Origin of the sequence: Halorientalis pallida (genome assembly GCF_004118325.1) — an archaeon.
GTDB lineage: Archaea > Halobacteriota > Halobacteria > Halobacteriales > Haloarculaceae > Halorientalis > Halorientalis pallida.
Map to the genome: position 1 here is coordinate 1 of NZ_RDFA01000005.1, position 57671 is coordinate 57671.

General features: G+C 59.1%; 47 protein-coding genes and 3 pseudogenes (1 of these 50 running past the window's edge). 21 read left to right on the forward strand and 29 right to left on the reverse strand.

Annotation, left to right across the window (positions count from 1 at the left end; translation table 11 throughout):
• A partial coding sequence (gene sufB, locus EAF64_RS13650; protein WP_129069558.1) for a Fe-S cluster assembly protein SufB occupies window positions 1–817 on the reverse strand: 817 nt, incomplete at its 3' end.
• A gap of 244 nt (window positions 818–1061) precedes the next feature.
• On the opposite strand from sufB, the gene EAF64_RS13655 reads away from it, so the two are divergent.
• Window positions 1062–2315: an RNA-guided endonuclease InsQ/TnpB family protein gene (locus EAF64_RS13655; RefSeq protein WP_129069559.1), complete on the forward strand. Its 1254-nt coding sequence runs from the start codon at window positions 1062–1064 to the stop codon at window positions 2313–2315.
• 188 nt (window positions 2316–2503) lie between these two features.
• Here EAF64_RS13655 and EAF64_RS13660 read toward each other — a convergent pair whose 3' ends face one another.
• The 5 genes and pseudogenes from EAF64_RS13660 to EAF64_RS13680 all read right to left on the reverse strand — a co-directional run bounded on the left by EAF64_RS13660 (window position 2504) and on the right by EAF64_RS13680 (window position 10234).
• Window positions 2504–3925, reverse strand: a complete 1422-nt coding sequence (locus EAF64_RS13660; RefSeq protein WP_129069560.1) for a PAS domain S-box protein — start codon at window positions 3923–3925, stop codon at window positions 2504–2506.
• A 3-nt stretch (window positions 3926–3928) separates the two neighbouring features.
• Window positions 3929–6151, reverse strand: coding sequence for a PAS domain S-box protein (locus EAF64_RS13665; RefSeq protein ID WP_129069561.1), 2223 nt, complete (start codon window positions 6149–6151; stop codon window positions 3929–3931).
• Window positions 6148–7665, reverse strand: coding sequence for an ATPase domain-containing protein (locus tag EAF64_RS13670; protein ID WP_227738971.1), 1518 nt, complete (start codon window positions 7663–7665; stop codon window positions 6148–6150). The genes EAF64_RS13665 and EAF64_RS13670 overlap by 4 nt, the downstream gene beginning before the upstream one ends.
• A gap of 90 nt (window positions 7666–7755) precedes the next feature.
• A pseudogene (locus EAF64_RS21750) lies at window positions 7756–7897 on the reverse strand (sensor histidine kinase); the annotation flags it as partial.
• A 114-nt stretch (window positions 7898–8011) separates the two neighbouring features.
• Window positions 8012–10234 carry a HAMP domain-containing methyl-accepting chemotaxis protein gene (locus tag EAF64_RS13680; RefSeq protein WP_129069562.1) on the reverse strand — a complete coding sequence of 741 codons (2223 nt, stop codon included), beginning with the start codon at window positions 10232–10234 and terminating at the stop codon, window positions 8012–8014.
• A 212-nt stretch (window positions 10235–10446) separates the two neighbouring features.
• On the opposite strand from EAF64_RS13680, the gene EAF64_RS13685 reads away from it, so the two are divergent.
• The 3 genes from EAF64_RS13685 to EAF64_RS13695 all read left to right on the forward strand — a co-directional run bounded on the left by EAF64_RS13685 (window position 10447) and on the right by EAF64_RS13695 (window position 15653).
• The gene (locus EAF64_RS13685; protein ID WP_129069563.1) at window positions 10447–12207 is read left to right on the forward strand and encodes a globin-coupled sensor protein; all 1761 of its coding nucleotides are present in this window, start codon (window positions 10447–10449) and stop codon (window positions 12205–12207) included.
• A gap of 79 nt (window positions 12208–12286) precedes the next feature.
• Window positions 12287–13036, forward strand: coding sequence for a DICT sensory domain-containing protein (locus EAF64_RS13690; RefSeq protein WP_227738972.1), 750 nt, complete (start codon window positions 12287–12289; stop codon window positions 13034–13036).
• Window positions 13037–13208: 172 nt separating this feature from the next.
• Window positions 13209–15653 (forward strand): bacterio-opsin activator domain-containing protein, encoded by a 2445-nt coding sequence (locus tag EAF64_RS13695; RefSeq protein ID WP_129069564.1) that lies wholly within the window; start codon window positions 13209–13211, stop codon window positions 15651–15653.
• Window positions 15654–15888: 235 nt separating this feature from the next.
• Here the strand turns inward: EAF64_RS13695 and EAF64_RS13700 are convergent, their stop codons facing one another.
• Together EAF64_RS13700 and EAF64_RS13705 are read right to left on the reverse strand one after the other, a co-directional pair.
• A complete protein-coding gene (locus tag EAF64_RS13700) occupies window positions 15889–16725 on the reverse strand; it encodes a DUF6610 family protein (RefSeq protein WP_227739011.1) in 837 nt (278 codons plus the stop codon).
• Window positions 16726–16829: 104 nt separating this feature from the next.
• Entirely contained in the window at window positions 16830–17060 is a 231-nt protein-coding gene (locus EAF64_RS13705; RefSeq protein WP_129069565.1) for a transcriptional regulator, read from the reverse strand.
• Window positions 17061–17144: 84 nt separating this feature from the next.
• On the opposite strand from EAF64_RS13705, the gene EAF64_RS13710 reads away from it, so the two are divergent.
• Window positions 17145–18563, forward strand: a complete 1419-nt coding sequence (locus EAF64_RS13710) for a transposase (RefSeq protein WP_129069566.1) — start codon at window positions 17145–17147, stop codon at window positions 18561–18563.
• A 284-nt stretch (window positions 18564–18847) separates the two neighbouring features.
• Here EAF64_RS13710 and EAF64_RS13715 read toward each other — a convergent pair whose 3' ends face one another.
• From EAF64_RS13715 to EAF64_RS13745, 7 genes and pseudogenes are all read right to left on the reverse strand, one after another.
• Entirely contained in the window at window positions 18848–19072 is a 225-nt protein-coding gene (locus EAF64_RS13715) for a hypothetical protein (protein WP_227738973.1), read from the reverse strand.
• Between the two features lie 98 nt (window positions 19073–19170).
• Window positions 19171–19566: a PIN domain-containing protein gene (locus EAF64_RS13720; RefSeq protein WP_129069567.1), complete on the reverse strand. Its 396-nt coding sequence runs from the start codon at window positions 19564–19566 to the stop codon at window positions 19171–19173.
• Complete coding sequence (locus EAF64_RS13725) at window positions 19563–19808, reverse strand: antitoxin VapB family protein (protein ID WP_129069568.1); 246 nt, start codon at window positions 19806–19808, stop codon at window positions 19563–19565. The genes EAF64_RS13720 and EAF64_RS13725 overlap by 4 nt, the downstream gene beginning before the upstream one ends.
• A 122-nt stretch (window positions 19809–19930) precedes the next feature.
• Entirely contained in the window at window positions 19931–20893 is a 963-nt protein-coding gene (locus EAF64_RS13730; RefSeq protein WP_129069569.1) for an ImmA/IrrE family metallo-endopeptidase, read from the reverse strand.
• A gap of 92 nt (window positions 20894–20985) precedes the next feature.
• Complete coding sequence (locus EAF64_RS13735) at window positions 20986–21636, reverse strand: PD-(D/E)XK nuclease family protein (RefSeq protein ID WP_227738974.1); 651 nt, start codon at window positions 21634–21636, stop codon at window positions 20986–20988.
• Window positions 21637–21961: 325 nt separating this feature from the next.
• On the reverse strand, window positions 21962–22309 hold the full coding sequence (locus tag EAF64_RS13740) for a hypothetical protein (RefSeq protein WP_129069571.1): 348 nt from the start codon (window positions 22307–22309) through the stop codon (window positions 21962–21964).
• 36 nt (window positions 22310–22345) lie between these two features.
• Window positions 22346–23177, reverse strand: a pseudogene (locus EAF64_RS13745) (IS5 family transposase).
• 183 nt (window positions 23178–23360) lie between these two features.
• Here EAF64_RS13745 and EAF64_RS13750 point away from each other — a divergent pair.
• The 6 genes from EAF64_RS13750 (at window position 23361) to EAF64_RS13775 (ending at window position 32296) form a co-directional block, all read left to right on the forward strand.
• Entirely contained in the window at window positions 23361–24932 is a 1572-nt protein-coding gene (locus EAF64_RS13750) for an AMP-binding protein (RefSeq protein WP_129069572.1), read from the forward strand.
• A gap of 9 nt (window positions 24933–24941) precedes the next feature.
• On the forward strand, window positions 24942–25631 hold the full coding sequence (locus tag EAF64_RS13755; protein ID WP_129069573.1) for a helix-turn-helix domain-containing protein: 690 nt from the start codon (window positions 24942–24944) through the stop codon (window positions 25629–25631).
• Window positions 25632–25759: 128 nt separating this feature from the next.
• The gene (locus EAF64_RS13760) at window positions 25760–27916 is read left to right on the forward strand and encodes a hydantoinase/oxoprolinase family protein (RefSeq protein WP_129069574.1); all 2157 of its coding nucleotides are present in this window, start codon (window positions 25760–25762) and stop codon (window positions 27914–27916) included.
• Complete coding sequence (locus EAF64_RS13765; RefSeq protein ID WP_129069575.1) at window positions 27913–30162, forward strand: hydantoinase B/oxoprolinase family protein; 2250 nt, start codon at window positions 27913–27915, stop codon at window positions 30160–30162. Before EAF64_RS13760 ends, EAF64_RS13765 begins: the two co-directional genes overlap by 4 nt.
• A 6-nt stretch (window positions 30163–30168) precedes the next feature.
• Entirely contained in the window at window positions 30169–30669 is a 501-nt protein-coding gene (locus EAF64_RS13770; RefSeq protein WP_129069576.1) for an acetone carboxylase subunit gamma, read from the forward strand.
• A 40-nt stretch (window positions 30670–30709) separates the two neighbouring features.
• Window positions 30710–32296 carry a class I adenylate-forming enzyme family protein gene (locus EAF64_RS13775; RefSeq protein WP_129069577.1) on the forward strand — a complete coding sequence of 529 codons (1587 nt, stop codon included), beginning with the start codon at window positions 30710–30712 and terminating at the stop codon, window positions 32294–32296.
• A gap of 257 nt (window positions 32297–32553) precedes the next feature.
• Here EAF64_RS13775 and EAF64_RS13780 read toward each other — a convergent pair whose 3' ends face one another.
• From EAF64_RS13780 to EAF64_RS21050, 8 genes and pseudogenes are all read right to left on the reverse strand, one after another.
• Complete coding sequence (locus EAF64_RS13780; RefSeq protein ID WP_129069904.1) at window positions 32554–33423, reverse strand: IS1595 family transposase; 870 nt, start codon at window positions 33421–33423, stop codon at window positions 32554–32556.
• A gap of 135 nt (window positions 33424–33558) precedes the next feature.
• A pseudogene (locus tag EAF64_RS13785) lies at window positions 33559–34104 on the reverse strand (IS5/IS1182 family transposase); the annotation flags it as partial.
• Window positions 34105–34368: 264 nt separating this feature from the next.
• Complete coding sequence (locus EAF64_RS13790; protein WP_227739012.1) at window positions 34369–35589, reverse strand: transposase; 1221 nt, start codon at window positions 35587–35589, stop codon at window positions 34369–34371.
• Entirely contained in the window at window positions 35498–36655 is a 1158-nt protein-coding gene (locus EAF64_RS21425; RefSeq protein ID WP_129069579.1) for a hypothetical protein, read from the reverse strand. Before EAF64_RS21425 ends, EAF64_RS13790 begins: the two co-directional genes overlap by 92 nt.
• Before the next feature lie 51 nt (window positions 36656–36706).
• Window positions 36707–37756, reverse strand: a complete 1050-nt coding sequence (locus EAF64_RS13800; RefSeq protein WP_129069580.1) for a hypothetical protein — start codon at window positions 37754–37756, stop codon at window positions 36707–36709.
• Between the two features lie 63 nt (window positions 37757–37819).
• Complete coding sequence (locus EAF64_RS13805) at window positions 37820–38212, reverse strand: hypothetical protein (protein ID WP_129069581.1); 393 nt, start codon at window positions 38210–38212, stop codon at window positions 37820–37822.
• A gap of 88 nt (window positions 38213–38300) precedes the next feature.
• On the reverse strand, window positions 38301–38615 hold the full coding sequence (locus EAF64_RS13810; RefSeq protein WP_129069582.1) for a hypothetical protein: 315 nt from the start codon (window positions 38613–38615) through the stop codon (window positions 38301–38303).
• Window positions 38612–38761, reverse strand: a complete 150-nt coding sequence (locus EAF64_RS21050) for a hypothetical protein (RefSeq protein ID WP_193767685.1) — start codon at window positions 38759–38761, stop codon at window positions 38612–38614. Before EAF64_RS21050 ends, EAF64_RS13810 begins: the two co-directional genes overlap by 4 nt.
• 212 nt (window positions 38762–38973) lie before the next feature.
• Between EAF64_RS21050 and EAF64_RS13815 the strand changes: the two genes are divergently transcribed.
• The 10 genes from EAF64_RS13815 (at window position 38974) to EAF64_RS13860 (ending at window position 52516) form a co-directional block, all read left to right on the forward strand.
• On the forward strand, window positions 38974–39885 hold the full coding sequence (locus EAF64_RS13815; protein WP_129069583.1) for an MBL fold metallo-hydrolase: 912 nt from the start codon (window positions 38974–38976) through the stop codon (window positions 39883–39885).
• A 134-nt stretch (window positions 39886–40019) separates the two neighbouring features.
• Window positions 40020–40514: a ubiD operon protein gene (locus EAF64_RS13820; protein WP_129069584.1), complete on the forward strand. Its 495-nt coding sequence runs from the start codon at window positions 40020–40022 to the stop codon at window positions 40512–40514.
• Between the two features lie 3 nt (window positions 40515–40517).
• Window positions 40518–42023 (forward strand): UbiD family decarboxylase, encoded by a 1506-nt coding sequence (locus tag EAF64_RS13825; RefSeq protein WP_129069585.1) that lies wholly within the window; start codon window positions 40518–40520, stop codon window positions 42021–42023.
• Window positions 42020–43390: a UbiD family decarboxylase domain-containing protein gene (locus tag EAF64_RS13830; protein ID WP_129069586.1), complete on the forward strand. Its 1371-nt coding sequence runs from the start codon at window positions 42020–42022 to the stop codon at window positions 43388–43390. Before EAF64_RS13825 ends, EAF64_RS13830 begins: the two co-directional genes overlap by 4 nt.
• A gap of 212 nt (window positions 43391–43602) precedes the next feature.
• The gene (locus EAF64_RS13835) at window positions 43603–45285 is read left to right on the forward strand and encodes an acyl-CoA synthetase (protein WP_129069587.1); all 1683 of its coding nucleotides are present in this window, start codon (window positions 43603–43605) and stop codon (window positions 45283–45285) included.
• A 34-nt stretch (window positions 45286–45319) separates the two neighbouring features.
• Window positions 45320–46486, forward strand: coding sequence for an acyl-CoA dehydrogenase family protein (locus tag EAF64_RS13840; protein WP_129069588.1), 1167 nt, complete (start codon window positions 45320–45322; stop codon window positions 46484–46486).
• Complete coding sequence (locus tag EAF64_RS13845; protein WP_129069589.1) at window positions 46486–48270, forward strand: acetyl/propionyl/methylcrotonyl-CoA carboxylase subunit alpha; 1785 nt, start codon at window positions 46486–46488, stop codon at window positions 48268–48270. Before EAF64_RS13840 ends, EAF64_RS13845 begins: the two co-directional genes overlap by 1 nt.
• A gap of 2 nt (window positions 48271–48272) precedes the next feature.
• On the forward strand, window positions 48273–49991 hold the full coding sequence (locus tag EAF64_RS13850; RefSeq protein ID WP_129069590.1) for an acyl-CoA carboxylase subunit beta: 1719 nt from the start codon (window positions 48273–48275) through the stop codon (window positions 49989–49991).
• A 15-nt stretch (window positions 49992–50006) separates the two neighbouring features.
• Window positions 50007–50471 (forward strand): MaoC family dehydratase, encoded by a 465-nt coding sequence (locus tag EAF64_RS13855; RefSeq protein ID WP_092661271.1) that lies wholly within the window; start codon window positions 50007–50009, stop codon window positions 50469–50471.
• A gap of 29 nt (window positions 50472–50500) precedes the next feature.
• Window positions 50501–52516 carry an AMP-binding protein gene (locus EAF64_RS13860; RefSeq protein WP_129069591.1) on the forward strand — a complete coding sequence of 672 codons (2016 nt, stop codon included), beginning with the start codon at window positions 50501–50503 and terminating at the stop codon, window positions 52514–52516.
• A gap of 8 nt (window positions 52517–52524) precedes the next feature.
• Here the strand turns inward: EAF64_RS13860 and EAF64_RS13865 are convergent, their stop codons facing one another.
• From EAF64_RS13865 to EAF64_RS13890, 6 genes are all read right to left on the reverse strand, one after another.
• Window positions 52525–53358, reverse strand: a complete 834-nt coding sequence (locus EAF64_RS13865; RefSeq protein WP_092661273.1) for an HpcH/HpaI aldolase/citrate lyase family protein — start codon at window positions 53356–53358, stop codon at window positions 52525–52527.
• Between the two features lie 103 nt (window positions 53359–53461).
• Window positions 53462–55291 carry an archaea-specific SMC-related protein gene (locus tag EAF64_RS13870; RefSeq protein ID WP_193767686.1) on the reverse strand — a complete coding sequence of 610 codons (1830 nt, stop codon included), beginning with the start codon at window positions 55289–55291 and terminating at the stop codon, window positions 53462–53464.
• 67 nt (window positions 55292–55358) lie between these two features.
• Window positions 55359–56033 (reverse strand): rod-determining factor RdfA, encoded by a 675-nt coding sequence (gene rdfA / locus EAF64_RS13875; protein WP_193767687.1) that lies wholly within the window; start codon window positions 56031–56033, stop codon window positions 55359–55361.
• 56 nt (window positions 56034–56089) lie between these two features.
• On the reverse strand, window positions 56090–56743 hold the full coding sequence (locus EAF64_RS13880; RefSeq protein WP_129069594.1) for a DUF7504 family protein: 654 nt from the start codon (window positions 56741–56743) through the stop codon (window positions 56090–56092).
• 331 nt (window positions 56744–57074) lie between these two features.
• Window positions 57075–57326: a hypothetical protein gene (locus EAF64_RS13885; RefSeq protein ID WP_129069595.1), complete on the reverse strand. Its 252-nt coding sequence runs from the start codon at window positions 57324–57326 to the stop codon at window positions 57075–57077.
• 33 nt (window positions 57327–57359) lie between these two features.
• Window positions 57360–57671 carry the 3' portion of a hypothetical protein gene (locus tag EAF64_RS13890; RefSeq protein WP_129069596.1) on the reverse strand. The gene runs 36 nt beyond the window's last position, so 312 of the gene's 348 nt are visible here — the last part of the coding sequence; its start codon lies off the right edge, out of view; its stop codon occupies window positions 57360–57362.

Genomic DNA, 57671 nt, shown 5'->3' on the forward strand with positions numbered 1-57671 from the left:
GCACCGTCGAGTACTGGACGTGAGCGTTCTCCTTGACGAACACCTCGACGCCGCCGCTGTGGAGGTTGAACGCGGAGTACTTCGGCGCGGAACAGCCCTCGATGTAGTGCACTTCGGAGTTCTCCTCGGCGATGATGAGCGTGTGCTCGAACTGGCCCATCCCGTCGGAGTTCATCCGGAAGTACGCCTGAACGGGCATGTCGACCGTGGTGTCCTCGGGGACGTAGACGAACGACCCGCCCGACCAGATAGCGCCGTGCAGCGCCGCGAACTTGTTGTCGCTGGGCGGCACGGCCTTGGTCATGAAGTACTCTTTGAGGATCTCTTCGTGCTCCTGGACCGCCTTGTCCATGTCACAGAAGATGACGCCTTTCTCCTCCCAGCGCTCCTGCATGTTCTGATAGACGATTTCGGACTCGTACTGGGCGCCCACGCCCGAAAGGGCGTTTTTCTCGGCTTCCGGAATGCCCAGTTTGTCGAATGTGTCCTGAATCTCGTCGGGGAGGTCCTCCCAGTTTTCGGCGCCGCCACGTGTCTCGATGTCCGGGCGGATGTACGGGACGATCTCGTCGACGTCGACCTCGGACAGGTCGGGTGCGCCTGGCCAGTCGTCGGGCATCGGCATCTGCTTGAACTGCTCGAGTGCGCGGAGCCGCCGGTCGAGCATCCACTGCGGTTCGTCCTTGTCCTCGGAAATGACCCGGATGGTCTCCTCCGTGAGGCCCTTCTCGGCTTTGAAGGCGGATTTCTCCTCCTTCTTGAATTCGAACCGGGCTTCCGTATCGGTTTCCTTGAGATGGTCTTGCTCTGAACTCATATACTTGAGTTGGGACTGCTGGGTAAAAAGTCTAGGTAACCCAAAACAAATTTAGTAACCACAATTAGTTAATTCCGTTAATCCAAACTATATCCATCAAACTACGAGCGATTGTTATAAAAAGTGCGAGGCGAAAACCCACGGCTGTAGCCGTGGGATGAAGCCGACAACCGGGAATCGAACCACGCTCCAGTAGCCGTCCGACTCACCAGTGTGTAAGAAACACCAGTGCTACGTATAAGATATGGAGGTGCGGCGTACTGTCCCCGTTGCACTCGACGTGGACAGCGACGACGCCGCACTCCTCGAAGACACTGTAGACACGTTCCTCTGGTCAGCACAGTACGTCGTAGACCACGCTTTCCAAGGCGAGTACGTCACCACCAGCAAAACCACACTTGACGACGAGACCTACGACGACGTGCGCGAGAAAACGGACGGCTTCAACGGTGGACTGGTGCAAGCCGCTCGGAACAAGGCCGCTGAAGCCTGCAAAAGCGTGGTTGAACGGTGGAAAAACGGAAAGACAGCGTCGAAGCCGACGTTCACCAGTCCACACGTCGTCTACGACCACCGAACCGCCACATTCCACGACGACTACGTATCTCTCGCCACCACAGACGGCAGGATTGAAGCCGACTACGTACTGCCCGACGAGGACAGTGAGACACCGCACTCCAAGTACCTGTTTTCAACCGAGTACGAAACCACGGGTTCGGAACTACACTACCAAGACGGCAACTGGGTACTTCACGTCCACTGCAAGACGGACGTGGAGTCCGACACGTCGGAGAAGGCAGCCACCGAGAACGGAACGGTTCTCGGGGTTGACCTCGGCGTGAACAACCTCGCCGTCGCTTCGACGGGCACGTTCTGGACGGGCGACGAGTTCGACCACTGGCGACGAGAGTACGAAAAGCGGCGTGGCTCACTCCAACAGCGCGGGACGCGCTGGGCGCACGAGAACATCCAATCCGTTGAACGGAAAGAGGAAGGCCGATTCCAGCTGGTGCTTCACCGCATCAGTAACGAACTCGTCGCAGAAGCCCGGGAGAACGGGTGTTCTGTGATTGCGTTCGAGGATTTGACCGACATCCGCGAGCGGACTGGCGCGTCGTGGGGCCACAAGTGGGCGTTCAACCGCCTCTACGAGTACGTCCAGTACAAGGCTGAAGAATACGGCATCACCGTAGAGCAGGTTGACCCTGAGAACACGTCACGGCGTTGCTCACACTGTGGATTCACGCACCCAGACAACCGCGAGGACGAAGACTTCGAGTGCCTAAGATGCGGGTACGAGAGCCACGCCGACTACAACGCTTCGAAGAACATCGGGTTACGGTATCTCCGTCGGAACCAAACTGGCTCCGGTGGAGGCGCACCCTTGGGCGTGCGCTTGAACAGCGGGACGCTGAACGTGAACGGGGGCTATTCTCCTGCCTCGCCAGAGGCCAGAACGGGAGTCCACGCTGAATCCCACCGCTTTGGCGGTGGGTAGCTCAACCGTATCGCGAACTGGGCTCCAGCATGGAGTCGTGTAATTTCGAAAAACCAGCAAGGAGATGTAACCGGTATGGGGTTCGGGTCGTTCGTGCCATGGTCACAGCAGGCGACACGGTGACGCTGCTTAACAAGAAAACAGAAACCCGCTATAGTAGTCACCAGAAGTCGTTGCTCGCTGTCTGTTCAGGGTGCAATCTCAAACTCGAACCGCGCCCCGCCATCGGGCCCGTCTGTCACAGACACCGTCCACCCGTGAGCCTCCACTATCCGTTTTACGATGGTTAGTCCGAATCCGGTGCCCCCACTCTTCGAAGAATGGCCTGGCTCGAAAATCTCTTCGCGCCTCTCTGCGAGAACCCCAGACCCATCGTCTTCGACGTAGATGGTGTCCTCATCGACGCGTCCGACACGAACAGTCACGTCCGTGCCACCGTGTTCGATAGCGTTTCGGAACAGATTCTCGAATACGTGTCGTAACCGATCGCGATCGCCCTGGAACGTCATCTCGTCAGCTATCTCGAGGGTCGCCGCGTCGGTATCCACCGTTCCCCAGCACTTCCCGACGAGGTCGGTCAGACTGACCATCTCCGTTTCGTCTATCGTCTCACCCTGTCGAGCGAGTGTCAACGTGTCAATGACGATTGCTTCCATCCGGTCGAGTGCCTGTACGAGTGGCCCCAGATGTTCGCTCTCCCGTTGTTCGTCGAGGAGTGTTGCGCGGGCCTGTGCGACGTTGAGCGGATTGCGGAGGTCGTGAGAGATGACACTCGCAAACTCGTCGAGCCGCTCCTTTTGACTACGAAGCTGTCGTTCCCGTTCGACACGGTCGGTGACGTTTCGGGTGATTCCCACGAGACGGGTTACGTCGCCGTCAGTGAGTACCGGTGCGAGGTTCGTCTGCCAGATGCGTGCCTCCTCGTTGACTCGCAGTTCTTCCTGATACGAGATCGGCTCACGAGCTTTGACACACCGGTGGTAGTTTGCCTCGAGTTCTGCTCCCGCTTGTTCACCAAACACGTTTCGAGGCGTTTCTCCGCGGACCTCTTCGGTCGTGATTCCGGTTTGACGCTCGTATGCCGGACTGAGCCGGTCGAACTCGAACGTGATATCGTTCTCTGAAGTGTCGACATCGATGAAAAATATCGCGTCCTCTGCATTGTCCAAGAGGGTCTCGTACTCGCCAGCGAGTTCGCGGAGTTCGCGTTCACGGTTTTTCCGTTCGGTAATCTCACGACTGTTGAGGAGAATACCGTCGATGACATCGTCGTCGAGTCGGTTCCGCATCGTGGCCTCGATCCAGCACCACGACCCGTCGGCGTGTTTGAATCGGACTTCGACGGTCCGGGGTTCATCCGGGGTCTCCAGAACGGCTGCGACCGCGTCGGCGTTTCGTTCCCGGTCGTCCGGATGCACGAACTCGTAGCCAGTGTTCCCGACCAGTTCCTCTGGCTCGTAGCCGAGCACTCGTGTGACGGCGGGGCTCACGTACGTTATCGTTCCCTCTCCGTCGATGATCGTGGCGACGTCGTTCGACTTTTCGACCAGCGTCCGATGCAGGTCTGTCTGCTTCTCGTTCCGAGTTTCCGAAGGCCCAGTGTCTTTCATTGGTCAGCGGTGTTCGACGGGTGTTCCCCGAACGGATGCGTCGGCGGACATCCGAGGGAGACTCACTACGATACCTGTTCCACGTGATGTGTCATCCACGAAGGTGACTTCGCCCCCGTACAGCGAGACAGTCCAGTGAACGATCCAGAGCCCGAGTCCAGTACCGTGCTGGAGCGGTGTTTCCTCGCCCCGTTTGATGGTTTTCAGTTCGTGAGCTGGAATCCCCGGTCCGTTATCGATAATCTCGATGTCGATCCACTCTTCGGACCGCCTTTCACTGGATGGCCTGGCGGTAACCATCACCTCGGGAACCGGTTTATCGTTGTGGATGACAGCGTTGTCCAGTAGTTCCTCCAGTACCAGTCGCAACCGGCGATCCGCTCGAGCGTAGAGTGGATCGGGATCGTTGAAATTGAATGAAGCGGTCGGATGCTCCTCGGAAAAGGTGGTGACGACGTCACCAACTAACTCCGTCACGTTAGTGACGGTCTCGGCTGATACGTCCCTCTCGAACAGTGAGCGTACAGTACCAGCTTTGTCACTCAGCGTCGCCAGGGCGTTCACTTGTTCTTCGATCGCGTTCACGTGCGCCCGGGCTTCGTCGTCGCTCAGTGATTCACGGAGTAGGTCGGCCCGACCCCGAATGACGGTCATTCCGTTCTTGAGGTTGTGGCGCAGGACGCGATTGAGCACGTTGAGTTGCTGTTTTCGCAGCCGACGATTCGTCACGTCGGCTTCGATCGTGACGAAGTGTGTGATTTCTCCGTCGTCGTTCCCGATGGGCGAGATCGTCTGGTCGACGTGGTACAACTCCCCGTTTTTGCGCTGATTGATGAGGTTCGCATTCCACTGCTCGCCCGAGAGAATCGTCTGCCACATCCGATCGTAGAACTCCTCGTCCTGTTTCCCCGACTTGATAATGCGAGGCGTCTGACCGACGGCCTCCGCACGAGTATAGCCGGATCGGGCTTCGAATTTCGGATTCACGTACTCGATAGTCCCGTCCCTGTCAGTGATGAAGACTGCATGCCCTGCATTTTCGACAGCTTTTTTGAACAGTTGGAGGTCCATCTCGCGCTCTTTGCGCTCGGAAACGTCCTCCTGAAATCCGACGTAGTTCACGACGGTGCCAGTGTCGTCTCTCACCGGCGCGATACTGACGCGATTCCAGAACTGGCTGCCGTCCTTCCGGTAATTCCGGAGTTCCACAGACACCGGTTCGTCGTTTTCAACCGCCGTCCGCATTTCAGCGACTGGTTCACCACGCGTCGCCCCTCCCTGAAGGAACCGACAGTTCCGCCCGAGCGCCTCTTCCTCAGAATACCCCGTCAGCGCCTCGAATCCCTCGTTGACGTAGATCATCGGGCTGTCCTCCCGGTCGGGGTCGGTGATTGTGATCCCGACGGGTGCTTTGTCCATCGCCTGAGACTTCAGCTCGAGTTCTCGTTCGTACGCTTTCCGTTCAGTCACGTCGCGTGCAGAGAGGATTACCGGTGACTGTTTGGAATCCTCGAGCGTCGCAGCCGACATCTCCAACTGTCGCTTTTCTCCCCTTTTTGTTTGACACGTGAGGTCGTCGGTCGATCCCTGTCCGGTCTCCTGCACGTCTTCCAGAAAGGACCGAAATCGCTCGCGATCATCGGCGTGAATCGTCTCCGTCGGCGAGACAGAGAGCAATTCGTCACGCGAGTATCCCACGAGGTCACACGCCGCCGGATTACACTCGGTGATCTCGTCGACAGAAGGCGCAACCACGAAGATCGCGTCGTTCGCCGAATCGAACAGCCGCTGAAAGCGAATCTGGACGTCCTCGTAGCGCTTGGACAACTCCACCGACTGCTCGCGTCTGGCCAGCAAATTTCCGACCCGACGAAACAGGGTCGTCCGGTCGACGGGTGCAGCCACCACTTCGTCGATGAGTGGGGCCCCGTCGCCGTTCTGCTCGGACGGCAGCGGGACAGTTCCCCTCGACCCCTCCTGTTGGATCAGCAGTACGGGAGTGAACGTCGGATGGACCTCGTTTTTATGCTCCCGTAACGCGTCTCGATACGTCGGTACCATCCGTTCACCAACGAGGTAACAATCGACGGGCTGGAGGGTGTCGTCGGCGATGACGTCGTACCGCTCGTCGAGAAATTCTTCGAGGGCTTGCCGGTCGTTGTCCCCGTGTATGAGGAGCTGGATGGTGTGTTTCTCACTCATTTCGCGACTCGACTGACCGGTCATGATTGGTCGGTCGTCCGGTGGGACTCGTCCGGAACGGGATACGTCGAACGACGCTGCATGATTCCCCGAACGGCGTCGAACGGTCCTTCGATAACCAGTCCCTCGCCGGACTCGATAGCGAACCGGTGGAACCGGCTGTCGAAGTCCCCGAGCCGCTTTTTTATAACCCCGATCGCTCGGTCCAGTTCGCCGTCAACCTCCACGTAGGAGAGGAACACGATATTGTCCGCGATGTAGCTGGTGTTCGTACTCGTAGCTTCCGGGATGCCGGTGAGGCGGTCCGCCTCGTCCGTGATGATGACTGCGATCCCCCGATTCTTGAGGATCCGGGTGAGACCGTGCAGCCGCCGAACGAGTCGCTGCTCGTTGCCCTGGAGCGAGATCTTGTAGCCCGAGAGCCCGTCGATGAACACCGCGTCCGGCGCGTGCTCGTCGACCTGGTCGAGGACGTGGTGATCGAACTCCTCGGCGGAACGCACGAGCGGTTCTGTCTCTGTCAGCCATAGTGCCCCCTCCGCTTGCATCTCCGAAATCGGCAGTCCGAGGGTTTCCGAGCGATGGGCGAACTGGTCGATAGATTCCTCGAAGAGGTAGCCGAGTGCTGTCCCACCGTCCTGGACGATGCCCGACAGTATCTGTGCCCCGGTGGTGGATTTTCCGATGCCGGTCGGACCGCTGATAAACGAGACGGTCCCGCGTTCGATTCCGCCACCGAGGAGCCCGTCGAGGGCTTCGTGTCCGGTGGATACGAGTTCCGGATCGAACGTTCGGTTGTCGTGTTTCGGGATGCTCTGTGGGTAGACTTCGATCCCGTGCTCGCGGATTTCGAGTCCGTGGGTGCCGTCGATCTGTCCGAGGCCACGGTGCTTCGGGACCGCGATCCGGCGCTCGTGCTCGTCGAGGTACAGGTTGATGACGCCGTCGCTGAGCGATTCGAAGTCGTCGTGGGTGGTCTCGCGAGTCCGTTCCCGGTCGAGTGTTCGCGTTGCGACTGTCGTCACCTGCCGGTCCCGGAGAAACCGGATGAGCGATTGCAACCGCTTCCGGTACTGATATTGGTCCCGCTCCACGTACTGGAGTTGTGTTATCGGGTCGATGAGAATTCGGGCCGGGTCGACATCCTCGATTACGTGTTTGATGTCCTGTGTGAATTGCTCGGATTCGACTTCGGTCGCCTCGACCAGGTTGTACGACTTGTCCTCGGCGAAAAAGTCCGTCCCGGGCCCGATGTCCAAAAACTCGGCGTCCCGAATGTCGATATCGAGTCGTGCTGCGTTGACGAGAATGTCGTGTCTGGACTCTTCACCGTGGATGTAGACCACTGTCTCGTCGGCATCGAGCCCTGCTCGCAGGAAGTGCTGGCCGAGCAGCGACTTCCCGGTTCCCGAGGCGCCCTGGACGAGGTACGTACGGCCCCGGATGTACCCTCCCCTGAGCAGTTCGTCCAGTTCGGGGACACCTGACGCTACCAGTTCGATCTCCTCGGACATCGAGTCGCTGGTGTCGTCAGGCATCGTATATCATGTCTTGAGACTGGGACCTGGGCAAAATAAGCTGGCGGTCTAGATAACTGGAAAAATATAAGAAATCTAAAATATTCCCGCTCAGTGTGTAGTTTCGACGCCGGTAATCTCGAAGCGTACGCCGTCCATCTCGCTGTCGGTCACGCGGATTTCCCAGCCATGAGCCTCCACAAGTGAGACCGACTCCAGTGCCATTGTTAGCGGTTGAGTACCCCTTTAGAAAAGATCGGGGTCACGTCTCCCCTCGAACGGTTGACGACCTCGGTGATGCATTCGATATCGATACAGTACTGTTCCTGCGCAAATGAACGCGAGGACCTGGTGTGAGGACATGGAGTCACACCTCTCCATCGCGATCTAGCATCCGTCCCTCAGTCTCGGATGTTTGGTGCCCGCCGTCGGGTGCGGCCGCCGACTCCGGCGTCGCCTCGATGCCAGGCCCGGAGCCTGACTCGGTGTCGAAATCCGACACCTGATCGTGCAGTTCTTCAGCGAGCGCAGACAGTTGCTGGATGTTCTCCGAGGCCTCGGACAGGGACGCGGTCTGTTCTTCGGTCGCAGCAGAGACGTTGCTCGCCTCGGCCGCAGTTTGCTGACTGACGCTGGAGACCTCGTCAACCATCGAGACCACTTCCTCCGAGGAGGCCGCCTGGTCGTCGGTCGCCTCGCTGATCTCCCGGATGCCGCTTTCGGCCTCCTGAACGGCGTTGGCGATCTCATCGAACATCTCGATGGCGTCCTCAATCGTGTCAGACCCGCGTTGCACCTGCTCGCTCATCTGCTGCATCCCCTCGACGGTATCCCCCGTGGTTGCCTGGACTTCGTCGATGCGCTGCTCGATGTCGGCAGTTGCCTTGCCAGCTTCCTCTGCCAACGATTTGATTTCGTTTGCCACGACGCCAAATCCTTCGCCCGCTTCGCCGGCACGAGCGGCCTCGATCGACGCGTTCAGTGCCAGCATGTTCGTCTGCTCGGCGATCTCGTTGATCATTTCGACGATTTCACCGATCTGATTCATTTTCTCGTCGAGCGTTTCGACCTGCGTGGCTGCCTCCTCGGCACGAGTTTCGATCGACTGGATCTCCTCGGTCGCCTCAGATGCGTACTGCCGGCCGGTCTCGCCGCGTTCGACGGCCGTGCTGGCAGTTGTAGCCACCTCCTCAGCCGAGGAGGCAATCTCCTCGACGGTCGCGGACATGTCGTTCATTTCGCTGGCCACCTCCTGGAGGCTCTCGCTTTGCGTGTCCGCACCGCGTGAGATCTCTTCGACTGATTCCGCAACCTGTTCGCTGGCCTGTTCAATCTCCTCCGAACTGCTCGTCACTTCTTCGCTCGAGGTTGCGACATCGTCCGCGATGGACTGGACACGTTCGACGCTCGTATTCAGTTGGTCGATTCCGTCTTCGAAGTCACTCAGTGTGGATCCAAACGTTCCCGGGTAGTCCGTGTCGATGTCCTGATCGAGTTGTCCGTCCTTCAGCTTCCGGCTCGCAGTTGTGATCTGTGTGAAACTCTCCGACAACTGGGTGGTCCCGGTCGCAAGATCTTCCAGCACGTCGCCGTACTGCCCGGGTCGGTCGGTGTCGATATTTTGATCGATGACGCCCTGCTGGAGGTCGTCACTCACACCCCGGATCTCCTCGAAACTCCCGGCGAGTTCGTCCGCACCCGCTTCGAGATCGGCGACAGTCTCCCCGTACTGGCCCGGATAGTCCGCCTCGAACTCCCAGCCGAGATCGCCCTGTCGTAGGCCACGGCTGGCGGTTCCGATCTGCGAGAACACGCCTCGAAGGTTCGACTGCATCTCACTGAACGCCTCGATCATCCGGCCGAGTTCGTCGTCTTCGACGTGGTCGTCGAGATCGTTGTCGAGGTCGCCGTCACTGACAGCCTGTGCAGTCTCCTCCAACTTGGTGATCGGCGGGATGATCCGTCCGGCCACGAACAGGCCGACGGCAATCGCGAGAACGAACGACACGAGAGTCAGTCCGAGAAGTAACCACTGGACCGTCGCTGTGGTGCTGTCTGCCGACGCGACTGCTGCTTCTTTGTCCTCGACAGCGAGCTCTTCGAGCGTGTGTGCGTCCTCGCGCATGTCCGTCAGTATCGGGTCCAGTTCTGCCATTTGCTGTCTGGCACGCTCCGTCTCACCGGCTTCTGCTGCGTCGAACACCTCCTGGGCGACGGCCGTGTACTCCTGGTGTCTGGACTGCAAGTCGGCGAAGGCCTGTTGTTCTTCCTCGCTCAGGTCGCTTTCATCCAGCTGCTGTGCCCACTCTTCGAAGTGGGAATTGGCCTCCTCGAAGTCGGCTCTGGCCCCGTCCTCGTCGAGCAGCGCCGCTTGAACCGCTATCTGTTGTTCCTCGACGGCGACCAGCATCTCCATGGACGCGTCGATGTCATCAGCGTCCTCGGAGATGACGTGGGCTTCGCCATCGACGGCGCCCACGGCCTGGTACCCGACCAATCCTGTCACACCGACCAGCAACGCTACGAGCACGAACGCCAGGATGAGTTTCGGCCGCAAGTCGAACCGATCGATTTTCACCTTCTCCAGCATGCCACACACTCTCACGACCAACCCAATAATTAGTGACTCTAGATAACAGGATGAGTATCACGGCTGAGAACCAACCATCGTCTCGATCGGCAACTTCTCCGTCCGAAGCGTTCCTAGAGGTTGCATTGGAGAACACCGACTGAGTCGTGCTCCTGGTAGTGTGCCGGTATCTAGAGGCGGGACTTATGCTCGCGTTCGATCCACACACGTCTATGTCCGATTCGCCGCAGTACGGCCGAGACGATTTTGGACGTGGCGGCCTCAACGATCAGCTGGACGCGGACTCGCTTGTTGGCGAGATCGGCCTGGATAGGTCCGAAATCCGGTGGCGGAAGGATTTCGTCGGTTTCACCGACGACGATGTCCGTCGTCTTCGGACGTATCGAGATGACTTCGCGGACAACGCCGACCAGGTGGCCGAGGACTTCTACGACAACCTGACCGACCACGAAGAGACAGTCGAGGTTATCGGGCGGTCGCCCAAGAACGTCGAGCAACTCAAGCGGACGCAATCGGCGTATCTCGTGACGCTTGCCGATGGCGAGTACGGCACGGACTACTTCCGGGACCGGGCCCGTATCGGCAAACTCCACGATATACTGGATATGCCGATGAAACACTACCTCGGCCAGTATGGCGTCTACTACGATCTCATTCTCCCGCTGGTGGGCGACCGCCTCGTCGAATCACTCACAGAGCGCCTGACCGACGCTGTCGCAGACGGTGGGACCGAACCTGCCTCTGGCGGGGGAGAGGACGCGCTGAATCCCGGACCTGATCTCTCGCGTCGCGCGATCGAAACAGCGGTCGAAACGGAGGTCGACGACGCCGTACAGGATATCCTCGCGATTCTCCGAATCATCAATCTCGACATGCAGGTCGTCACCGACACCTACATCCACTCATACAGCCAGCAACTTGAGGAGGAGATCGAGCGCAACGAACGACTGATGGCCGACGTCGAAGAAGATGTGAAGCAACCGGTGAGTGACCTCCAGACGAGCGCCGAGGATGTCGCCGAGAGCGCCACTGCAATCAGTGACGCAGCGACGCAACAGTCCGAACGGGTGGACGAGATTTCGTCTGAGGTAGCGAACCTCTCGGCGACAATCGAGGAGGTCGCCTCGACAGCCGATCAGGTCGAAAGTGCGAGCGACCGGTCCGAAACCCTCGCCGAAGACGGCAAGGAAGCCGCCGACACTGCTGTTGGGGTCATGGACGATATTGGCGACGCTGTAAACGAAGTGGCGGACGATGTCACCTCGTTACGGAACCGTGTCCAGCAGATAGACGAGTTCGTCGATGCGATTGACGGCATCGCCGAACAGACGAACATCCTCGCGCTGAACGCATCGATCGAGGCCGCCCGTGCCGGGAAAGCGGGTGAAGGATTTGCCGTCGTCGCAGACGAAATCAAGTCACTCGCGAAGGAGTCACAGACACACGCCAGTGATATCGAGACGATGGTCGATGAGATTCAGACCGATGCCGAGGAGACGGCGGCCAATCTCGCTGACACCACCGAGCAGGTTGATCGGGGCATCGAGCAGGTTCAGGACGCTATGGACAGTCTGACTGAAATCGTCGAAGCTGTCACCGAAACAGCGAACGGAATCAGCGAGGTCGCAGACGCGACCGACGATCAGGCTGCTGCTGCCGAAGAGATCGCGTCGATGGTCGACGAGGTGGTCGATCGGACCGACCGCGTCGCAGAAGAGATCGAGAGTCTGGCTGCGGCGAACGAGGAACAGGCGGCGATGGTCTCCGAAGTCGAGGAGTCAGTAATGCGCCTGTCCGGTGAACGCTCCGCGACGGACGGCGGGCGTGATACCGTCACCACGACCAATCCCGACGCGGTATCGATTCCAGACGACCTCCCCGAGGACATGCCGGACTTCGTGATCGAAACGCTCTCCGAGGAGCAACTGCGAGAGGTGGCTATCGGGAACCATGATGCGACAGACCTGCTGTGATGAGGGGCTTCCAGCCGAGAACGGGTCGTGCCGATAGCGACAACAGACGCCGGAGATAGAAACGAGGGAGTAATACTGAATGGATTCACGTTCGGATGCGTCGATGGACCTCCGTGATAGTATCGAGTACATCAGACACCGCGAGAAGGAACTCCGTTTGTTCAACGTTGGCCCGACAGAGCGGATAGACGAGGAACTCAGGGCGTATTTCGAGACATTGAACGTGCGAATTACCGTCGACCGAACGGCATCTGGGAAACCGGAAGGCGTCGCAGTCCTCAGCAACGCGACCGAAGTGCTCGCCCTCGTCGACGTCGCGAGCCTCCAGGAGTTACTCAAAGACGCGCCGACAGGAGTCGGCCAGTTCGGTATTGCCGACGGGAAATACGAGGACATCCTCCGTCATCTCAAGGAGACCTCCTTCACGTCGTACGATACGGAACAGTTGCTATACGGGTCCCGGGAAATCGAGGACCGTGCCCGTCGGGTCGGCCAGGGTACGATTCACGCGGGGTTTCAGCAGTGCTCGGTCATGGCGGAACAACGATCCGTCTACACCGATCTCGCTCGTCGAGGGGTCGCTGTACACGCCTACGGCGTCCCCGACGCTACGCCACCGGATTTCGGTTCCGGGCACGTTCATGCAGTTTCGACGGCCGAGATTGCCGAAACGTGGTTTGTCGTTTTTAACGGCGGTGGCGACGATACGCAGAAGACTGCTTTAGTTGCCCGCGAAAGCGACGACATCGGATTTTACGGAATCTTGACGTACGATCCGGGATTCGTTGATCACCTGCTCGCTCACCTGAATCAGACCTACGACTCCTGAACCGACGACCTGACATCTCCCGTCTAAAGTTCACATGCGAGAGTGCATACCGAATGCCAATCTCTATACAAAAAACTAATGAATATCTGGTTGGAAGAAATATCACCACCATTCTAAAAATATGAAATCAGTAATATGTTATTTATATCTGGGTAAAAGACCGTGATGTGAAATGGGCGAACGGAATCGGCAGGATAGAGATGGCGAGGAAACGCAGTCGAATCGCGCCGACGCTGTCGAAGCCGATTTTGTTACGTGGCGTGATATTTTCGAGACTGAAGAGCGCACGTCAGAACGGGCCGAAGTAGTAGACGAAAACAGCGAGCTCGGAGAGAATGCCGAGAGACATCAGGAGCGAACGAACGCACTCGACGCGCTCAAACGGGCGCGTGAACTCTTTACTGGCCTGCCCGACGATATTGACGACAGTATTCGGACGTACGTCTCCGAACTCCCACAGTGGTTCCGGCGTTCGCCAACGATTGAGGCCAGGATCCGGGTGGGAGACGATGTGTTCGAAACTGATGGATTCCATCAGACTACAGACACCCTGACAGCGAAGGCCTACACACGCATCGGAACATCTGTCTCGATAACAGTCGTCTGCACGGACCAGCAACCCAGCACGGGCCAGCGGGCGTGGACCGGAACCGAGCGGGAACTGGCCGAGGCGGTCGTCACACTCGTCAAATCAGCAATCACCCGTTGGGAGATAGACAGTCTGAAGCGCGTGTCCGATGGCGTTGCCGTACTCGACAGCGACCTCTCCTACGCATACGTGAACCAGGAGGCCGAACAGCTTCTCGGTCAAGACAGCGAGGAACTACGCGGTGAATACGTCTGGGACGTTTTCCCCGAAGCGGTTGACACCATCGCCGAAGAGAAAATCCAGACGGCTCTCGATACGCAGTCATTGACATCCTTCGAGCGATATAATGCCGAAAAAGAGCAGTGGGTCGAAGCCAGAGTCCACCCGAGCGACGACGGCGTCGTCATCGTCTTCTCCCCCATCACCGACTCGAAAGTAGCCGAACGGGAACTGGATCACGTTCTGGAAACGATTCCCGTTGGAATCATCCTCCTGAACGCCGAGGGGGATATCACTCGCACAAACTCCCGTGCCGAAGAGTTACTTGGCCTGTCCAGACACAAGATGGATGAAAAGGGGTACACCCACCCCGACTGGGACATCTGGGACGAGGCGGGCAACCCGATCACGCGTGAGGACCATCCGATCACGCGTGTCTTTGAAACCGGCGAGACCATCCAGGGGTTCACTCACGGAATCACACTCCCGGACGGCTCCGAACGGTGGCTGTCGAGCAACGTCGCTCCCGTCAAGCGCGAGGACGGGTCTATCGAGCAGATCATCGTCGCGCTGGAAGACGTCACCGTCCCCAAACGTCTCGAACAGCTCATCAAGACGTTCCAGCCGGCCGACGAGATTCTCAACAACGCAACCGCGGGCGAGGAGACCAGACAGGCAATCTGTGAGTTGCTGACGGACACACGGGAATACCAGTACGCACGGATCAGTGAGCACACCCCGGACACAGAACTGATCGAGTCGGATCTCCAGGAAGGGGCGGGATCTGTCGCTGCCGACGAGTCGGTGCCTCTCCCGATACAATCGCAGACGGAGGTCGCTCCGGCAGCGGTCGCTGTCGAAACAGGCGAGATACAGGTGGTTACGAGGACCCAATCCGACTCACGGTTTGCGCGGTGGCGAGCGGACACACTGGACCACGGGTTCCAGGGTGGCGCTATCGTTCCGCTTCAGCACAGAGGTCGTGTCTACGGTCTACTCGTCCTGTACACACACCGTGGAGAGGCGTTCGGGGGCCGCGAGCAGACACTCCTGACGACGTTCGGTGAGCGGGTTGGGCAGGTCCTTCACTCACTCGAGACAGAGCGCATTCTCCACGCCGACAAAATGGCCGAGCTCACCTTCGAGAGTACTGACTCGGCGTCGTTTTTTGTCTCCACTTCTGAACAACTAGACTGTACGATCGAGATCAGGGACACGATTCCGGCCTCGGACGAGATGCTCGTCCACTATGCGTCCGTTCAGGGTGCGTCGGTGGATGCCCTCAGTGATCTCGCGGAGGACACGGACCGGGCCGCCCAGTTGCGACAGATCCGGCAGACGGAGGATTCGCCTGGCGGAGAACTCGAAATCGGGCTGCGCCGGCGGTCCCTAGCACAGACACTGGTCACAGAGGGTGCAGTCGTCACGACGGACACAGTAACTGACGGCCGGGCCGAAGTCGTTTGCGAAGTACCGCTCGGAACCGATATCGGGTCGCTTGTGGCACGTGTGCAGGAGTCGTTCCCGGAAACGACGTTGGTCTCAAAGCGTGAATACACTCCGGCCGCGAAGACTGATGCACACGCAGTCGGGCGGGTGCTGTGTGATATCTTCGAAACCGAACTCACGGACCGTCAACAACAGGTCCTGCGAGCTGCGATGTACGGGGGGTACTTCCAGTCACCGCGACAAAGTACGGCAACCGAGATCGCCGACGCGCTCTCACTGACCCAGTCGACGTTCTCCTATCATCTCCGAAATGCGCAGCAGACGCTTTTTGAACGGCTATTCGACCGAATAAACCGATAACCACCGACACTCTGTCGGAATTGTTCGAACTCACGGTCGTCCAGGACATCCTCGTGGGAGTGACGGATGGTCAGTGCTTGTCGGTGTCGGTCGGCCCATTCGCTGTCTGACTCTCTATGAGTGGCTGTCATCTGTAGATGCGGAGGGATTCAAATTCGACCTCGTAAAAACGCCGATGGGTGATGCACCATCTGCTGGATACATGCTCTATATTCAGCAAGAGTGCTGAACGGGATTACGGTGCCGGCGTCAGGCCCTCTCGGTACTCGATTCGGGCCCGCTCGTGTTCGTCGCGATAGGCCAGCGCCGGGCCATCCTCGTACTCGACGACGATGGCGTCCTCGAGAGCACGTCCGTCAGCGTGCGAGCCGTCGACGGCCCAGACGGGATCTAGCGGCTCGGTTGCCAGCGGGCTGGAGCCGGTAGTCTGGTCTGGCCAGACGCCGACCGAGCGCCAGTAGCGACGGATCTGTTCGAGACTCCGCTTGACTGTCTCCCGGATCGAGAGGTGGTCTGCTGACCGGTAGCCGTTCGGGTGGAAGAACTCACCCTTTAGTGCGGCGAGGTGGATCCCGTTCCAGTCCACACCGACGATATCCGCCGGTTCCTCGCCGGTCACACGCGGTTGCGTGAGTTCTTGAATCGTCTGGTACTGTTTCGGCGGACTCGCACCCAGCAGATGGACGCGCCGACCGCGCCAGTCGACGATGTTCGTATACTCGTCGGCGGTCTTGTCAGAGTACCCCATCGGGTACCCGAGGATCAGATCCTCGTCGATAGCGGGAACCGCCTCGCGGCACTTCGGAACGATAATGATCTCGACGTCGGGAAACGAGGCTTTCAGCTCTCGGGCCGTCCGGCTGTATTCGCGCCCTTCGTCCCGAGTGTATGCATCGCCGAGCATCGCGACGTTGGGCTCTAACTGCTGGAACCGGCGCAGGTACCGATCAATGTCGGGGTCCCGGAAGTCGTTGTCGAGAATCTGGACTGGGACATCGACGTTTCGGGGCGTTTGCTGGTAGGTGTAGTCCTCGCGGATCCCGACTGAGAAACCGAGGGCGAAAGCATCGATGACACGGTGCTAACGGAAGCCCACCCCTTCAGGGGTGGGTCTAAGCGATAGGCACAGGGAAACCATTCACCATCCTGACGCCCGGCCCGTGATTCCCACGTCAGCTACTCCCCGTCCACTGGCCACCACACGACAGCACGGCCACCAACCTTCCACCGCTCTACGTCACCCCGCTCTTCCAACTCACGCAACCGCCGCAAGACTGATTGCTTCCCCACATCCAGCTCGTCCGCCAGCAATGGTGCGTTCGCCACCGGCTTCTCCACTTCGTCAAACGCCGCCAACACTTCTTTACAGGTCACGTCTCGCGGCCGCCCCATACCATCCTCAGCCATACCTCATCCTACGCATCCCCATATCTAAAACACCGCCCGTCCACAGCATTTATACTTCCAATACACGTACAACATAACACGACGATGGCGGCCCAAACCGAGGAAGAACGCACGCGCACCAACACCTTCCAACTCCAACCCAAGGAAAACTGGAAGCGGGTGTGCCTCATCGAACTCCTCGACCCCGCGGCCGCCCTCGTCAACATCGTCACCTACCACCGTCGCCAAGCATACTTCGACGACGAACAGACGCGGAACGACGTCTGGAACGCCATCACCAAAACTGAGATACGCGATCGCTTCCAACCCACGCTCGGCCGCGCCATCACCGACAAACTACTCGACAAGTGCGACGAAACGTGGGACGGCTTCTTCACCCAGCTCGACGACTACCACGATGGCGACCGAGAAGACAGGCCCAGCCCGCCCGGCTACTGTAAAGACGGCGGCCAGCGGGTGTTGAAAACCGTCGTCCGCAACGACGCCTACACGGTAGAGTGGGGTGAACATTCGCGGATCGAACTCGCACTCGGCAGCGAATTAAAAGAAAAATACGGCATCCCATTCAACCAGCGTCTCCGCGTCCCCATCCGCGGCAACCCGCAGTACGAGGGGCACGGTGGTCGCTTGGAACTGGTGTACGACCGCAGCACCGAATCGTTCACAGCACACCAACCCGTTACCTTCCGCCACGACACAACACGGGCCGCTGCGTCCGGCGACGAGGACGTGGTGGCCGCCGTGGACGTCGGTGCCAACAACTTCGTCGCCGTCACCACCACCAACGGTCATCAAGCCGTGTTCGACGCCCGTCCCCTCTTCGACCGCTTCCACCGCATCACGGAACGCATCGCGGAATTGCAATCCCAACTTCCAGACGGCGAACACTCGAGTCGGTTGATCGAGAAGTTGTACGACCGGCGTCGGCGGCAGCGCGACCACGCTCAAGACGCCCTCATCAGATACCTCGCCCGCCTTTTCGAGGAGTGGGGTGTCGGGGAAGTGTACGTCGGCAAGCTGGACGACGTGCGCGAGGAGCACTGGTCAGCGGTTGTGAACGAGAAGACGGACTTGTTTTGGGCGCACGGCCGCTTCCGCCGCCGGATGCACGAGGTGTTGGATGGCGAATGCGGGATCAACGTTGAGGAGGAGTCGGAAGCCAGCACGTCGTCGCGGTGTCCGCAGTGTGGTGAAGAGGAAAGTGTTGGACGGAATGGAGACGTGTTCCAGTGCGGTGGATGCGGATTTGAAGGGCATAGTGATGTGGTGGGGAGCGAGAACTTCCTCTCTGAGGTGGTGGATGGCAATGTTGAGTTCAACACGGGAAGGCCGATGGCTCGGCCTGCGGACTCTGGGCAGAACGGCCCCGAGTGGAGACACCGTGAGGTGCCCCGCCTTGAGTGGGATGATCACGAGTGGCGACGCCGTGGTCACTCGACCAAAGAGGAGCCCGCAAACCGGAGTACCCGTAAGGGGAATCTTGCCTCCGGGGTGTCCCGCTAACGGGAATCACCCACGGGGGAATCCCACCCCTTCAGGGGTGGGAGGAAGTCAAGAACGGCGCTCGGTGGAGGAATCCAATCCAGTCGGCGCGCTGTGCCTCGTCGATGGTCGTTGCTGACCAGGAAGCTCGTGCCTCGGAGGACATCTGGACCACGGCCGCACTGAAGTGTGCGCCCAGCTGGTCGGGGGCAGCACAAACCTTGGTGCGGGACCCTCGTCCCGTGTCTTAACCAACAGGCCGGGAGAATACGCGGAAAAAGCGCCACTCTCCCTCTGAATGTTGGTTAACGCAGACCAGTCTGGTGGTCCAGCGGCGCCGTCGACGAGACGTGGTCGTTGAGCAGGTCGACCGCCGTCGGGTCGAAGAGGTCCGAGACGTGCCGGACGTTCCAAAGGCCGGACTGGTACACCTCGGACTTCTCCGAGTGGTATCCGAGCCAGTCAAGATCAGAAGGGCCGGCAGTCCGACGGTAGTGGCTGACGAGCGCGATTAGGTTCTGCTCGATCACCGCTCGGTCTGCATCGGGACCCGGTTCGCCGGGGACATCCGCCCACAGGAACGGAAGGTCGCCGATATACGCCGATACCTGCTGCTTGAGATTGTGCGCTAGAACAGTTCTACTGCGAGCCCATCGACGTGAGTGTAATCTCTGTCACTGGTAACGACTGGTTCGTTGTACTGCAGTCCGGTTGCGGCTACGAGTGCATCTCCAGGCCCGAGTTCGGGCTTGCTGTCACTGATGATATGCTGGCCCTCCAGCGCGCCAGCTTGTCGTGCAATCTTCCCGTCCACGTCGACGACTGGCTTGTTCGCCATCAGCGCCTCGTACTTTCTAGCGTTCTCAAATGACTTAGAGCCTGCACCGACGCCAACGTACAGTTCTTGAATAACGATCGTCGGCACCCTGAGTGGGACATCTGCCTTTTCCAACGCAGCAGCCTTCTCTATCGCGTCTTGATTTTGGTTATCTAACTCAATCAGAAACTCTGTGTCCAAGATCATTCGTTATCATCGATTCCCATCCGCTCCAGTCGCGCTTTGGAATCGGCGATGCCCTTGCTCTCAGACTGTTCCAGTGCGTCCCGATGCGTTTCTGCATCCACAACAGGCTCTCCATCCGCAAAGTCCAGTAGCGTCCACTCACTCGTCAGTCGTTCAATGGCCTCGCTGAACGTCTCATCCTCCTGTTTCTGGTTCTTAATCCGCTCGTAGACATCATCTTCGAGGCGGACCTGATGGCTCATGCTAATACGTCGTTGACAGCGGGAGTTAGATGTTTCGCCGTGGAAGGGTTGTCGAGGAACAGTCACCCGGCGAAATCGACCCCTGGACTTCGAAGCCGAGTTTTTGATCCTCTTAACAGGTCCTAATCAGCGGTCTCAACGGTTTCAATGACTTCCTGCGCGGTGTTCGAGATCCGGCTGAGCCGGTCGTGGACAGTTTCTGGTGCGTCCCCATCCCACGCAGCGAGGTAGAACCGGGAGTTTGCTGCATCGAGGCCGAAGTGCCGACAGACGACGTAGGCGACGGCCTCGGCTTCGACTTCGATCTTCGCTTCTTCGTCGTCCTCGTCCGGCTCGAAGTGGAGGATCGCGTGTGCGATTTCGTGGATCAGTGTCCGCGCGAGGTCGGCACTGTTGTCCCGGTCCTGAACTTCGATGACCGGGTGCATTGTCACGGGACTGCGCCGCTTGCAGATGCCCTTACTCGACCCGTGCTTCCACTGGTCGGGGGCGACGATGTCCACCTCGAACCCAAGCTCCTCGCCGGCGTCGATCAGCGCGTCGACCAGGCCGTCGGGGTCACCATGGGCCTCGGCATCGAGTTCGGGGAGCGGCTCGCCCTCGGTCTGGCTTACGTCGAAGACGGAGGTCGGCTTGAATCCGACCAGCCCCTCTGGCCAGTTGTCCGGGTCCGTCTCGTCGTAGTCACAGTCGATGTTGTCGTGGTACGACGGCGCATTCTCGCATTTGGGACACTGATTGGTGATGATCGGTGCCCAGATCCAGATCGCGCTCTCGCCTTCCGTGACGTGACGGTCGAACTCGTTTTGCCACGTCCAGTAGCCGGCGACCGTCGTCGCCTCGGGGCACTGCAACTTGATCAGGAGCGTATTGCGATGGGAGTAGTCGTGGAACTTGCTCTGGACGTCCAGCCACTCCTGGAACTGCTCGCTGGCGAGGGCTTCGTCGGTCAAGTCGGCAAGGTCCTCGACCCAGCTATCCAGGCGCTCGCGCATATCATCGGCTCGCGAGTCGGACTCGTCGAACGCGACGGTCGGTTTCTGCTCAGTCGTGTCGTCGGTCTCCTCGGAGTGTGTTGTCGACATTAGTCTGGTTCGGAAGCACTCTCGATGGAATGCTCCCTCACCCCACCTGGGGAAACAAACACACCGAGGAGAGGCTGTGAGGTGGATTTGGACTACTCCTGCCCACAGAGCCAGCAGCCACAATCCTCGAAGGGCACATCAGCCTTGCTGGTGATCTCGCCCGCTTCGCGGATCCCATCGCGGATCTTGCGAGCTTTCTGCAGGAGTTTCGCCCGCCGGTCGGCATCGAAGGGATACGTCGTATCTGCAGGCCACGGACGGATTTCGAGGTTCTTGCGATTGACGTAGACAATTTGACCCGCCTCAGCGTCCAGCGCGTCCATGTATAGCGTTAGTTGATCCAGATGCCGGTCGGTCGGCGGGTTGAAATTGTACCACCCACCCCGGGTTTTGAAGTCGTACACAATGCCCTGCTCGGGGTTCCACAGGTCGGCGCGGCCAGTCACGCGGATCTCTTCGCCGTTGACTGGATTGGTGTAGGTCTCTTGGATCTCGCGTTCGAACTCACAGTTGGGGAACTGATCGGCCAGTTCTGACTGAAGCCACTCGTGGACGAGTGTTCCCGCTCGGAAAGTCCCGAGGGTATCCGTGTCGAAGTCCTTCAGGCCGAGTTTGGCGAGCGTTGCCTGGCGCTTGCACTTGGCCAACTGCGAGGGATGGAACGTAACGGCGTCCCGTTCGACGTGGCTGTCCTGCTCGGCAGTGTCACGGATCGTCTGCCCGATCTGAGCTTCCCAGTCCACTGGATCTGGGGTCGGTTGTGCGACTGCGCGGTCGGTGTCAGTGTCAGAATTCTCGTTCGACATATGCTCTCTTGGGGGAGGATTCCCCCACCCATCAGGGGGCACAAACCTCTGGGAGAGCATCTGCGAACCGTTTAGTACAGGTGAATGATGTATCGTCCTGGTCAGCGCCCTATCTAGTCTCTGACAAGCGCTGCGTGCTGAATAGATCACGCGAGATTTTCAAAGAGACGTTGCGAAATTTTCTTGATCGTCCTATCATCACACGTATAATTGGCGGGCCAGGTCAGCCACTAAAAAGAGTCGTACTGTTGCTGGTACAACTTCAAAATTCAGGATTTACACTGGTCCGCATGAAGACCTCATACATATCTCGGGTGTGAAGACGAGTGAAATTTCCACTCCTATCCGTCAGGTTGCCGATCGCTTCGCCCTGAATCGAGTGAGCAAACATCCACCCGAGAATCAACGCCATGTAGTTCCCCGTGTGTTCGTGGGTGCTCACCCAGTTGTCGGTCTCCGACGTGTCCGTGGGAATCGGTGATTCTCGTTCCGGTGTCGACACGAGCACGAAGATGTAGATGTCTGTCTCGGAATCCGGATCGATACTCGGGAATCCGGATTCGGCCTCGCCGAAGGCAAACTCAAACTCGTCACCGCCGTATGTATACATCGGACTGCCTTGTTTAATCCAGGGAAAGCGTAGCGATCAGTCTTTGATGGCTTGTTCGAGGTTGTAGACGGCGGCGGTCAGCACCAGTTCATGAAATTCGCGATACCAAGCGCGAGCTCTGACAGCGGACCCGTGCCGGTGTTTGATGGCCGAGAACGCGGTTTTGGCCATTCAGCGCTGCCCGTAAGTCTCGCTGTCCAACCGTGCGTTATGTGCGTGATCATAGTGCGCGAACAGTCGGTGTTTGATTAGTGGCCGGACGCGCTCAGGCCGGAGGGCGTCCCGCAGTGATTGGTCGTCGTAACCTTCGTCTCCGGCGAGACTCTCTACGTTGTCGGTTTTGCGCAGTGCCACTCGACGGCCCACCTGTGTATCGTGGGGCCAGTGTGCCGACACGTGAATGTCCAGAATGGCTCACGAGTCTGTATCAACCAGCCCGTCGTTTTCAACGTCTATATGTCGCGATTCGAGCGGTTTAAGTAGCGACTGGATGCCGCTTCCCGGTTGAAAATGTGGCATCCAGGGCGCTGTGATCACCAGGATCGCACTGGGCTGCTGCCCGGTCGAGCAGTTGCCGCCAGAGACGGGTTGGCACCCGATCAAACGACCGACACAGTGTCGAGGGTGCCGGGAATCCCCAGCGGGACAACTGCAAGAGAGCGCGGAGACATTCCATCTCACTCGCCCAGTCGACGAGTTCGCGGTAACTCGCGTCTATATGAATGCGCAAAAAGTGCAGTGTGAGATGCTTTCAACCGGCAAATCCATTGTCAGTCGGGTCGCTCACCACCGCCGTGGGGCTGGCAGCACAGCGCTTTTGAGCCAGCGATGCCGCTTGCTTAACGAAGCAGAAGAGGAGTTTAGGCATATTTCCTCTCTCCGCTTCGCTTCCGCCTTCAGAGCAACGCTATCCGACTGCCACCACTCGATTCAACAGAGCAGACAGAAGGTATGTCCAAACTCGTGGCCGAGTCCCCGAATTCCCCTGAGAAATGTAAGACTAGATATCAAAAATATATATGTGTGTTACCATGCAACATTGAGCCCGCGAATGACGAACCATGGCCCGGCAGCCGAACCGATGACACTAGTCTCGGCGTTTGATACGCTTGCTCATTCGCATGGAGCGAAGACAGCGATCAGAACGGATAACACGGAATTAACGTATACAGATTTGGACGAGCGCACAGCAAAGCTCGCCAACATCTTCCGGTCGCTCGGGCTTGAAAGTCAGGATTCGGTTGGCATCCTGATGGAGAATCGCTCTGAATTCATTGTCACACAGATCGCAGCAGCACGAGCAGGAATCGTTGTTGTACCATTAAATAGCGCTATCGACAAACACTCTTTCGAGTCCATTCTAGCGGGTGCGAACGTTCGAACTCTCGTCGTCGGGCCAACGATGTTCGACCTCGCAAAAGAAATCCAGCAGACCAATTTCAAGTCTCTTGATATAATCGGTATCAAAGACAAAGCGGACCTGCCAATCGGGTTTCACGGGTTTGAAGAGCTGTTATTGAAAGCCGATGCTGATCCACCAGCTGTCACGGTCGACCCCGAGGATGCTGCAGCCATCCACTACACCGGTGGGACGACTGGGCAGCCAAAGGGGACACTGCACACACACTATTCGGTGTTACTGAACATCTATGCGCATATTCAGGAAGTTGAACTACGCCCCAACGACCGGCAGTTGTTGGTTACGCCACTCGGGCACTCAGCGGGACGTTTCGCTCTCGCTGGACTCGTAAACGGTGCAACGGTTGTCCTGCGAGAGCGAGTCGACAGCGAATCGTTACTACAACTCATTGAGGACGAATCGATTACGTGGACGTACCTCATTCCGACGATGATTTCAGACCTCCTCGAATCCCCGTCGGTAGAGGAGACTGACGTTGAGTCACTCCAAACGCTCGTGTATGGTTCTGCCCCGATTACACCGTCCCGCCTCAAGGAGGGACTAGAGGTATTCGGAGACATCTTCATCCAGTTCTACGGATTGGCAGAAGTACCGAACATCGCAACGATTCTTCCGAAAGCACACCACCGCCCAGAGGATGAAGAGTCACTGAAATCAGCCGGATTTCCAGCGACTCTCGTGGAGGTCAGGTTATTTTCCGACGAATTGGATTTCGACGACAATATTGGTGAGGTTGGTATCAAAGCTCCGTACGCGGTCGGGGAGTATTTAGATGGAACATCAACCCATGACAGCGATGGCTGGATCAAAACGGGTGACATCGGCCGTATCGACGACGAAGGACGACTGGTCCTTCTCGACCGGAAACAAGACATAATCATCGCTGGCGGGGAGCCGGTGTATTCGACAGAAGTGGAAGATGTGATTCAGCGACATCCAGACGTTCATCAAGTCGCCGTTATCGGTATTCCAGAATCAGCACATGAGAGAGTCCGAATGCACGACCTGACCGTAGAACAGTCCATCAAAGCGGTCATCGTTCCGGAGGGTGACGCGGAAATCACTCTCGAAGAGCTACAGGAATACTGTGGCGAACAGCTTTCGGAGCGGATAGTAATTGAATCACTAGACACGGTAGGAAAGCTCCCAGAGACAGCATACGGAAAAATCGATAAACGACTGCTGAAAGAGCCGTATTGGTGACTTTCGGCGATGGTATCGTCCAGACTCCGCGTTGAGTTCCGTGTGGAACCAACCACAGAATTGGAGGTTATTCAATCAGCCACTGATAGCGACTCGGTCGAATTGGACAACGCCATATATGCGGGCGACGGTCAGTGGTACCAGCATCTAACGGTAACGACCGACCTACCAGTGGGGAGTATTCGAGGCCACCTCTCGGATGGTGTCGTGACCGAACTGGTCGCCCTCTCACCGGCCGAGGAGAGCGATTTGACGTATTATATTCTGGCACTCATGGAGGAACCGGACCCCTTCGTCGTCTCGGAGGTTACCGAAGTTAAAAGCATTCCCCACCGAATTCGACTGGTAGATGGACAGTTGACTGTCACGACCTCCGTTGAGGACTGGGAACATCTGAAGCGCGTCGCTGAACACCTCGAAGCCAGTTACCGCAACTTCGAATTATTGAGCACCTCACAGAAGGCTTGGACGGGGACACCGCTTGGGACGAATCAATTAAAACACGCTGTCCGTGGGGAGGTGAGCGAATCGCAACTTGAACTACTAGCTGAGGCCTACCGAAACGGATACTTTGATGTCCCGCAAGCAGTGACGGCGAAAGAATTGGCGAGCATTCTCGGGACGAGTCAATCCACGTTGAGCGAAGCATTACGCAACGCACAGTATACACTATTCGAGATCCTGTTCGGAGAAAAATAGTTCACTACACCCATCTTAAATTAGCGATATTAATCGGCGGGGTTCGGAGCAATGTTCATGATCATTTGTGTGAAACACGGTAGCGCATCGCACGGTAGACGATCACGGAGAAAAATACGGAAGGCAACATGGCAACAGAGAACAACCACAATCCAGAGCTTCTATCGCTGGACACCGGCGGAACAATGACAGATTCGTTCGCTGTGGACCAGCAAGGGCGTTATACGGTTGGGAAAGCACAGACTACACCAGACGACGAATCCCAGGGAGTCACTGATTCGTTCAACGACGCACTCGGCAAGTGGGGGACCTCCATTAAGGACGGGTCGGGGACGCTCCAGGGGACCGTGTATTCGGGAACCGCAATGCTGAATCGACTCCTCGAACGCGAGGGCGACGCCGAGATTGGGCTCATTACGAACAGGGGGTTCGAGGACACACACCGATTCGGGCGAGGAATTCAATCGTGGGCAGACCTCTCCTATGCAGGACGGCTCCATGCTCGCGAACACGAACATCCCGATCCGATCGTCCCACGAGAGAACATTAGAGGCGTACGAGGGAGAGTCCGCCTCGACGGGACTGAGATGGTACCGCTCAACGAGGGGGAGGCCAAGAAATCCATCGCGGACCTCCTCGACCGAGACGTAGACGTCATCTGCGTCACGCTGCTGTATTCGTACCAGAACCCGGAGCACGAACAGCGCCTCAAAGAAATCGCTGAAGACGTCAAGGCCGAACGCGGAGACGAGACACCGGTCTGGCTATCCAGCGACCAAAATCCCGTTCGAGGAGAGCTGCCACGGCTCAATAGCCTTGTACTCGAGGGATATGCTGTCGAACCCTCCCGTAAACAGTTATACAACATCGAGGACGCGCTCGAACAGCGCGGCTACGAGGCGCCGTTCAGGGTGCTCACGTCCTCCGGCGGGACCGTCGCTCCGGACCATGACTGGCTCGTTGAGACGATGATTTCGGGGCCGATTGGTGGAATATTCGGTGGTGAGTACCTTGCAGATCACCTCGACGTTGACAACCTCGTCTGTTCGGACGTCGGCGGCACGAGCTTCGACGTTGGCCTCATCACAGAAGGCCACTACCCGACGCGATGGGACCAGTCGCTTGCGAAATTCATGGTCAACATCCCGATGGCAGCGATGGATACGATCGGGTCTGGCACTGGGTCGTACGTTCGCGTCGACCGCGCCTCAAATAGACTCGAGGTCGGTCCCGATAGTGCTGGATATCTTGTCGGGGTGTCAAACGAGGAATCCGGTCTCGAAACGCCGACAGTAACCGACTGTACGGCGATGTTGGGCTATATCAACCCGGACTACTTCCTCGGCGGTGATATTCCGCTGAACGTTGATCGGGCAGAGGAGTACATCGAGGACCAGATCGCCGAACCCCTCAATCAAGATCCAGTCGAAACTGCCCGCGGTGTCCTCGATATCGTCGAACGTAACATGACGAACGAACTCCGGGGAATGATTCTCGGCCTTGGCTACTCCCCAGAGAACTACACGCTTGCCTCCTATGGCGGTGGTGGTCCGCTCCACGCCGCGGGATACACACGCGACGTTGATTTCCAAGACGTGTTGATTCCGGAGTGGGCGGCTGCGTTCTCTGCCTTCGGGTGTGCGACTGCTGATTACTCGTATCGATACGACCGATCGCTGGACCTCGTTATCCAGCCTGATATGAGTAATGCCGAGCAAGCCGCTGAAGCGCTTACAGACACATTCTTGGGCCTGAAAGAACAGGCTATCGAAGCCTTCGAGCGGGACGACATCGACATTGAGAAGACCAAATTCAAGCCGGGCGTCCGGATGCAGTACGCCGGGATGTTAGACGACATCGAAATCTCCATCCCCGATGAGATGTGGGACGGCGAGATTGCGGCAGAAGACATCGAACTGCTCATCGACAAATACGAAGAGGAATTCGCGAAGGTGTTCAAGCGCGCTGCCAAGAGCCCAGAGTTGGGATATATGATTACCGTTGCTGTCGGCACGGGTATCGCCCCGTCGCCGAAACCGTCGATTCCTGACGAGGACCTCGTCAGCGCTGACGACCCACCCAACGAGGCGTACAAGGACGGACGCGAGATTTACTGGGACAGTGAGTGGCACGATGCGTCTATCCTCGAAATGGAGCACATCCAGCCCGGCAATACCGTCACCGGCCCGGCCGTCATCGAAGCGCCGGCCACGACGATCCTCGTGCCACCCGGTTTCGAAGCACCGCTCGATAACAACCGAATCTACCACCTCACAAAGCAATGAGTCAGGAACCAGAGACAACACAAGGAATCGCATCCGACGAATACGATCGCGTCGAGCCGCCAATCGGGTGGGACGGCCAAACCCTACAGGAGATGCTCGACGAAAGCGAGCAGTTGCTGGAAGACACCGGTCGGTATCACGGCCGCGAGCGGCTCGAAATGAAAGAGGACGAGCCGTTCCAGTACGAGCGGATGTTCTCGAGACTACGCGGGGCCCTCGTGAACGCTCGGGAAACTGCGCTCCATATCAGTGCGTCTGCTATCGTCCGCGAAATCGGTGAACTCGCGTTCCAGCTCTACACCCCCGAAGGCGACTGTATCGCCACCTCGACCGGTATCATCGTCCACGTTCACACGGGGAGTCTCGCGATCAAGTACATGATCGAGGAGGGGTACGAGCACGGGCGGACGATTCAACCTGGGGACATTTTCTGCAACAACGACAACGATCTCGGCAACGTCCACACGGCGGACGTTCACACACTTATCCCGATATTTTACGATGACGAGTTGATTGCGTGGGCGGACGGTGTCACCCACGAGGTCGACATCGGTGGTTCGACCCGAGGTCACGACCAACTGGCCAGCACGACCCGTTACGAAGACGGCTTGTACGCAACGTGTGAGAAGATCGGCGAAAACGACGAGGTCTATCAAGACTGGCGCGATCGGGCCGAACGCGGCACCCGGACGCCGATGTTCTGGGACCTCGACGAGAAGTGTCGGGTTGCGGGCGCTCACATGATTCGTGAGGCGCTCACCGATCTGGTCGATGAAGTCGGCGTCGAGAGATACAAAGAGTTCACCCGCGAGGCGATCGAGGAAGGCCGCCAGACACTCGAGTCCCGCGTTCAAGAGCGGCTCTTCCCAGGCACCTACCGCGATGCGAGTTTCATGCCAGTGCCGTTCAAGGAGGAAGGCTGGAACCCAGTCTCGCAGAAAAATATGCTCAACCATCTTCCCGTGGAGATGGAAGTCGGCGGCGACGGTGGACTCTCCTTGGATATGACGGGTGCGAGTCCCCCTGGACCACACCCATACAACTGTGCTGAAGGCTCGATGCAGGGTGGCCTCTGGGTATCGCTAACCCAGTGTCTACTGCACGATGGGAAGGTCAACGACGGGTCGTACTTCGCGGTGGACGCGAACTTCCCCGAAGGAAGCGTCGTCAATCCACAAGATCCGAGCCTCTCGTATCACACCGCCTGGGGATCAATAATGCCGACGTATCAGGCAGTCTGGAAGAACATCTCAAGGGCGTTCTTCGCACGCGGGTTCCGTGAAGAGGTCAACACTGGCTACAGTGAGTCCGGTGACACGATGTCGGGCGGCGGGTTCAATGAAGTAACCGACGAATACTTCCCCATCGCTCCGTTCGATCTCTCGTGTCAGGGAATGGGTGCAAGCGCCTCACGAGATGGACTCGATTACGCCTACACTATGTGGAACCCTGAAACAGACATGGGTGACATCGAGGAGTGGGAACTCATCGAGCAAGGACTCCCGTTCCTCAGCCGTCATATAAAGCCTAACACCGCTGGCCACGGTAAGTACCGAGGTGGATCGGGCTGGGAGACGCTCCGCGTCGTCGACCGGAGCTATGATATGTCGCTTTACAAGCACGTCCGTCCAGGGGTAACAAACAGTACCTCGGGTATGCACGGTGGATATCCGCAGGCAACGAACTACTCAGTTAGAGTCCATAACACGGATCTCGAGGAGCAGTTCGAGGATGCTGAATACCCGATAAGCGACAAGGTTCCCGGAGACCTCGAGGAAGATGTTGACGGGGACGTCGTCCGGACCGAACGCGGGATTTACTTCCCGACTACGTTCGAGAATCACGACCTCGTTTATTACCACATGGGCGGTGGCCCAGGATATGGGGACCCCCTTGACCGACCCTTCGATCTCCTCAAGGAAGACCTTGAAAAGGAGATTTACACGCCGGATGTCGTCGAGAGCGTCTACGGCGTCGTCGGTGACCTCGACGAAGAGGAACGTGAGTTCGAAATCGACCACGACGCAACCGAAGAACGCCGAGAGGAAATCAGAGAGCAGCGCCGCGAAGAATCTCAGTCGGTTCGGTCGTTCATCGACGAGGAACGCGACCGACTCGTTGATAGAGATCTAAGCGACCCGGCCCGCCGGATGTACAGCGGGGTCTTCGATCGTGGCGACGACTGGAGCGACGAATTCCGCGAGTTCTGGGACCTGCCTGAGAACTTCGAAATCAACATGGAGTGATACACGATGTCGACCGACAAATCACAAATCGAGAAGCTGATCGATGGAACGCTACCGTGGCCAGAACTCCGGGATGATGTCCTTCCTGACCCGAAGGACCCCGAGCGATTTGAGACCACAATTGAGATTCTACAGGAGCGGGTCGATTGGGACGACCGAATACTCGTTCCCCTCAACGACCACTTGTACGTGGTTGCAGGCGATGACGGACGGACGGTCAAAGCCGAATGTGGTCACGAGCTCTGTAGTGCAGATGAGAACTGGAAACTGGAGTGTGACATCCGTGCCCGCGAAGAACAGGAGGAAACCGCCGAGCTGTATCCCGAATTGATGACTCCGGACCCCGACTGGACGTTCCAGATTCGGGAATACTTCTGTCCAGAGTGTTATTCACTGCTCGACGTTGAAGCCGTTCCAGCCGGATATCCGATCTTACAGAAGTTCGAGCCGGATATCGACACGTTCTACGAAGAGTGGCTTGACCAACCCGTTCCAGACGGGCAGTAGCGGAGGTCAGTTTTTAACCACCGATTTTCGATACGATTCCATGATTGAAACAGACGCACATGCACGGACGCTAAACTCGGTCTTCGAAAAGAGCCTCCGCAAGTACGCCGATAGGGTTGCAGTCCAGTTCGAGGACGAATCGCTCACCTATGCCGAACTGGATGCTAGGGCGAACGCCTTCGCCCACGCGCTCGCCGACCACGATGTCGGCCCCAACGACCGGGTCGCATTGATGCTGACGAACCGGGTTGAGTACCTGATTGCCGATCTTGGTGTCATCAAAGCCGGTGCCACGAAGGTCCCACTCAATGATCAACTGACTGCGGCGGAGTTCGAGTACATGCTTAACGACTCCCATGCGGGGACTGTCGTGTGTGGGCCAGCATTCGTCGATACCGTCGACGACCTGCGGTCCTCACTTGACGACGTCGAGACGTTCGTCGGGGTGTCGGATGGGGAATCACTCCCCGAGAGTTTTGTGCCGTTCGAGGAGTTCACACGAGAGGCGTCTGCCCCACCTGAAACGGTAATTGAACCGTCCGATTTCGTGGGGCACTACTACACTGGTGGAACGACAGGGAAGCCGAAAGGCGTCCTTCATACCCACGAGAACATGATGGTAAACGCGTACTCCCATATTATTGAGCTCGGGATTACCGCCGACGACACGATGTTGCTGATGACGCCGCTTCCTCACTCCGCAGGCGCATTCCTCTGGGCGGGTCTCCTCGCTGGCGCCACAGTTGTCGTCCGCGATGGATTCGACATCGATGTCGCTCTCTCGACAATTGAGAATGAATCCGTAACGTGGACGTTCATGGTTCCGACCATGATTTATCGGGTCTTGGATTCGCCACAGCTGTCAGACCACGATACGTCATCTATAGATACGCTAGTCTACGGTGCCGCACCGATGACGCCGGCCCGGTTGCGCGAAGGATTAGGTGCATTCGGACCGGTATTTTTGCAGTTCTACGGGCAGACTGAAGTTCCGAACCTGATAACGACGTTCGGCAAGCAGGAGCACCAAATTGCCGTGGAACGCGACCAGACGGACCGGCTCTCATCTGCAGGCCAAGCCTGCCTCATGAGTGACGTGAAAATCGTCGATGTAGAAACCGGTGAGGAACTTCCGCACGGCGAAGAGGGTGAAGTTCTGGCCACCGCACCGTACACAATGGAGAGCTACCACGAACGACCCGAAGCCACCGAAGAGACAGTTACCGATGGTTGGGTACGTACCGGTGATATCGGCCGAATCGATGAGGACGGATATGTGTACCTCCTCGACCGTGCGAGTGATATGATAATTACTGGTGGGATGAACGTTTATTCCACAGAGGTCGAAGAGTCACTCGGCGAACACGACGATATCAAGGAAGTCGCCGTGATCGGGATCCCCGACGAGGAGTGGGGTGAAATCGTCACCGCAATTTGTGTCCGACGAGATGAGGCGACCCTTACCGCGTCGGATATCTTCTCGTTCGCGAATGAGCAGTTAGCTGACTATAAGAAGCCGAAACGCGTCGAATTCGTCGACGAGATCCCAAAGACACCGTACGGGAAAATGGATAAAAAGGCACTTCGCGACGAATACTGGAAAAGAGAAGACCGGGAAATCAGCTAAGCGCTGTATTTTTAATTTGATATAAATTGGCGGCAGCTGTCAAAGAGTCAAACTCCGAGGCATTCATTTGGTTCTGCTTGTGGAAAGCCGTCAAACCCTTTTTGCGAGCCATTTACCAAAATCAGAGCCTGTCATACAATAGTTCTCGATGGGTATAATTCTCAGTCTAGAGGTTGAATGGAACCGTTGAATGGCGAAATCATAGTCTTAGGAGTGAATTTAGGGCTGTAAGCTCTTGAGAAGCACGTTGTTGATTTTTAGAGGACGGCGTCAAGAGCATATTTGAGTGCTTCGTCACCTGGTTTTCTGTAGAGTTCGCGGCGGAGCTGAAAGGCTTTGAGATACGGCGTTAGCTTGTCTTTTGACACTCCTCGGTGGGGCGAGAGCCACCGTCGCGTCAGCGACGCGTGGCTCTCGCAGGTGTTGACGTGAATATCGCCGTCAGCGTATTCTCCATCGCCGTGGACGACGTATTTGCGGGTGAAAGCGTCGTCCTCGTCGAGTGGATCATAGGCCCGAAATCCGTCCGTATAGACGGTCAGCAACTCCTCATCGTGGTCAGCCAGCAGGAGTCGAATCGTCGATCCATCAACGGATTTCGCTGGCACGACGTACCGGTCGCCCGAATCACGATCGGCCAGCGTAAACACCGGCGGTTTGTCGCCGTCGTACGATCCTCGGCCACGCGAGCGCGACTCTTGATCGCGCTCGCGGCCTTTGAGGCCAGCAGAGACGTACACTTCGTCAATTTCGACCGGTCCAGACAGCGTAATCGAAGGCGCGTCGAGCGCTCTGGCGAAGCGCTCGACGCGCCGCCTCACCGTTCTGTACGAAAGATCGAGTTCCGCCTCAATCTGTTGAATGCTCGTGTTAACCCGTAAGAACACGTAGATCGTGAAGTACCACTCCTTCAGCGAGAGCTTCGAGTGGGCGAAGATTGTGTCGGTCTTGTCGTTGAACGTTCGACCGCAATTCTTACACAAATCTCGTTGATACACCCGATAGCTGCCGTTTCTGACCGTTGGGTCAGAACGGCAGCGGGGGCACTCAACGCCATCACGCCAGCGAACCTGTTGGAGCAGGTCCGCTGCAGCCGATTCCGACACGAACCGGCTTATCGGGAACATATCGGGCACCGCTGGCGCGGTGCCCTTGCCCTCTTCGACTTTCAGCCACAGCTCTCGCTATCAACAATCTACTTCGCAAGAGCGAGGGCTGTATAATCGCCAGGTAGAGGGCGTGAGACGTATTCCATGACACCCTGTGAAATCCGCTGCAATCGGTATCTTTGCACCGCCCGAGACGATCGTACAGCCGAAGCCGTAATAGTACTCTTCAGCTGTTGGGTCGTAGTTCCACGACGCAGCGTCGTTATACTGGATCGCTTCGATGTGCGTCGAGTCAATGGAGTATGTTGAGTCGAGCAGGCCGCGGGCGGCGGCCTGCTTGACGAGCCTGTCGAAGAGATCGTCGATGACGTGTTCGAGATCGGTGAGAAAGCGGTCAACCGTGTCCCTGGATGGCGGTTTGGTGAGTCCGAAATAGTACCAGACGAGGCCGTGCTGGAGTTCTCGTGCAACCGGACGCGTTCCGTAGATGTCCTTGTTATAACAGTGCAAAAAGCCTCAAAATAGTTCTGGTGGCTGATCCACTCGTGTTCGCCCCCGCTTTGAGGGGGCGAACACGTCGTACTCCAGCAGAAACTCGAACTCAAGGTGCTCAAACAGCGGTACTGTCTCGGTAGCCGCGACATTCAAGAAGTCGTCGACTGAAGCTACGTCTTGCAGGCCGTCGGAGCTGGTGTACACAGTTTTCAAGCCCTGCGGCCTCCCTTGCGAGGCTTTCTATGACACGCTCTTGTTCAATCATAGTAACTGAGACGTACTACCACACTCGAAAAGGCGACATTTGTCTGAACATCCGTGATTTCGATGCGAACGCGCTCCCCCCCCAGGCTAATCGTCGGTCCGCGGAGCCAGAAGGAACCGGACAGTCCCTTAACCTCCTCCTCCGCGTGAACGCGGAGGAATCCCGCCACGGGATTTCAGGCCGAGTGTAGCAGCCTGTTGGTTTCAAGACGCATACGTTCCACGTGTCATCTGCTGGGTTTCAGCATCTGCATGGCTGTCTTGTGGCCCAGTCAAAGAGGCCCCACCCGTAGTCGAGTCATCGTCACCGGCCTTCTGCCGGGAAGCCCGGTCGCTTCGGCGGTGACTCTCTCCACTACGGTAGTGGTCTGCAATGTTTATCGCCCCGTTTACGTCAGCCTGATACTCACCGACCCAACAGCCGTCGTTCGAGCATCTGAACGTCGCCTGTCGTGGTCGGGAGCCGTGTTCACCACAGGCATGGCACGCCTTCGACGTGTTCCGGGGATTCACCGTTGCGACGGGAATCCCCGTCTCAGTGGCTTTGTAGCGAATCTGTGCGTGAAGCTTGGCAAAGCCCCACCCGTGCAACCGCCGATTCATGTACTCGCCGTAGTCCATGCTCTCGCGGATGTACGTCAGGTCTTCCAGTACCAATACCGGGTTCTCGACGGACTCGGCATACTCAACGACTTCACGGGTCACACGGTGGAACACGTCGTCAATCTGGTCCCACAGTGCGTCACCGTAGGATTCTGCGATTCGCTTACTGCCGCGCTGCTGAAGCCGTCGCTTGGCGGTGAAGTAGGTTTTGCGGAGCCGACGAACGGCCTTGCCGTCGTGGGCCCACAGTTCGGGGCGAACAGGAGAACCACTCTCGTCGCGGTGACACACCGTGACGAGACTCGCTTCTCCAATGTCTACACCGATGGGCGTTTGCTCGTCGGCGGACGCCGCAGATTTGTCCTCCACGTCGCGGGTAGCGGTGATGTGAAGATACCACATTCCGTCCCGCTCGAACAACCGACTTTCACCCATCTCGGCGTCGTCTGCGTACAGCGCTTCAAGCCACTCCCGCTGGTCGGGATTGGCCCGAGCCGGAATCCAGAGGTGGTAATCCTCGTGGTGCGGGACTTTGACGTACCACTCGATAGCGTTCTGTGGCTGATGGTCGAGTTGCAGTCCCTCGTTGGTGAACCGCACCGGGTGGTCGTCGTGAAGCTCGTCGGCGTCGTAGCTGTTGTGGAGTTGCGGGACGTACTGCTTGAGGGCGTTTTTCGCGTAGCCGCTCAGGTCGTACTCGACAACCACGTCGTTGGCGGCTGCCTGTGTGTCACAGCCAGCGGCGAAGGCGGCCTGAAGCGCCTGCTGGTAGGCATCCCGTGTCTCGCGAAGCTTCTGTCGCTTGTGGACGGTCGGGTCCACAAGCTTCAGTTCTAGCGTTTTCGTGACTTCGCCCATCGTCGCTGTACTCCATCTCTGGGTTGGGAGAGACATATACCTCAGCCATCCAGGGTGAAAGTGAAACGGTGGGAAATCCGGCACTGCAATAGAGCGGTGGATTGTCACACTCTGCTGTCCGCTTGACCCTCGCCTGTTCGCTCCTCGCTTCCGACAGAGCGTCGGAACACTCGTCACTCACGGGAAGGCGGGGGTATGCGCTACTATCTCTATCAGCGTCGGGAAGTGGAGCGCGAACCACCAGCGGAATCGTGTTCCCGATCTGGAGGTGCCGCGTCGGCCCGCTCGGGAGCGCGCGGCTGATCTCGCTGAGGTGATCGAGATTAAACTTCGAAGCCGCTTCCGCCGGCTCGAACGCGACCAGATCCCCGGGTTCGAGCCGGTACGTGACGCTGTCCATGTCTCCATTAGCATCGAACCGAAGTTCTGGCTTGTCCTCATCAACGACGACATAGAGATGCTCACTCACCTTCTTGCCGGCGGTGACCGCGAGGTCAAGGTCGTCTTCGTCGAGCTGGCACATCGCTGGGTACTCCAGATCCGGGAGGCCCGGTGCCTGACGGATCGACCTCGGGTCGATCAGCAAGAGCGTACACGTCATCTCGTCCGAGCTAACCTGGAGTGTGTTCGTCTGGGGGTCCAGGACGAGTTGGGCTAGCTCCTCGTCGACGACCGACAGCACTTCGTCCAACCGGTTGACGTTCACACCGAGACCGCCAGTCGTGCTCTCGAACTGTTTGAACGACTGGGCATCGACTTGGAGGTCGACCATTTCGACCTGGGCCGGATCCGACGCCTGAATTTGGATGCCGCTGTCGTCGACGGCGATTCGACACTCGTCGACGATTGGATCGACAGCGTTCACTATCGTTTTGAGTGTACTCACGCTGGCGGTCAGCTTGAATACGGCGGGGGGAGAGTCGCGGGCAGGAGAATCGTCGTCCTGCTCGGGTTCGTCGGCGGACTGAGCCTGCGTGTCCTGTTCGGGTGTCGGTTCGACTTCGTCTGCGGAGTCTGCTTCGGTCGACATTGATGGCCTCCACTCGACCGGGGTGAACAAACTGCCCCTGTATTCCCCCGCTTAGGGGAGAACGGTCACAAGCCGGGCGGACCAGTAATTGAGTCGGAAACTGCTGTAGCCTTCAGAGAGCCAGTAGGTCCTGACAGTCGCGATACGCTCTAGCGAATCGGCCGGATCCTCCCAGGCAAACTCGTAGCCAGCGACAATTCGCTCGTCGACGACGTCGCCCACCTCGTGTTCGGGCCCGTCCCAATTGATCGCGACCGTGTGGTCGCCATTGGGTGGTTTGATCCGACCTCGATCCGCAACTTCGACACTAGATGGCGTCTTCGCGACCGTTCCCAGCGTCGCGAGGTCCGCCGCCCCCATGCTGAACGACTCGTCACCTGCGGAGTGGACACTGTGTTTCACGTCACCCCGAACGGTGTGGTACTCGGCCCGTTCGATATCGACGTCCTTCGCTTCCTCGAGCAGACGCACGAAGTGGGCAAGTCCGTGGAGGATCTGGTCGTTTTCCTCTTCCATGTCAAGCCGCGTGTCGCCGGCCTGGATCTCACTACTCCGTCGACCCTGCCCTCCATCTGGACGATCGACGGGCATACAGCTGCACAACAGCGACCCTTCTGGTCCGGTCAGGATCCACGGGTATGGGCCACACGGGATGACGGTGTAGTCCGTTGCACTGTACCTGCCGCCGCCAGTGAGCACCCGCAGGGCTTTCTCTAGAGCATCCCCGTCGATGCCGTAGCCGTATGCCTCGCAGCACCCGTCGACGTGGGTCACAAGGGGGGCGATCCCGTCGAAGCTCCCGTAGGTATCCGGGATCCCCCAGATCTCGCCACTGCTGAATTCCTCGACGTACTCGGCAACCTCACCGTCCACGATCCACCGGGTTTGCTGGGGACTGACGTGGCCGGCGCCGGTCTGGATCGAAGATGCTGGCCGTCGCGTCTGGAGGCCCCACTCGGTATCGGACGATTCCCACTCGGGAGCATCGGATCGATCGGGAGCCTCGGTCAGCCGAGCACACCGGGCGACGCTGGTCGGGGCAGGATCGAGGTCTTCTTCTGTACTTCCGAACGCGCTCAGAGACGTGCGAGAGTCGGTCATGGTAGTCTTGGGAGGATCAGTTCTCCCACCTCTCTGGGAGACAAAAAACAAGGTACGAGCCGGTCAGGACTCGTTCGCTTCGAGGACGAGGCTGACGGTCCTGGTCGCTAACTCCTCGAACCTGTCGGCGACGTCGTCGCGACCGCTACGACGGAGCGAGTGTGCAGTCACCCTGTGAGCGAACGCCAGAAGCAGGAGCTCTTGGTCAGCAAGTTCGATCTTGGGATTGACGCTGTCGGTGATTTCGGCCAGGGATGCGGCGGCGTCGAACGCCCGAGCGAGGTCGTCCAGATCGCCGGCGGTGGGATCGGACGCGTACTGGGCTGCTGTTCGGAGTGCTTCCCTGTGGGAGAGGGACTCGCCGACCGAGGGTTCGATCGTCGGTGCGCTGTTCGTCGGCTGTGCTGGTCCTGCAGCTGGAGAATTCTTTGTCGACATGGATTTGAGGAATTGCACTGCGGTTGGTTTTAGATTCGATCTTCAGCCTCCTGAGAGGGACAAACGACGCTGTTTGGTCGAGAGGACGAAAGGGGAGAGAACGTTGCTAGACGAGATCCTCGGCATCAAGTTCGTCGTCGTGGTACTCCTGGCCAGCCTTGTAGAACACGGGCAGGGCAGTCAGGGCGTAGACGGCCATGACCCCGACCATGAGCCAGTAGTCGCTGTAGAAGGCGCCGAGGCCGGCCAGGAGCATCGAGACAGCAAACGAATAGATGATGAAGTAGGCCATGAACCGCTGGTTTTCCCAGTAGCTGACGAAGTTTGCAGCCATCTCCGGGAGTGCGTCGACGAACTCGCTGCCGAATGTTTTCAGCGAGTCGGTCGATCCCCGGACGCTGGAAAGGAACCGTCTGATCATCCCAAGACTGGAACAGCCCCGTGGTCTTCTCCGTGGCGGCCGGTCCCTAGAAGTTCCGTCCCCTGCAGTTCGAAGGAGACGATATAGCCGTCACGAGAGAGCGATACAGTCGCTTCTTGGATGAGATGGTCGTTGCTGTCAGTCATCGATCGAGTCTTTCTTTCCTGCCAACAAAATTGCTGTGGAACATTACCTCCCCGAATTTCGAAGTGACGATTTCAGAAATCGCAATTTCCAGAATTGGGATGCTGACTGCCGGCCTGGGCTGTCGCTCACACACTCCTGAGGGGTCCAATGCAGACCGAAAACTATGGTTGTTGAGGCTAGCCCCTTTTTACAGAGGTAATTGAGATGCAGTATGAAATTTGAGCGGCAAAAGGTCCCGCAACCGGTCTACGGGACAGTCAACGTTTATCGAATCGGGGACACGCTCATCGATACCGGCCACGTCACCGAAGACTCCCGAATGGCGATGGCTGATGCGCTCGATAGCGGGAGGCTTGCCGATGTCGAGCGTGTGGTTCTGACCCACCCCCACATCGATCACGTCGGCGGGAGTCAGACACTGCCCGAACTTGCGGCGCTTCCTCACGTTGTCTTTGAGGGCGTGCCGTCGATTATCACTGACTTTCGGCGGTACCTCAAGCGCGTTCACGAAGAGATTCAGGAACGGAGTGTCGGGCTTGCCGCGGACCGAAGCGCCATCGATGAATCCTACTTCCCGATCGACGATTACGCCGAAGACGACATCCAGATCGGTCGCGTCGTCGGGGACGGCGATACGGTTCGATTGGGGGAGTATTCGTGTGAAGTCATCCATACCCCGGGCCACTCCAGACAGCATATGGCACTCTGGCATGCCGACAGCAAAACGATGTTCTCGGCGGATCTCGTATCGACGAACGGCCACTTCATGTACGGCCCGCTCTATGGAGATGTAGGCTCCTACATCGATTCCCTGCAACGACTGCGGACCTACGATGCGAATTGTTTGGTGCCGGGCCACGGTCCAGTCATTTCGGATCCAACGAAACGGATCGAGGAGGCACTCGGAAAGACTCGGAGGGCCATGAGTGGTATCAAGACAGCCGTGGAAACCACCAACGACCGAATCGCAGCCAGCCAACTCGCCAGAGAGGTGTTCGAAGCGACGGAGGAGACGATCGGGTTCCTCACGCTCGTCGTGTGTGAGTACTTGGAGTATCTCGAAGACGAAAATGAAGTCGTCATTTCGTACGCAGAGGACGGTATTTTTGCAGCATCAAGTTGAGCCGGGACACCGGTTCCATTGAAACAGTAGGAGGTGACCGCGGAGAAAGTCGCTTCGGAGTGCGTTGACGGTACATATTTTACAGTGGCGCTAGAGACTCCTAGGAACATCCACGAAACAATCGGGGCCTTGTAATGTCGAACCACTACATCACATCAGCAGACCATCTACCCGAGGAGTCACAGGCTGAAACCACGCTTCAGATCACAGACGCCCAGACAAAACGAATCTTTGAGGCACGCGTACGGATCGCACAGGACCCGGACAAACTCACCGATCCGGAGCCGGTGACAGTCGTCGCTGGCCCACACGAGAACGTCAGCGAAACCAGATATATCGAGCTCCTCGATGAAACCGATACGTCGGGCTTCGACCGAGAGTTGTTGACCCAGTTAGCGACCGAACAAGAGACCCGCTCGAATATCCTCAACACTCGGTCCGACGACCTGAGCGTACTACTCCGATATCTCGTCGAAACCGGCGAGTACGAATCAACTGCCAACGCGCTCCGCGAAATCGCCTTTAGTTACCTCGCTGCAGAACATCCGGCCCTCATCGACACCTACGCCGAGGTCCGTGAGGAGTTGGACGACGATCCGCTCGGGCGTGCTCTCGAGCAACGAGAGTGACCAATGGCTGCCAACTCGTTTCGCGACTATCTCGACCTGCTCGATGCGGATGGCTGGATTCGGACGTTCGAGGAGTCGGTATCATGGGACCTCGAAGCCAGTGCAGTGACGATGCTCGCTAATGTCCGTGATGGGCCGATTCCCTTTTTCCAGTCGATCGCAGGGCTGGAAACGGAGACGAAGCTGGTCGGTGATCCGTACCGCGGCCCCCGTTCCCGTCCGTGGGACCACTTTGCTCGTGCGCTGGGGTTTTCAGCGGGACTCTCGGGGCGCACGTACTACGACCGTGTCATCGACCGACTCCACACACCGACGGAGCCGCGACTCGTCGACCGACAGGACGCCCCCTGCAAAACGACGATCCGGACGGGCGGTGACGTCGACCTCCTCTCGTTTCCGTGGCCGTACATTCACGAGGGTGACGGGGGGCGATACTCGAACCTCCACACGGTCGTCGCACCGGATCCCGACACGGAGTGGGGGCGCTGGTCGAGCCATCGGATGATGCTCCACGACGATTCGCAGGCCAGTCTGCTGTTACTGGCCGGCGAGCAGGTCCCTAACCGGTACTACTATGACTACGAACCACGGGACGAACCGATGCCGATCGCAGTCGTCATCGGCGCGGAACCCACTGTCGAGTGCACTGCGGATATGTGGATTCCGTCCGGTCGGAGTGAAGCTGCCTTCGCGGGTGGACTCAAGAACGGGCCCGTAACTCTCGTCGAGTGCGAGACGAGTGACCTGTACGTCCCGGCGACGGCCGAGCTGGTGCTCGAAGGGCACGTTCGCCCTGCGGATCGTCTTGACGAGGGCCCGTTCGGGGACTACTTCGGGTACATGAACGGGCCACGTCGGTCCATGCCGGTGTTCGAGGTTGACGCGATTACGCACCGACGAGAACCACGTCTCCCCTTCTGCGTCGAGGGAACCGGCGTCGGATATGGGCAAAACTCTTCGAGCACACTCCGAGTCGCGGCGGCCGGGCCCGACGCGACGGTCGGGCTCAGGGCCGCCGGTTTCGATGTCGAAATGGCGGTTCCGTGGCAGTTTACGTCACGAACCGTCTGGGTTATTTCGACGGACTGTCCCTACCCGGGATACCTCCACGAGCTCGCGAACTTTATTTTCACGACGTGGGGAATGCTCCATATCGACTTCTTTGTGTTCGTCGATGCCGATGTTGATCCGCACAACCCACGAGCGGTGCTTTCGACAATCGCACTCGACGCCGATCCGGATGCCGATTTCCACCAATTCGGTGTCGAACGGATGCCAAAAGTCCCGCTCAACATCTACCAGACGCCCGACGAGAAAGGGAGCGCAGATGTGGGAACCTCGAAGGCCAAGACTGCCAAAGCTTACATCGATGCGACAACCGATGGTGACCCGAAGGAATCGACTTCGGCCGCCGAAACCCGGAAACAAGCCCAGGAACGCCTGGTCGAGGCCGGACTAGACGCTGGACGCTTCGACCGCCTCGACGAGCGGGAGGGCGAGTCACGATGATTCCGTTTGCGCAGTACGTACAGGGACTGGCCGGCGACGACGATCTCGTGCACCTCGACGGGCCATTCGACGTTCCGGTCGATGTCCTCGCTGGTGAGGCGCTTCGTGCGAGCGGCCCGGCCCTCCAGTTCGAGCGCTCCAACGGGGTCGATCTGGTCAGTGGAGTGTTCAGTGGCGCGGATCTGATGCAGCAACGCGACGCTCAACCGTGGTCACGACTCTCGCTCGGACTCGGGTTGGATCCCGACGCGACACTCGTCGACCTCCTGGAGCGGATCAGCGATCTCGGACCGGGCGCCGTGGACCCGGACCCGACCTATACGGGGCAGTCGGCGTCGGGGACAGATGCAGACGTACAGGAAGTACAATTGCCACAGGGGGAGGCCGACACGTGGCCCGCGCTGACACTCGGTGTTGCGTCGGTTGCAACGGCTGACGGGACACATTGGGCGCCGATCCACGGCTCGGTTGTGAGTGGCGAAAAACTCAGGGTCCGCGTGCCCGATTCCTTACAGTCGCTCCTAAGCGACGACGCAACGATCACGATCACCCTCGGCGTCCCGCCGGCAGCTATCACGGCTGCGTACCTGCTTGCCGTCACCGAGCGCGTCGACACGCCGATTCAGTCCTGTGGGGTGGCCAGCGCTGTCCCGCTCGTGCCGACGAACGGCGGACTCGTCCCGAGTACGACGGAGATCGTCGTCGAGACGAAGATTACCGACCGACAGCCGGACTTCCGGTCCGACCGTCGAGAAGCCTGGGAGTACGTTACCGAAAGTGAGTCGCTCTCGCTGTCAGTCGAGCGTGTCCTCACCACCGACGATCCGGTCGTTCCCGTCACCCCAGTCGGCCGGCCGCTCGCTGACGATCTCCAACTCACGGGGTTGACGACGGCTGCGGCACTTTACCACCGAGTCAACAACTACTGGGGCATCTCGCCCGTGGAGTGGATTCTCGTGCCGGCGGAAGCCGAACTTGGCGTCTGTTTTGTGGCCAGCGATGTCCTCTATGCTGGGTTTGAGTGGCAACTTGCCAACATTCTCTTCTCGTTCTCGTCGCTGTTCGATACCGTCGCCATCGTCGACGAGGACGTCCCACCACAGGACTTCGGCCGTGTTCTGGCCGACATCTGGCTGAAGGCCCACCCCGCTCGCGACTGGATTTTTAGCGACCCGGACGCGCCTGCGGCGACACGGCCCCGGTACAGACGGGACGGCGAGACGGGATCTCGCGTGTACGTCAATGCAGCCTGGGATCCGCGCTGGGAGGATACGTACATCGCACCACGTGTCACGTTCGAGAACTCGTTCCCGAGCGTCGTCCGCGATACGGCATTGGCGCTGTGGAACGAAGAAACTACCAGCTGAGTCCCGTTACCTGCCTTCATCGAGGTTGAACTCCGCCGTTAGTATTAACTCTGAGAAACAAAATCATAAGTATACACCGAAAACGATCCTGTTTACGCAATACTACAGTCTATTATTTCCTTCAAAGGTCAATAACTTACTTTTCTTCCAATAATAATAAAAATAAAATTTTACAGTACATTTATATAAGGGGCCACAATTCCGAGCGGTGTATGGTGACCAGCCACAACCTCACGGACTACGAAACGGTTCGGGAAGAGTTCTCGTGGGACGACATCTACGCGGAAGCCGACTGGGATGCGCCGAACGAACTGAACATCGGGCACGAGGTCGCCGACCGCCACGCGACCGACCGTGGACAGGTCGCGCTCTATCAAGTCGGAACCGACGGGGAACTGACCACGATGACGTTCTGGGAACTCGCCGACCGATCGAGCCAGTTCGCCAACGTCCTCGCGGACCTCGGCGTCGAGCAGGGGGAACGTGTCTTCTCGTATATGCCCCGAATCCCCGAACACTACGTGGCGCTGGTCGGGACACTCAAGCACGGCGCCGTCTGGGGGAGCGTCAACGAACGATTTGGCCCCGACGGGATCTCTTATCGGCTGGACGACTGCGACGCGAAGGTTGTCATCACAACGACGGACAATCGCGATACGGTCGAAGACGCGCTAGACGACGCGCCAGCAGTCGAACACGTGATCACCGTCGACCGCGGCGGTGGTGCACCGGCCGACGACGTGGTTTTCAACACCGCGCTGGACGAGGCGAGTACTGAGTACGAGGTTGCCGAGACCGGCGGTGAAGACGATGCTCTGCTGTACTACACGTCTGGAACGACCGGCCTCGCCAAGGGCGTCCTCCACAAACAGCGCTGGATCGCCGGCGTCGCGGCGACCCAGAAGTACGCCGTCGACCTCCAAGACGGGGACCTCTACTGGTCGACCGGCGACCTTGGCTGGCTGACGGGTGCGATCAACACGCTCGGCGCGTGGTTCTGGGGCACCTCACTGTTCACCTACGAGGGCGAGTTCGACCCCGAAGAGTGGGCCGACTTACTCGATGAGTACCCGATCAACGTCCTGTTCTCGGTCCCGACAGCCTACCGGATGCTTCGGGAGAACGAAGAGGTACTCGACGACGCCAATCTTGACCTGCGACATGCCCTCTCGATCGGTGAACCACTCAGCGCCGGCGTCGTTGAGTGGGGCGAGGAGGAACTCGGCGTCACCATCCTCGATACGTACGGCCAGACCGAGACCGGGAATATGATTATCAACAACTATCCGACGATGGATCTCCGGCCGGGGTCGATGGGGAAGCCACTCCCGGGTATCGAAGCCGACATCGTCGATCCCGAGACGGGCGAGGTCATGGAACCTGGCGAAACCGGCGAGATCGCCCAGCGTGGGGACTACCCGTGTTTCTTCGCCGAGTTCTGGGAGAAACCTGAGAAGACCCGGAAGGCCTTCGTCGACGGCCCCGACGGCGAGTGGTATCTCTCGGGCGACTTGGCACACAAAGACGAAGACGGCTACTTCTGGTTCGAGGGGCGGGCCGACGACGTGATCCTCTCGTCGGGCTACCGGATTGGTCCCTTTGAAGTCGAGAGTTCGCTGGGCGAACACGAGGCCGTTGCCGAGGCAGCGGTTGTCCCCAAACCCCACGAAGAACGGGGCAACATCGTCAAGGCCTATCTCGTTCCGAGCGAGGGGTCGGAGCCGTCCGATAGTCTCGCGGAGGACATCCAGAACCACGTAAAAGAGGAACTCTCGGCACACGAGTACCCACGCGAGATCGAGTTCCGTGATGAACTGCCCAAGACGGTGACGGGCAAGATCCGCCGGACCGAACTCCAGGACGAAGCCGAGGAAGAAGCCGACGTTGAGCCCTGACACTTGCTGAGCAGAGCCGCAATATTATATATCAATGAATTTCGAATCCACCGACGAACGTTCGATGATTCGGTCGACCGCGGCAGACGTGGCGGCCGAGTACGGACCGGAGCACTGGCGAAAAAAAGAAGAGCAAGGCGAGTTTTCCGAGGCGTTCTGGGACGAACTGGCCGAGGCTGGCTTCCACGGCTTGCTGGTTCCCGAAGAGTACGAGGGCGCTGGCATGGGTATGCAAGAGATGGGGCTGGCTATGGAGACCCTCTGTGCAGAGGGGTGTGGCATGGCCGGTACCTGGTACCTCGTACTCACTGCGGGTATGGCCGCCGTCGGTATCCAACAGATCGGCACCGAGGATCAAAAGCAAACCTATCTGCCCGACATCGCCGATGGAAAGCGCAACTTCTCCATCGGCATCACCGAACCCGAAGCCGGGACGAACACGCTGAACGTCGCGACCCGGGCCGAGAAAGACGGCGACGAGTATGTCCTCAACGGCCAGAAAGCCTGGATCACCTTCTCCGATCGGGCCGACAACATGATCCTCGTCACCCGCACGACACCCCGCGAGGAAGTTGAAAAAGGCACCGACGGTATCAGCCTGTTCATCGTCGATATGGACGCCCCCGGGATCGACGTGTCGCCAATTCCCAAACACGGTATCAACTACTCCAAATCCTGTGAGGTCTTCTTCGAGGACGTGCGCGTCCACGAAGACGACTTGCTGGGCGAGGAGGACGAGGGCTGGCCCGCGCTCGTATCGATGCTCAACCCAGAACGCATCGGCTTTGCGGCCGCCGGGACCGGCATCGGCAAACTCGCCGCCGACCAGGCCATCGAGTACGCTAACGACCGCGAGGTGTTCGGGCGCCCCGTCGGCGAACACCAGGCGGTCTCGTTCCCCATCACTAAGGCCTACGCACGCATGGAGACGGCTACGCTGATGCGCCAGAAGGCAGAGTGGCTTTACGACAACGGCGAGCCCTGTGGCTACGAGACAAACGTCGCGAAGGCAACGGCCGTCGAAGCCGGTATCGAGGCCGTCAAGCAGTCGATGCAGGCCTTTGGTGGCTGGGGCTACGCCAAGGAGTACGACGTGGAGCGGTGGTGGCGCGAGATCAACCTCACCCGTCTAGCACCGGTCTCCCAGCAGATGGCGTACAACCACATCAGCCAGGAACTCGGCTTCCCCAAGTCCTACTGATGTTCGGGAAAGTTCTCGTCGCCAACCGCGGGGAAATCGCGGTCCGCGTGATGGCGGCATGTGAAGAACTGGGCATCGAGACGGTCGCCGTCTACAGCGACGCCGACCGCAACGGCGGCCACGTTGAGTACGCCGACGAGGCCTACAACGTCGGCCCCGCGCCGGCCAGCGAGTCCTACCTCGACCAGGAGGAGATCGTCGACGTGGCACAGCGAGCGGACGCCGACGCGATCCACCCCGGCTACGGCTTCCTCGCGGAGAACGCCGCGTTCGCCGCCCGGGTCGAGGCCGCCGACGGCATCACCTGGATCGGACCGCCAAGCGACGCGATGGAGACGCTGGGCGAGAAGACGAAGGCCCGGACCGTCATGCAGGAGGCTGGTGTCCCGGTCGTCCCCGGGACGACCGACCCCGTCGCCGACCCCGAAGAAGTACGCCAGTTGGGCGAGGAGTACGGCTATCCCATCGCGATCAAGGCAGAGGGCGGCGGTGGCGGCCGCGGGATGAAGATCGTCCGAAGCGAGGCTGAAGTCGAGGACGCGCTGGAAAGCGCAAAGCGCGAGGGCGAGGCCTATTTCGACAACGACTCGGTCTACGTCGAGAAGTACCTCGAAGCCCCCAAACACATCGAGGTGCAGGTGCTCGCGGACGAACACGGTAACGTCCGGCATCTGGGCGAACGCGACTGCTCGCTCCAGCGCCGCCACCAGAAGGTTATCGAAGAGGCCCCAAGCCCTGCGCTGGACGGCGAGCTGCGCGAGGAGATTGGCGAGGCCGCTCGCCGGGGCGTCCGGGAAGCCGGCTACACCAACGCCGGCACAGTCGAGTTCCTCGTCGAGGACGGCGAGTTCTACTTCATGGAGGTCAACACCCGCATTCAGGTCGAACACACCGTCACCGAGGAAGTGACCGGGATCGACATCGTTCGCTGGCAGCTGCGTGTCGCCGCGGACGAGGAGTTGACCTTCGCCCAGGATGACGTGGAGATCGAGGGCCACGCCGTCGAGTACCGGATCAACGCGGAGAACCCGGCCGAGGATTTCGCGCCGACGCCGGGACCGCTCGAAACGTACGAGCCCCCGAGCAGTATCGGCGTCCGCCTCGATCACGCGGTCGCGCAGGGCGACGAGATCGGCGGCGACTACGACTCGATGATCGCGAAGCTGATAGTCACCGGCGAGGACCGCGACCACTGCCTGGACCGGTCGAAGCGGGCCCTGTACCACTTCACTGTCGAGGGTGTCCACACGACGATCCCGTTCCATCTGCTGATGCTCGACGACGAGACGTTCGTCAGCGGCGATCACACCACGAAGTACCTCGATCAAGAGCTCGACGACGAGACCCTCGACGCGGCCGTCGAGCACTGGGGTGCCGACGCAGTCGGCGGCGACACGCCGTCGGCCTCGACCGACGAGATCGCCGTCGAGGTCAACGGGAAGCGCTTCGACGTGGTCGTCGAGGAGGGACTGCCACGCGCCCCACGGGGCGGCGACGCCGGCGGCGGATCGAGCGGCGGGAGTTCCGGCGGGGGCTCATCTGGGAGCGCCCCAGCGGACGTGGCCGCCTCGGGCGCGATCACTGCAGAGATGCAGGGCACCGTCCTGTCCGTCGCAGTCGAACCCGGCGACGAGGTCGCGGCGGGCGACGTCGTCTGCGTGCTGGAAGCGATGAAGATGGAAAACGACGTGGTGGCGTCGACCGGCGGGACCGTCGCATCGGTCCCAGTCGCGGAGGGCGACTCGGTGGACATGGGTGATACCCTCGTCGTTCTGGAGGAGTGATCATGCGAATCAGGATATCAGACGACACGACCGAATCGGAGGCAGAGGCGATTGCAGAGGCACTGGCGACGCACTTCGAGGACGACGTGATCCTCGTGGTCGACAGCGGCGAAGAGGTTGGCAGCGCAACCTACGACGGTGACGAGCGTGACGTGGCCACAGCGCGGGCAGAGGACGATCTGGGCCCGACCGAGCGCGAGGAGAGCCTGATTGAGGAGATCGAGGAGATCCTCGAAGGTGGTCCCGAGAAGTATAAGAAACAGTTGCCCGAGGAGGGCAAACTCTTCGTTCGGGACCGGGTCGACCTGTGGTTCGGCGACGACTTCCTGTTCGAGGACGGAACGTTCGCGGAGTTCGACTCCGACGACCAGCTCCCGGCCGACGGGCTCATCACCGGGGCCGCGGAGTTCGAGGGCCGGGACCTGCACTTCATGGCCAACGACTACACGGTCAAACGCGGGTCGATGGCCTCCAAGGGCGTCGAGAAGTTCCTGCGGATGCAACAACGGGCTCTGAAAACGGGACGGCCCGTCCTCTACCTAATGGATTCTTCGGGCGGCCGGATCGACCAGCAGACGGGCTTTTTCGCCAACCGCGAGGGCATCGGGAAGTATTACTACAACCACTCAATGCTCTCGGGTCGGGTGCCACAGATCTGTGTGCTGTACGGGCCATCTATTGCCGGTGCGGCCTACACCCCAGTGTTCGCGGACTTCACCGTCATGGTCCGAGGTATGAGCGCGATGGCGATCGCCAGTCCCCGGATGGTCGAAATGGTCACCGGCGAGGAGATCAGCCTCGAAGACTTGGGTGGCCCTGATGTCCACGCCCAGTATTCAGGGAGCGCGGACCTCGTCGCCGACGACGAAGAACACGCACGCGAACTCGTCGCCAAACTCATCGGCTACCTGCCCGACAACGCCGACGAGGACCCACCACAGACCAGCGGCGCTGCGCCGAAGCTCTCCCCGGAGGGTATCGACGCCGTCGTTCCCCAGGAGCCGAACAAGGGTTACGATATGTTCGACGTGATCGACCGGGTCGTCGACGCCGGGTCCACGCTCGAACTGCGACCCGAATACGGCAAGGAGATCATCACCTCGTTTGCCCGGATCGACGGCCGACCCATAGGGATCGTCGCGAACCAGCCCAACCACCGGGCCGGTGCGATCTTCCCTGACGCCGCCGAGAAGGCGGCTCAGTTCATCTGGACCTGCGACGCCTACAACATCCCGCTGTTGTATCTCTGTGACACCCCCGGCTTCATGGCCGGCTCCGGCGTCGAGAAGGAGGGGATCCTTGAACAGGGCAAGAAGATGATCTACGCCACGTCCTCAGCGACGGTTCCCAAACAGTCCGTCGTCGTCAGGAAGGCCTACGGCGCGGGCATCTACGCGATGTCCGGCCCGGCCTACGACCCCGAATCGACCCTCGGCCTGCCCAGCGGCGAGATCGCGATCATGGGGCCGGAAGCGGCGATCAACGCCGTCTACGCCCGGAAGCTCTCGGAGATCGATGACGAAGAAGAACGCGCAAAACGCGAACAGGAACTCCGCGAGGAGTACCGCGAGGACATCGACATCCACCGAATGGCCAGCGAGGTCGTCATTGACGAGATCGTCCCGCCCAGCGATCTCCGAGAAGAGCTGTCGAACCGCTTCGCGTTCTACGAGACCGTCGAGAAGGACCTGCCGGACAAGAAACACGGCACGATTCTCTAACACACGAGAGAGACAATGACAGGGAAGTACTACGAGGAGTTCGAGGTCGGCGAGACCATCGAACACGGGAAACGCCGGACGGTTAGCGAGAGCGACAACCAGCAGTTCTGCGACATGACGATGAACCAGCAGCCGCTGCACCTCGACGCCGAGTTCGCGGCCGACACCGAGTTCGGCGAGCGACTGGTCAACGGCCTCTACACGATGAGTCTGGCCGTCGGGCTGACGATTCCGGACACAACCGACGGGACCATCGTCGCGAACCTCTCGTACGACAATGTCGAACACCCGAATCCCCTCTTCCACGGCGACACGATCCGCGTCCAGTCGACCGTGACCGACAAGCGCGAGACCAGCGACGGCGAACGCGGCATCGTCACAATGCACGTCGAGGTGTACAAGGTGAACAGCGACGAGGAACAACTCGTCTGTGAGTTCGACCGCACCGCACTCTCACTGAAACGCGAACACACCGAGTAACAGCTTCCCGAATTCAGAATTTTAGTATCATGACAGACTCGATTGCGGAGATGGACGAGATCGTCCACGAGCCGAGCCATGAGTTCGTCGAATCGACGAACGTCTGGGAGTTCATGCAGACCTACGGCATCGACGACTACGAGGCACTGATCGAGCGAACCACCACAGAGATCGACGGCGTGCCCGAGTCCGGCGTCGACTGGTTCTGGGACGAACTCGTCGACTACCTGGGGATCGAGTTCTACGAGGAGTACGACACCGTCCGGGACGACACCGACGGCCCCCAGTTCACCGACTGGTACCCCGGCGGCGAGCTCAACATCGCCCACAACGTCGTCGACCGCCACGCCGCTACCGACGAGGAGCGCCGGAACAAGGTCGCCACCATCTGGGAAGGCGAAGACGGCGAGGTTCGGGAAGTCACCTTCCACGAACTCCACCGCCAGGCCAACCAGGTGGCTAACGCCCTCGACGCACGCGGCATCGAGACCGGCGACACCGTCGGCCTCTACATGCCGATGGTCCCCGAGGTCGTCTCGATCCTCTATGGCTGTTTCAAGATCGGCGCGATCGCCGTCCCCATCTTCTCGGGCTTCGGCGTCGACGCCACCGCCACCCGCATCGAGGACCCGGAGTGTTCGATCCTGGTGACCGGCGACGGCTTCCTCCGGCGGGGCGATCCGGTGACGCTCAAGGAGACGGCCGACGAGGCCATCGCACAGGCCGACACCGACGTGGAATCGGTGATCGTCTACGACCGACTCGGGGCGAGCGACCCGGACACGGACCTCTCGATCCCGATGACCGACGGCCGCGACGAGTGGTGGGCCGACGCCGTCGCCACCCAGTCCGACGAGTACGACACCAAGTCGCTCCCCAGCGACCAGGAGTCGATGCTGCTGTATTCGTCGGGGACCACCGGCAAACCGAAGGGGATCGTCCACACCCACGCCGGCGTCCAGACGCAAACGGCCAAAGAGTTGTACTTCGGGTTCGATCTCAAGCCCGCCGACCGCTTCTTCTGGGTCTCCGACATCGGCTGGATGATGGGGCCCTGGACCCTGATCGGGAACCACACCTTCGGCGGCACCATCTTCATGTACGAGGGTGCGCCCGACCACCCCCAGCCCGACCGGTTCTGGGAGATGATCGACCGCCACGACCTCACCCAGTTCGGCATCTCCCCGACCGCGATCCGCGCGCTCCGCAAGCAGGGCGACGAGTGGGTCGAGGGCCACGACCTCTCCAGCCTGCGCCTGCTCGGCTCGACGGGCGAACCGTGGGACCCCGAGTCCTGGCAGTGGTTCCACGAGACCGTCGGCGGCGGCGACACCCCCATCATCAACATCTCCGGCGGGACCGAGATCTGTGGCTGTTTCCTGATGCCCATGCCGATCAACGACCTCAAGCCCTGCACCCTCGGTGGGCCGGGGCTCGGTATGGACATCGACATCGTCGATTCGGACGGCGAGTCCATTGCCGACACCCACGAACGGGGCTATCTGGTCGCGCGTGACTCCTGTCCCTCGATGACGAAATCACTCTGGAGCGGCGACAAGCGCTACCGCAACGAGTACTGGTCGACCTGGGAGGACCTGTGGGATCACGGCGACTGGGCCCAGAAAGACGAGGACGGCTTCTGGTTCCTCCACGGCCGGGCCGACGACGCCCTCAACGTGGCCGGCCGCAAAGTCGGCCCCGCCGAGGTCGAAGGCGCGGCGATGGACCACGCCGCCGTCAACCAGGCCGCCGCCATCGGGGCCGACGACGACACCACCGGCACCGCCGTCGTCCTCTACGTGATCGTCGAGGACGGGTTCGAGGCCAGTGACGCCCTCCGCGAGGAGATCCGCGAACAGGTCGGCGCTGAACTCGGCAAGCCGTTCCGCCCCCGGGAGGTCCTGTTCGTCGAGGCGTTCCCGAAGACCCAGTCGGGCAAGATCATCCGCCGGGCCGTCCAGGCGACCTACGAGGGCGAAGACCTGGGTGACATGAGTAGTATCGAGAACCCCGCGGCGCTGGAGGCCATCGAGGACGCCCGGTAGGTGTATCCCTACTGCCGATCGGCTTCGCGGGCACGTTCGAGGATGCGTTCGGCCTGCGAGATGAGCGGCGCGTCGATCATCTCCCCGTCGACCTTGAAAACGCCGGCATCGGTCTCGTTATCGGCCTTGACGACGCGTTCGGCCCATTCGATCTCCTCATCACTGGGCGTGAACGCATCGTTGATGACCGGGACCTGATCGGGGTGGATCGCCATCTTCCCGTCGTAGCCGAGCTGGGCGGCGAACTCCGTCGCTTCGCGGAGCCCCTCCTGATCGCCGTAGTCCGGGTAAATCGTGTCGATCGCGTCGATACCGGCGGCGCTAGCTGCGACGACGACTCGCTCGCGTGCATAGAGCACCTCAGTCCCGTCACTAGTGCGACTCGCACCGAGGTCTGCTGCCAGATCCTCCGCTCCAAATAGGAGTGCATCGGTGGGATCGGCGGCAGCAATCTCGTCGGCATTGAGGACGCCTGCAGCGGATTCGACCAGCGCGAGCACAGGGAGCTCTACGTCGCGCTCTTCGAGCTGTTGTGCCAGCGAGGAGACGTCTCCAGCGGAACCTGTCTTCGGTAGCATAACACTGTCTGGAATCGATCCGGATAGTACCACGTCAAGGTCGGTGGCGGCTCCGGATCCCGCAGGATTGACGCGAACACAGATGTGATTCTCTGACCGAACATCTGCGAGTACCGTCCGGACGGATTCACGCGCCTGCTGCTTATCGTTTGGTGCAACCGCGTCCTCAAGATCGAAGACCACGACATCCGCCGTACTACCGGCCGCTTTACGCATTAGCTTTGGTTCGTCACCCGGTGCGAACAGAACACTTCGTCGGACCATATCCGACCTTCTATCGCCTGACGATAAGAGGTTATGACACGTGGCGAGCGGACGCCCCACTCCTTCTCAGTAGTTGCTGATAGTAGCCAAGATAGTCTGTGACTTAGGCAACAGCGCCGGTTTGGTCGGAGACGACCTCCCAGTCGTCGGGCGAAAGAACTGTGCCACCGAAGTCGCCTGCTTCGGGGTAGGCCGTCGTCACGACGTACTCGGTCCGGTCGCTGAGGTAGTCCACAAGCGTCTGGAGATGTTCGCTGGCGAGACCCCCAACATCGTCCAGCAACATACACGGCACTCGGTCGGCGACGCTGAAGGCTTCATAGCCAGCGAGGGCAGCGATGAAGCCCACGAGTTCCACCTCGCCTTCGGACATCGCGTCGACGGTAATCTCTCGGCCATCGCGAGCAATGATGAGTTCGAGGTCAGATGTTTCGCCGGTGTCGGGGTCAACGTGCTTTTCGAGCCGTGCGCTCTCGAAGCTGGGGTCGAATTTCTCGACGACGTCTTCCAGCGCGTCGTCGAAGGCCTCGCGAGCGGTCGCGATCACATGCTCCCGACGGGCACGCAGCGACTGAATCTCCTGACTCAACTCGTCGATCTGAGCCTGCAGGTCATCACGCTGAGCGGCCTCGTCTTCGAGCTCTGACTTCACTGTGCAACGCTGTTCGAGCGTTGCCTCCGTTCGGGCGATCTCCTGTTCGAGCGTACTGCGGCGGTCGTCCGTTTCCTCGACCTTCGATTCCAGTTCGTCGACTCGGTCCATCACCTCTTCAAGATCCGAGCGAGCCTCTTCGAGTTCGTCTTGAGATTCACTGAGCGTCGACCGAAGGGAGGAGAGGTCCTGTTCGAGTGATTGCTTTTCCCGGCGCTGCTGCCGGATCTCGTTCTGTCGCTCTTTAAGATCGCTGACCTCCGTTTTGAGCGTCGACCGTTCCTCCCGTCGTTCGGCAATGGCGTCGCTCAGCGCGTCGATCTGGGCCTGGATATCGTCGCGAGTCGTCTCATGCCCACAGACCCAGCAGGAGAGTTGGTCGGTGTCGATCTGTCGGTCGACATCAACGACAAGATCGAGATGGCCCTCTTCCAATACTCGCTCGTTCGTATTGTACAGCGTTTCGAGCGTCTCGATCTCCCCGGAGAGTTCGCGGACGGTCTGTTGCTTGTCCTTGAGTTGGGCTTTCAGATCGGGAGCTGCTGGCACGTCGATGGCGTCCAGTGCTGTCTCTTTGTCTTCGATCTGAGATTCCAGTGACTCGATTTTGGCTTCGAGCCGGGACACTCGCTGTTGGGCTCGTTCTCGCTGACGACGGGCGTCTGCGAGGTCGTCTTCCAGTGCCTCTTGGTCACCGGATTCGGACTCGTCACCATCGATTTCGGCGAGTTCCTCTTGTAGTTCCTCGAGTTTGGATTCGAGCGACGTGATCTCCTCTGTCTTCGAGGTTAGTTTCTCGGCAGCACGTTCAGCGTCTTGGAGGTCCGATTCGACGCGTCGACGCTCTTCCTGGAGTGACTGGATCTGTTCGCTGATGTTCTCTTGTTCGAGCGGCCGAATCAGGTGTGGCGTGAGGTCTGCACCATCGCGAACCGCGGTGCGGATGGCGTTGTCCTCGTCGAGAAACGCGAACAGTTCGGCACAGATCTGGTCCTGTTCGTCAGTTAGATACGGCGTGCCCGACCGAGAAACAGTCCCAGCGCTCTGGTTGAGCGTGACTTGATACTCGTCATCGGGTGTCTGCAGGTGGACGGAGCCCTCTGACTCTCCGTCAGTGAGTGTCGTCGACGAGATCTCACCACCGAGGACCGTTCGTAGGGCAGTCACAAGTGAGGTTTTCCCCTGCCAGTTTGAGGCTTGGACGGCATTCGTTCCGGGATGAAGTGTCGCTGCCCCGTTGCGAATCCCCGCAATATTGGATATATCGAGCTCCCACGTCATCTATTTCAGTAGAATGGGGTGTGGGTTCTTAACTTCTGTAGGATTATCATCGGCTAGGGGACTGGGTTCACGCTAAGAAGCTGGAGACGACTTCGACAGAACTCGCGTCCGGTGCAATATCGAGATCGTTGTGGGTGGCACAGACGAAACCGCGCTCGATGGCAGTTTCGACGGGAACGCTTGTCGGGCAGTGGTCACAGCGGAGGGAGGCCGAGAATTCGAGTTCGGAGTTCTCGTAGCCAGCCAGTCGGTCTTTGTTACTGAGGACTCGGAGTGACTTCGTCACGCGTTCACGGAAGGTTTCTTTGGCATAGTCGATCCCCTCGCGTTCCCAGTCGGACTCTGTATCGTCCTCGTCGGACCCCTTCTCGGCGTCAATACACTCGCTGAAATGCCGATAAATCGTGCTGTAGGAGACGAAATCGTCGGTCATCGCCTCGACGTTAATGCCGTCGGCTTCGAGTTCGCTCACGAGCTCGGCGCGCTTGTGGTCGGGAACGTCGTCGTCAGCAAGCACCTCATATTCGGCGTCGATCTTGTACTCGGGATCAGGCCGCCCGTTCCTCTGATAGTAGAGCGTGAGAATCTGCTTGTTGAACCAGTGTTCGAGGTCGTTGATGCTGAGTTCGTCGTGGCCGTTCTCGCCACGCCACTTCGCGACGAGTGTGTTGTCCATCTCCTCTTTGTCGAACTCGTACTTGTTGATCATCTCGCCGGTCTTGCAGCAGAATCTCTGTCGCATGAGTAGGAAGCCTGTAGGGAATCGATTGAATTCCGAGAAGTATAAATTCGACTCTCTCACCGGTTGACGACCGACGAGGGGTCGATCCAGTCGCTGGTACAGTTCTGTTCGAGGAGAACCCACTGTTGTTCTGGATTCTCTTCTCCTGTGTCACGAAGGCGAACGATGATGTCAAACGCAGTCTCCAGTTGACCGGTGTCGAACCTATCGAGTAGCGATTCCAGTGAATTACGGTAGAGCAGGTGTGTCATGGCGTGGAACTTCTTGCTGTGGTCACGAATTGGGGTGAGAGTCTCGACCACTGTGTCGGGATCCGTTCTCTCGAGAAGCGAGGTGATCTCGATACCGACCCGGATGGTGCCGGGGTCAGCGTTGTTTGGACTGGCGTTGAGCCACAATGCGCGACTGAGCCGATTGCGGACTGTCTCGAGATCTGGATCGACGAGCCCGAGCGTGTGATGGCTCATATCATCCGCTGGATCGAAGCCAGCATCAGCAAGGCGCTCCGCAAATGCGGGTTCGGCGTCGGGACTGCCGACGAATGGCGTCCGACCGAGCGCTGGGTCGCCAAATAACTGCGAGCTCATGTGAGCAAACGAGCTGTCGTCGACGGCGCCGACAACGAGAATCGCACTGCCGTCCGTTTCGAGACTGGTGAGCCCACTCCGAAACTCGTCCTGCGAACAGGGGTCAAAGTCGTTCAAAAGCATAGGCCAGTAGATTGATGATTTTCTCTGCCTGTCCCAGTGCTTTCTGGGAGTTCTCTACCCACCTATGCAGATGCTATCTACTTACTATTTTTCTTCTTGGGCATCCTTCCCACACTCAACCGTTTGTGGGACCGCGCGCAGCTCGTCAGAGCGAGCACGGTGGACCGCCGCGAGGCGCGTGCGCCGCGCCGAGCGCAGCGCCCCGTCGGCGCGTGGATCCGGTCCGTGCGCGCGGTGAGGCGGCCCCGCCGCCGGCGCGTGCGCTGAGGTCCTTTCTGTTCCATCCAGAAAGTCAGACAGCAGTGGGTCCTAGATCCTCCGTTGGCTGAATTCAATCCATCATCTCCGGCTGGTAGATGAGCAGTTCTTTGAACGAATCTCCCTCTCGGTCAATCGGAAACTGGTCAGGATCTGCGACAGTTGCTTCGGCACAGGACAGTGAACAGAACGACAAGGAAGCGTCAACAGCCGTGCCCCCGAAAATAGCCGGAGCTGCGACGTCGACCAGCGTCGGTTCGCGAGTGCATTCCTGGCCATCACAGGTCTCTGCGTCCTGAACGTTCAGTTGATTGTCGGGTACCATCAGAAATCTCCTCACTTCTCCGGGGAGAGAAACTCAGAACGTCCCGCGGAAGCGGGCGTTAGCATCGTCAGCCAGATCGAACGTCTGAACGTCGCCGAGAGAACGCACTCGCGCAGGTTGCCCACGCCGGGCACGGATCAGCGTCGCGCCGTAGGCTTCACAGCGGGTGCAGACGTGGCGTTCGACGGTCGTGTCGTACTCCCGGCGGGACTGCGAGACAACCGCGTCACCGCGGCCACAGGCGCGACAGGCAGCGCCGTCGTGGCGTGAGGCATCACGAGGAGCAGCGTGCTGTTCGAGTAGCGTCAGTAGCAGTCGAAATTCGAGATCCGACTCGAGGCTGGC

Coding starts and splice junctions, on each gene's coding strand:
- EAF64_RS13655 (WP_129069559.1), top strand. CDS start 1,062: ATGGAGGTGCGGCGTACTGTCCCCGTTGCACTCGACGTGGACAGCGAC.
- EAF64_RS13660 (WP_129069560.1), bottom strand. CDS start 3,925: ATGAAAGACACTGGGCCTTCGGAAACTCGGAACGAGAAGCAGACAGAC.
- EAF64_RS13665 (WP_129069561.1), bottom strand. CDS start 6,151: ATGACCGGTCAGTCGAGTCGCGAAATGAGTGAGAAACACACCATCCAG.
- EAF64_RS13670 (WP_227738971.1), bottom strand. CDS start 7,665: ATGCCTGACGACACCAGCGACTCGATGTCCGAGGAGATCGAACTGGTA.
- EAF64_RS13680 (WP_129069562.1), bottom strand. CDS start 10,234: ATGCTGGAGAAGGTGAAAATCGATCGGTTCGACTTGCGGCCGAAACTC.
- EAF64_RS13685 (WP_129069563.1), top strand. CDS start 10,447: ATGTCCGATTCGCCGCAGTACGGCCGAGACGATTTTGGACGTGGCGGC.
- EAF64_RS13690 (WP_227738972.1), top strand. CDS start 12,287: ATGGATTCACGTTCGGATGCGTCGATGGACCTCCGTGATAGTATCGAG.
- EAF64_RS13695 (WP_129069564.1), top strand. CDS start 13,209: ATGGGCGAACGGAATCGGCAGGATAGAGATGGCGAGGAAACGCAGTCG.
- EAF64_RS13705 (WP_129069565.1), bottom strand. CDS start 17,060: ATGGCTGAGGATGGTATGGGGCGGCCGCGAGACGTGACCTGTAAAGAA.
- EAF64_RS13710 (WP_129069566.1), top strand. CDS start 17,145: ATGGCGGCCCAAACCGAGGAAGAACGCACGCGCACCAACACCTTCCAA.
- EAF64_RS13720 (WP_129069567.1), bottom strand. CDS start 19,566: ATGATCTTGGACACAGAGTTTCTGATTGAGTTAGATAACCAAAATCAA.
- EAF64_RS13725 (WP_129069568.1), bottom strand. CDS start 19,808: ATGAGCCATCAGGTCCGCCTCGAAGATGATGTCTACGAGCGGATTAAG.
- EAF64_RS13730 (WP_129069569.1), bottom strand. CDS start 20,893: ATGTCGACAACACACTCCGAGGAGACCGACGACACGACTGAGCAGAAA.
- EAF64_RS13740 (WP_129069571.1), bottom strand. CDS start 22,309: ATGTATACATACGGCGGTGACGAGTTTGAGTTTGCCTTCGGCGAGGCC.
- EAF64_RS13750 (WP_129069572.1), top strand. CDS start 23,361: ATGACGAACCATGGCCCGGCAGCCGAACCGATGACACTAGTCTCGGCG.
- EAF64_RS13755 (WP_129069573.1), top strand. CDS start 24,942: ATGGTATCGTCCAGACTCCGCGTTGAGTTCCGTGTGGAACCAACCACA.
- EAF64_RS13760 (WP_129069574.1), top strand. CDS start 25,760: ATGGCAACAGAGAACAACCACAATCCAGAGCTTCTATCGCTGGACACC.
- EAF64_RS13765 (WP_129069575.1), top strand. CDS start 27,913: ATGAGTCAGGAACCAGAGACAACACAAGGAATCGCATCCGACGAATAC.
- EAF64_RS13770 (WP_129069576.1), top strand. CDS start 30,169: ATGTCGACCGACAAATCACAAATCGAGAAGCTGATCGATGGAACGCTA.
- EAF64_RS13775 (WP_129069577.1), top strand. CDS start 30,710: ATGATTGAAACAGACGCACATGCACGGACGCTAAACTCGGTCTTCGAA.
- EAF64_RS13780 (WP_129069904.1), bottom strand. CDS start 33,423: ATGTTCCCGATAAGCCGGTTCGTGTCGGAATCGGCTGCAGCGGACCTG.
- EAF64_RS21425 (WP_129069579.1), bottom strand. CDS start 36,655: ATGTCGACCGAAGCAGACTCCGCAGACGAAGTCGAACCGACACCCGAA.
- EAF64_RS13800 (WP_129069580.1), bottom strand. CDS start 37,756: ATGACCGACTCTCGCACGTCTCTGAGCGCGTTCGGAAGTACAGAAGAA.
- EAF64_RS13810 (WP_129069582.1), bottom strand. CDS start 38,615: ATGATCAGACGGTTCCTTTCCAGCGTCCGGGGATCGACCGACTCGCTG.
- EAF64_RS21050 (WP_193767685.1), bottom strand. CDS start 38,761: ATGACTGACAGCAACGACCATCTCATCCAAGAAGCGACTGTATCGCTC.
- EAF64_RS13815 (WP_129069583.1), top strand. CDS start 38,974: ATGAAATTTGAGCGGCAAAAGGTCCCGCAACCGGTCTACGGGACAGTC.
- EAF64_RS13820 (WP_129069584.1), top strand. CDS start 40,020: ATGTCGAACCACTACATCACATCAGCAGACCATCTACCCGAGGAGTCA.
- EAF64_RS13825 (WP_129069585.1), top strand. CDS start 40,518: ATGGCTGCCAACTCGTTTCGCGACTATCTCGACCTGCTCGATGCGGAT.
- EAF64_RS13830 (WP_129069586.1), top strand. CDS start 42,020: ATGATTCCGTTTGCGCAGTACGTACAGGGACTGGCCGGCGACGACGAT.
- EAF64_RS13835 (WP_129069587.1), top strand. CDS start 43,603: ATGGTGACCAGCCACAACCTCACGGACTACGAAACGGTTCGGGAAGAG.
- EAF64_RS13840 (WP_129069588.1), top strand. CDS start 45,320: ATGAATTTCGAATCCACCGACGAACGTTCGATGATTCGGTCGACCGCG.
- EAF64_RS13845 (WP_129069589.1), top strand. CDS start 46,486: ATGTTCGGGAAAGTTCTCGTCGCCAACCGCGGGGAAATCGCGGTCCGC.
- EAF64_RS13850 (WP_129069590.1), top strand. CDS start 48,273: ATGCGAATCAGGATATCAGACGACACGACCGAATCGGAGGCAGAGGCG.
- EAF64_RS13855 (WP_092661271.1), top strand. CDS start 50,007: ATGACAGGGAAGTACTACGAGGAGTTCGAGGTCGGCGAGACCATCGAA.
- EAF64_RS13860 (WP_129069591.1), top strand. CDS start 50,501: ATGACAGACTCGATTGCGGAGATGGACGAGATCGTCCACGAGCCGAGC.
- EAF64_RS13865 (WP_092661273.1), bottom strand. CDS start 53,358: ATGGTCCGACGAAGTGTTCTGTTCGCACCGGGTGACGAACCAAAGCTA.
- EAF64_RS13870 (WP_193767686.1), bottom strand. CDS start 55,291: ATGACGTGGGAGCTCGATATATCCAATATTGCGGGGATTCGCAACGGG.
- rdfA (WP_193767687.1), bottom strand. CDS start 56,033: ATGCGACAGAGATTCTGCTGCAAGACCGGCGAGATGATCAACAAGTAC.
- EAF64_RS13880 (WP_129069594.1), bottom strand. CDS start 56,743: ATGCTTTTGAACGACTTTGACCCCTGTTCGCAGGACGAGTTTCGGAGT.
- EAF64_RS13885 (WP_129069595.1), bottom strand. CDS start 57,326: ATGGTACCCGACAATCAACTGAACGTTCAGGACGCAGAGACCTGTGAT.